46 protein-coding genes and 2 pseudogenes (1 of these 48 running past the window's edge) are annotated in these 57671 nt (G+C 68.9%); 34 read left to right on the forward strand and 14 right to left on the reverse strand.

All coding sequences use genetic code 11. The features are described from left to right. Positions 1-338: 338 nt before the first annotated feature. Positions 339-986 carry a maleylpyruvate isomerase family mycothiol-dependent enzyme gene (locus tag G6034_RS06800; protein ID WP_176634359.1) on the reverse strand — a complete coding sequence of 216 codons (648 nt, stop codon included), beginning with the start codon at positions 984-986 and terminating at the stop codon, positions 339-341. Positions 987-1195: 209 nt separating this feature from the next. On the opposite strand from G6034_RS06800, the gene helR reads away from it, so the two are divergent. The 4 genes and pseudogenes from helR to G6034_RS06820 all read left to right on the forward strand — a co-directional run bounded on the left by helR (position 1196) and on the right by G6034_RS06820 (position 6116). Continuing rightward, complete coding sequence (helR, locus tag G6034_RS06805) at positions 1196-3355, forward strand: RNA polymerase recycling motor ATPase HelR (RefSeq protein WP_176634360.1); 2160 nt, start codon at positions 1196-1198, stop codon at positions 3353-3355. A 58-nt stretch (positions 3356-3413) separates the two neighbouring features. Next, complete coding sequence (locus tag G6034_RS06810) at positions 3414-4367, forward strand: EamA family transporter (RefSeq protein ID WP_176634361.1); 954 nt, start codon at positions 3414-3416, stop codon at positions 4365-4367. Beyond that, positions 4339-5438: pseudogene (locus tag G6034_RS06815) on the forward strand (aminotransferase-like domain-containing protein); the annotation flags it as partial. The gene G6034_RS06810 and the pseudogene G6034_RS06815, both read left to right, overlap by 29 nt. Before the next feature lie 60 nt (positions 5439-5498). Then, on the forward strand, positions 5499-6116 hold the full coding sequence (locus G6034_RS06820) for an HAD family hydrolase (protein ID WP_176634362.1): 618 nt from the start codon (positions 5499-5501) through the stop codon (positions 6114-6116). 40 nt (positions 6117-6156) lie between these two features. Here G6034_RS06820 and G6034_RS20430 read toward each other — a convergent pair whose 3' ends face one another. Beyond that, positions 6157-6468: a DUF6226 family protein gene (locus G6034_RS20430; protein ID WP_176634363.1), complete on the reverse strand. Its 312-nt coding sequence runs from the start codon at positions 6466-6468 to the stop codon at positions 6157-6159. Positions 6469-6755: 287 nt separating this feature from the next. Further along, positions 6756-6935, reverse strand: a pseudogene (locus G6034_RS20435) (hypothetical protein); the annotation flags it as partial. A 511-nt stretch (positions 6936-7446) separates the two neighbouring features. Between G6034_RS20435 and G6034_RS06830 the strand changes: the two are divergent. Together G6034_RS06830 and G6034_RS06835 are read left to right on the forward strand one after the other, a co-directional pair. Then, positions 7447-7851 carry a hypothetical protein gene (locus tag G6034_RS06830; protein WP_176634364.1) on the forward strand — a complete coding sequence of 135 codons (405 nt, stop codon included), beginning with the start codon at positions 7447-7449 and terminating at the stop codon, positions 7849-7851. Positions 7852-7863: 12 nt separating this feature from the next. Continuing rightward, on the forward strand, positions 7864-8547 hold the full coding sequence (locus G6034_RS06835) for a hypothetical protein (protein ID WP_176634365.1): 684 nt from the start codon (positions 7864-7866) through the stop codon (positions 8545-8547). Positions 8548-9180: 633 nt separating this feature from the next. On the opposite strand, the gene G6034_RS20440 is transcribed toward G6034_RS06835, so the two are convergent. The 3 genes from G6034_RS20440 to G6034_RS06850 form a co-directional block, all read right to left on the reverse strand. After that, positions 9181-9378, reverse strand: a complete 198-nt coding sequence (locus tag G6034_RS20440) for a transposase (protein ID WP_176634366.1) — start codon at positions 9376-9378, stop codon at positions 9181-9183. Positions 9379-9899: 521 nt separating this feature from the next. Further along, a complete protein-coding gene (locus G6034_RS06845) occupies positions 9900-10271 on the reverse strand; it encodes an uL13 family ribosomal protein (RefSeq protein ID WP_176634367.1) in 372 nt (123 codons plus the stop codon). Positions 10272-10285: 14 nt separating this feature from the next. Then, positions 10286-10480: a hypothetical protein gene (locus G6034_RS06850; RefSeq protein WP_176634368.1), complete on the reverse strand. Its 195-nt coding sequence runs from the start codon at positions 10478-10480 to the stop codon at positions 10286-10288. 233 nt (positions 10481-10713) lie between these two features. Here G6034_RS06850 and ligA point away from each other — a divergent pair, with 233 nt between their 5' ends. From ligA to G6034_RS06870, 4 genes are all read left to right on the forward strand, one after another. Further along, on the forward strand, positions 10714-13044 hold the full coding sequence (ligA, locus tag G6034_RS06855) for an NAD-dependent DNA ligase LigA (RefSeq protein WP_176634369.1): 2331 nt from the start codon (positions 10714-10716) through the stop codon (positions 13042-13044). Next, positions 13041-13880 (forward strand): inositol monophosphatase family protein, encoded by an 840-nt coding sequence (locus tag G6034_RS06860; RefSeq protein WP_176634370.1) that lies wholly within the window; start codon positions 13041-13043, stop codon positions 13878-13880. The genes ligA and G6034_RS06860 overlap by 4 nt, the downstream gene beginning before the upstream one ends. Positions 13881-13944: 64 nt before the next feature. Then, a complete protein-coding gene (locus tag G6034_RS06865; RefSeq protein ID WP_176634371.1) occupies positions 13945-14361 on the forward strand; it encodes a VOC family protein in 417 nt (138 codons plus the stop codon). A gap of 162 nt (positions 14362-14523) precedes the next feature. Beyond that, the gene (locus G6034_RS06870; RefSeq protein ID WP_176634372.1) at positions 14524-15495 is read left to right on the forward strand and encodes a DMT family transporter; all 972 of its coding nucleotides are present in this window, start codon (positions 14524-14526) and stop codon (positions 15493-15495) included. Here the strand turns inward: G6034_RS06870 and G6034_RS06875 are convergent. Beyond that, on the reverse strand, positions 15465-17093 hold the full coding sequence (locus tag G6034_RS06875; RefSeq protein WP_176634373.1) for a carboxylesterase/lipase family protein: 1629 nt from the start codon (positions 17091-17093) through the stop codon (positions 15465-15467). The two genes, G6034_RS06870 and G6034_RS06875, sit on opposite strands and share 31 nt — an antisense overlap. Positions 17094-17158: 65 nt before the next feature. On the opposite strand from G6034_RS06875, the gene G6034_RS06880 reads away from it, so the two are divergent. Then, on the forward strand, positions 17159-18604 hold the full coding sequence (locus G6034_RS06880; protein WP_176634374.1) for a CoA transferase: 1446 nt from the start codon (positions 17159-17161) through the stop codon (positions 18602-18604). Between the two features lie 377 nt (positions 18605-18981). Here G6034_RS06880 and G6034_RS06885 read toward each other — a convergent pair whose 3' ends face one another. Beyond that, complete coding sequence (locus G6034_RS06885) at positions 18982-19551, reverse strand: dihydrofolate reductase family protein (RefSeq protein ID WP_176634375.1); 570 nt, start codon at positions 19549-19551, stop codon at positions 18982-18984. Positions 19552-20306: 755 nt separating this feature from the next. Between G6034_RS06885 and G6034_RS19770 the strand changes: the two genes are divergently transcribed. The 8 genes from G6034_RS19770 (at position 20307) to G6034_RS06925 (ending at position 29860) form a co-directional block, all read left to right on the forward strand. Continuing rightward, positions 20307-20480 carry an SDR family oxidoreductase gene (locus G6034_RS19770; protein ID WP_246295394.1) on the forward strand — a complete coding sequence of 58 codons (174 nt, stop codon included), beginning with the start codon at positions 20307-20309 and terminating at the stop codon, positions 20478-20480. A 100-nt stretch (positions 20481-20580) separates the two neighbouring features. After that, positions 20581-21111, forward strand: a complete 531-nt coding sequence (locus G6034_RS06895) for a GNAT family N-acetyltransferase (RefSeq protein ID WP_176634376.1) — start codon at positions 20581-20583, stop codon at positions 21109-21111. Between the two features lie 43 nt (positions 21112-21154). Further along, positions 21155-21451 (forward strand): Asp-tRNA(Asn)/Glu-tRNA(Gln) amidotransferase subunit GatC, encoded by a 297-nt coding sequence (gatC, locus tag G6034_RS06900; RefSeq protein ID WP_113727104.1) that lies wholly within the window; start codon positions 21155-21157, stop codon positions 21449-21451. Positions 21452-21454: 3 nt separating this feature from the next. Beyond that, positions 21455-23032 (forward strand): Asp-tRNA(Asn)/Glu-tRNA(Gln) amidotransferase subunit GatA, encoded by a 1578-nt coding sequence (gene gatA, locus G6034_RS06905; RefSeq protein ID WP_176634377.1) that lies wholly within the window; start codon positions 21455-21457, stop codon positions 23030-23032. Further along, complete coding sequence (gene gatB, locus G6034_RS06910; RefSeq protein WP_176634378.1) at positions 23032-24540, forward strand: Asp-tRNA(Asn)/Glu-tRNA(Gln) amidotransferase subunit GatB; 1509 nt, start codon at positions 23032-23034, stop codon at positions 24538-24540. Before gatA ends, gatB begins: the two co-directional genes overlap by 1 nt. Before the next feature lie 190 nt (positions 24541-24730). After that, positions 24731-25552, forward strand: coding sequence for a hypothetical protein (locus G6034_RS06915; protein ID WP_176634379.1), 822 nt, complete (start codon positions 24731-24733; stop codon positions 25550-25552). After that, the gene (locus tag G6034_RS06920) at positions 25549-26523 is read left to right on the forward strand and encodes a phosphotransferase (RefSeq protein WP_176634380.1); all 975 of its coding nucleotides are present in this window, start codon (positions 25549-25551) and stop codon (positions 26521-26523) included. Before G6034_RS06915 ends, G6034_RS06920 begins: the two co-directional genes overlap by 4 nt. A 145-nt stretch (positions 26524-26668) precedes the next feature. Further along, positions 26669-29860 (forward strand): glycoside hydrolase domain-containing protein, encoded by a 3192-nt coding sequence (locus tag G6034_RS06925; protein ID WP_176634381.1) that lies wholly within the window; start codon positions 26669-26671, stop codon positions 29858-29860. Here G6034_RS06925 and G6034_RS06930 read toward each other — a convergent pair. Beyond that, positions 29847-30962, reverse strand: coding sequence for a formylglycine-generating enzyme family protein (locus tag G6034_RS06930; protein WP_176634382.1), 1116 nt, complete (start codon positions 30960-30962; stop codon positions 29847-29849). The two genes, G6034_RS06925 and G6034_RS06930, sit on opposite strands and share 14 nt — an antisense overlap. A gap of 382 nt (positions 30963-31344) precedes the next feature. Between G6034_RS06930 and G6034_RS06935 the strand changes: the two genes are divergently transcribed. The 6 genes from G6034_RS06935 to G6034_RS06960 all read left to right on the forward strand — a co-directional run bounded on the left by G6034_RS06935 (position 31345) and on the right by G6034_RS06960 (position 38965). Further along, positions 31345-32223: an ABC transporter permease gene (locus tag G6034_RS06935; protein ID WP_246295407.1), complete on the forward strand. Its 879-nt coding sequence runs from the start codon at positions 31345-31347 to the stop codon at positions 32221-32223. A 27-nt stretch (positions 32224-32250) separates the two neighbouring features. After that, positions 32251-33174 (forward strand): carbohydrate ABC transporter permease, encoded by a 924-nt coding sequence (locus tag G6034_RS06940; protein ID WP_176634384.1) that lies wholly within the window; start codon positions 32251-32253, stop codon positions 33172-33174. 56 nt (positions 33175-33230) lie between these two features. Continuing rightward, positions 33231-34868, forward strand: coding sequence for a type 2 periplasmic-binding domain-containing protein (locus G6034_RS06945; protein WP_176634385.1), 1638 nt, complete (start codon positions 33231-33233; stop codon positions 34866-34868). A 143-nt stretch (positions 34869-35011) separates the two neighbouring features. After that, the gene (locus G6034_RS06950; protein WP_176634386.1) at positions 35012-36034 is read left to right on the forward strand and encodes a substrate-binding domain-containing protein; all 1023 of its coding nucleotides are present in this window, start codon (positions 35012-35014) and stop codon (positions 36032-36034) included. Positions 36035-36121: 87 nt separating this feature from the next. Beyond that, positions 36122-37285, forward strand: coding sequence for a Gfo/Idh/MocA family protein (locus G6034_RS06955; protein WP_176634464.1), 1164 nt, complete (start codon positions 36122-36124; stop codon positions 37283-37285). A gap of 192 nt (positions 37286-37477) precedes the next feature. After that, positions 37478-38965: an arylsulfatase gene (locus G6034_RS06960; protein ID WP_176634387.1), complete on the forward strand. Its 1488-nt coding sequence runs from the start codon at positions 37478-37480 to the stop codon at positions 38963-38965. A gap of 407 nt (positions 38966-39372) precedes the next feature. On the opposite strand, the gene G6034_RS06965 is transcribed toward G6034_RS06960, so the two are convergent. Both G6034_RS06965 and G6034_RS06970 read right to left on the reverse strand, forming a co-directional pair. After that, entirely contained in the window at positions 39373-40734 is a 1362-nt protein-coding gene (locus G6034_RS06965; protein WP_176634388.1) for a C1 family peptidase, read from the reverse strand. 234 nt (positions 40735-40968) lie between these two features. Next, positions 40969-41955 (reverse strand): LysR substrate-binding domain-containing protein, encoded by a 987-nt coding sequence (locus G6034_RS06970; protein WP_176634389.1) that lies wholly within the window; start codon positions 41953-41955, stop codon positions 40969-40971. A 124-nt stretch (positions 41956-42079) separates the two neighbouring features. Here G6034_RS06970 and tdh point away from each other — a divergent pair, with 124 nt between their 5' ends. From tdh to G6034_RS06985, 3 genes are all read left to right on the forward strand, one after another. Beyond that, positions 42080-43129 (forward strand): L-threonine 3-dehydrogenase, encoded by a 1050-nt coding sequence (gene tdh / locus G6034_RS06975; protein WP_176634390.1) that lies wholly within the window; start codon positions 42080-42082, stop codon positions 43127-43129. Positions 43130-43207: 78 nt separating this feature from the next. After that, entirely contained in the window at positions 43208-44419 is a 1212-nt protein-coding gene (locus G6034_RS06980) for a glycine C-acetyltransferase (RefSeq protein ID WP_176634391.1), read from the forward strand. A 99-nt stretch (positions 44420-44518) separates the two neighbouring features. After that, the gene (locus G6034_RS06985) at positions 44519-45637 is read left to right on the forward strand and encodes an NAD(P)/FAD-dependent oxidoreductase (RefSeq protein WP_176634392.1); all 1119 of its coding nucleotides are present in this window, start codon (positions 44519-44521) and stop codon (positions 45635-45637) included. Here G6034_RS06985 and G6034_RS06990 read toward each other — a convergent pair. Next, positions 45620-46258 (reverse strand): LysE family translocator, encoded by a 639-nt coding sequence (locus G6034_RS06990; RefSeq protein WP_176634393.1) that lies wholly within the window; start codon positions 46256-46258, stop codon positions 45620-45622. The two genes, G6034_RS06985 and G6034_RS06990, sit on opposite strands and share 18 nt — an antisense overlap. 212 nt (positions 46259-46470) lie before the next feature. Here G6034_RS06990 and hutI point away from each other — a divergent pair, with 212 nt between their 5' ends. Beyond that, on the forward strand, positions 46471-47676 hold the full coding sequence (hutI, locus tag G6034_RS06995) for an imidazolonepropionase (protein ID WP_176634394.1): 1206 nt from the start codon (positions 46471-46473) through the stop codon (positions 47674-47676). Positions 47677-47818: 142 nt separating this feature from the next. On the opposite strand, the gene G6034_RS07000 is transcribed toward hutI, so the two are convergent. Then, the gene (locus G6034_RS07000; RefSeq protein ID WP_218063676.1) at positions 47819-52426 is read right to left on the reverse strand and encodes an endo-alpha-N-acetylgalactosaminidase family protein; all 4608 of its coding nucleotides are present in this window, start codon (positions 52424-52426) and stop codon (positions 47819-47821) included. Between the two features lie 362 nt (positions 52427-52788). Between G6034_RS07000 and G6034_RS07005 the strand changes: the two genes are divergently transcribed. Genes G6034_RS07005 through G6034_RS07025 form a run of 5 tightly spaced genes read left to right on the forward strand, consistent with a single transcriptional unit; the run spans position 52789 to position 57439 of the window. Beyond that, a complete protein-coding gene (locus G6034_RS07005) occupies positions 52789-53706 on the forward strand; it encodes an SIS domain-containing protein (protein WP_176634395.1) in 918 nt (305 codons plus the stop codon). A gap of 33 nt (positions 53707-53739) precedes the next feature. After that, positions 53740-54762, forward strand: coding sequence for an ROK family protein (locus tag G6034_RS07010; protein WP_176634396.1), 1023 nt, complete (start codon positions 53740-53742; stop codon positions 54760-54762). Further along, positions 54759-55736, forward strand: coding sequence for a 1-phosphofructokinase family hexose kinase (locus tag G6034_RS07015; RefSeq protein ID WP_343037969.1), 978 nt, complete (start codon positions 54759-54761; stop codon positions 55734-55736). Before G6034_RS07010 ends, G6034_RS07015 begins: the two co-directional genes overlap by 4 nt. 15 nt (positions 55737-55751) lie before the next feature. Further along, positions 55752-56603: a class II fructose-bisphosphate aldolase gene (locus G6034_RS07020; protein ID WP_176634397.1), complete on the forward strand. Its 852-nt coding sequence runs from the start codon at positions 55752-55754 to the stop codon at positions 56601-56603. A gap of 44 nt (positions 56604-56647) precedes the next feature. Next, complete coding sequence (locus G6034_RS07025) at positions 56648-57439, forward strand: DeoR/GlpR family DNA-binding transcription regulator (protein WP_176634398.1); 792 nt, start codon at positions 56648-56650, stop codon at positions 57437-57439. A gap of 28 nt (positions 57440-57467) precedes the next feature. Here G6034_RS07025 and G6034_RS07030 read toward each other — a convergent pair whose 3' ends face one another. Next, positions 57468-57671, reverse strand: partial view of a histidine phosphatase family protein gene (locus tag G6034_RS07030; protein WP_176634399.1) — the 3' end only. It continues 471 nt past the right edge of the window; 204 of the gene's 675 nt are visible here — the last part of the coding sequence; its start codon lies beyond the right edge, outside the window — the gene reads right to left on this strand; the stop codon is at positions 57468-57470.

A 57671-nucleotide genomic window follows, 5' to 3' on the forward strand; every position in this document is an offset into this window, starting at 1 on the left:
TGGAGGGCACCGGGGCCTCAAGGCCACACCGGCGCTCAAGACGGTCGCTCCTTGGCCGCAGGAGTATCGAGAGGCAGCCTGCGAAGCAGACACCGACCATGGGGCCAGGTCCCCATCGACCCAGCCCGCCGCGGTTCGTTAGCTTTGGGTCAGTCAACCGGATGGACAAGCTGCCAGGGTGGATCCTTGGCCAAGGATGGGCCTCATGGCTGGTTTGATTGGCAACAACCGGGAGGGCATGGCGGCCAGATCAACACCTCCGCCCACTGGAATGCGGAGCCGGAGGGTCCGCTGCACACTGCACCGGGGGCGTCTCCCATGCCCGGACCACCTCTCGGTCAGGGCATGCAGCGGGCCCGGATGGTTTCGACTCCCGGTCCGGCCAGCTCGTCGCAGTAGGTGCCGCGCCCGGCCATCGCCATGGTCAAGGCGAGGGTGGTTCCGAAGACGGGCCGGCCGCCGTCGTCCGCCACAAACGCGCTGTCCGTGGCCTCAAGGCGCAGCCCCTTGACGACGCTCCGGCTGGTGATGGTGAAGTTCCGCCGCGCAAAAAAAGCGGCAACCGGCAAGAGAGCGGCCATCGGAACCTCGCGCACAATCCCGAGCGGGCGGCGGATGTCCTCGCTGTGCACCACCACCTCACCCAGCCATGCCTCGACGGGTCCCAGGGGTGAGGTGGAACTGCCGACGACGGCCCGGAACCGCGAGAGTGTCTGGGCAGGAGTGGGGCAGCGGTGCTCCGCCAGGCGGCGGTCGTTGTGCAGATCGAAGTCGAACCGGGCGCCGACTGCGCTGGCAATCCAACGGAGGGGACCGATGCTGGCCGCCGCAGTGAGGTGGGCCGTGACGTCCTCGATGGTCCACCGGTTGCACAGGGACGGCAGCGCCCACTGGGCGTCGTCGATTGTGGCCAGGTCCTCGGCCAGCGCGGCACGCTCCGCGTGGGCGGCCTGCCACAGGGTATTGCGCGGCGAGCTATTGGGCATTGACCCTCCGGTGCCGGCTGCGAGGTAAGGGCGAAGTAAAAGGAGGAATGCAGCTTCCCCTTAACTCCAATCTACAACGTACAGGGGGCCTTGCCGCAAGGCCCGGGATGGGCCGCATAATGGGTAGCCGGCGCCCGGACCGGTCCCGCGTGGCCGCCCGCCCGGTGCGCCGTGCCGCCGCGCGAACCAATCAGAAAGGAGCTGATGGCATGCCGCCTTGCACCAGCGCGTTCAACCTTCCCGGCAACCTTGCGGCCAAGGCGGATCCGGCACTGATTGCCACCGACCAACGGCACTTCGCGGCCATTGCGGAAAGCCTCGACCGGACGCTTACGGAGCTGGGCCGCGAGCTGGACGCCGCGCGCAGGGCGCCCGCCCGCCTTGGCCAGGAGGCCGTGGAACGGGACGTCGAAATCCGGCGCCTGTCCGCCCGGCTCCGCACCCTGGGCCGCTTCGGCCTTGACCTGTGCCTCGGCCGCATTGTCCCTGCCGACGGGGCGGAGCCGCTGTACATTGGACGGCTTGGCCTGACGGACAGCGACGGCCGGCGCCTCCTCATCGACTGGCGGTCGCCGGCGGCTGCGCCGTTCTTCGGGGCAACCCACGCCAACCCCATGGGCCTGGCCGGCCGCCGCCGCTATCGCTGGACCCGCGGCCGGATCAGCGACTACTGGGACGAGGCCTTCACCGCGGAAGGCGCCGGCAAGAGCGCGGCGCTCGAGGACCTTTCCGCATTCATCGCCAGCCTGGGCGGCAGCCGCTCGGCCCGGATGCGGGACGTGCTCGGCACCATTGCCGCCGACCAGGATGCCATCATCCGCGCACCGTCCCGCGGCGCCCTGGTGGTCGACGGCGGCCCGGGTACCGGCAAGACCGTGGTCGCCCTGCACCGCGCCGCCTACCTCGTCTACTCGGATCCACGCATCGGGCACCACCGGGGCGGCGTGCTGTTTGTGGGCCCGCACCAGCCGTTCCTGAACTATGTGGCGGACGTCCTGCCGAGCCTGGGGGAGGAGGGCGTGCAGACGTGCACGCTGCGCGACCTGGTACCCGAGGGGGCCGCTGCAGGTGTCGAGACGGACCCGGAGGTGGCCCGGCTGAAGTCGTCCGCGGCCATGGTCAAGGCGATCGAGCCCGCCGTCAGGTTCCATGAGCAGGCGCCCACCGACGGGATGGCGGTCGAGACTCCGTATGCGGACCTCTGGCTCAGCGCCGGCGACTGGGCCGGGGCCTTCGCCTCGCCGGCCCCCGGCGCGCCGCACAACGAGGCACGCGAGGAGGTGTGGGAGGAACTGTTGACCACCCTGGAAGACAAGTACGACGGCGGAGACGTCCCCGCAGGCTTGCTTCGCCGGGCGCTGGCGCGAAACCAGGACCTGGCTGAAGCGCTCAGCCGGGCGTGGCCGCTCATCAGCTACACGGACCTGGTGGGGGATCTCTGGAGGGTGCCCGCCTACCTGCGCCTGTGCGCGCCGTGGCTCGGAAGCGACGAGGTGAAGAAGCTGCAGCGGTCCGTTCCGGACGCTTGGACGGAGTCCGACCTGCCCCTGCTGGACGCGGCCCGGGATCGCCTCGGTGACCCGGAGGAAGCACGGCGCAGGCGGCGGCAGGACGCCGTCGCACATGAGGGACGGGAGCTCATGGACCGGGTGGTGGAAGACCTGGTGGCCGCCGACGACTCCGAACTGCTGGTGATGTCGATGTTGCGCGGGGAGGACATGCAGGACAAGCTGGCGGGCATGGACGCCTTGCCGGCGGCCGGCCCGGACACGCTGGCCGGGCCGTTTGCCCACGTGGTGGTGGATGAGGCGCAGGAGCTGACCGACGCACAGTGGCTGATGCTGATGCTGCGGTGCCCGTCGCGCAGCTTCACGATTGTGGGCGACCGCGCGCAGGCCCGGCACGGGTTCCGGGAGCAGTGGGAGGAACGGCTGCGGCGGATCGGCCTGGACCGCGTGGCGATGGCAGGGCTGGGCGTCAACTACCGTACGCCGGAGGAAGTCATGGCCGAGGCCGAACCGGTGATTCGTGGGTCGATTCCGGATGCCAATGTTCCCGTGTCGATCAGGAGCAGCGGCGTTCCGGTTGTCCACGGAACCACGTCGGAACTGGCCCCGATCCTCGACGGTTGGCTGGCGGCGGAGGGGGACGGCGTGGCCTGCGTTGTCAGCCTTGTGAAGCCGGACGCCATGCCCGAGACTCCCCGGGTCAGGTGGCTGGCCCCGCAACTGGTGAAGGGCCTCGAATTCGACCTGGTGGTGCTGGTGGATCCGGAGCAATTCGGTGCGGGCGTCGAGGGCGCCGTGGACCGCTACGTGGCGATGACCCGGGCGACGCAACGGCTGGTGGTGCTGACGGCCGACGCTTGACGCCGCATGCCGCCGCTTCCTTGGCGTGCCCATTATCCGGCGCCGTAGGATATGCAGGGTGGTGCGCATTCCGGGTCCATTGCGGTCCCTCTCCCCGAGCCGGCAGGAAGCTGCCCTTGTCGCGGTCACGGCTGTCTGGGGCGGGACGTTCCTGGCCGTCCACGTCGCGATGCAGTACAGCGGCCCGATGTTTTTTGTGGGGCTTCGGTTCACGGTGGCCGGGCTGCTGGCCTGCATCCTGTTCCGCCGCGTGCTGCGCGGCATGACCCGGGCGGACGTCGGCGCCGGGGTGGCCATCGGCGTCATGATCTTCTTCGGCTACGGCCTCCAGACGTTCGGCCTGCAGACCGTCAGCAGCAGCACCTCGGCGTTCCTGACCGCACTGTACGTGCCGTTGGTGCCGCTCCTGCAGTGGGCCGCCTTCCGGAAGCGGCCCACGGCCATGGCCCTTGTTGGCGTTGCGCTCGCGTTTGTTGGGCTGCTTCTGCTGGCGGGGCCCGACGCCGTTCACGTGGGCCTGGGCGCGGGGGAGGTCGCGACGGTGGTCAGCACCCTGCCGATTGCCGGCGAGATCATCCTGATCAGCCTGTTCGCCGGCAAGGTCAACCTCGGCAGGGTCACGGTGGTGCAGCTGCTCGCCTGTGGCGTCCTCGGGTTCCTTGCCCTTCCCGTGGTGCATGAGGACATCCCGGGCTTTTCCTGGGTCTGGGTGGCCACGGCAGGAGGCATGGGGGCCGCCAGCTGTGTCATTCAGGCAACCATGAACTGGGCGCAAAAGTCCGTTTCGCCCACCCGGGCCACGATCATCTACACGGGTGAACCTGTCTGGGCCGGCATCGTCGGACGTCTTGCCGGCGACCGGCTTCCCGGCGTGGCCCTGGCCGGTGCCGCCCTCATCGTGGTCAGCGTCCTGATCAGCGGACTCAAGCCCCGTTCAGGCCACCGGCGGCGGCCCGCTTCGGAAAGCCGGGCCGTGGTGCTGCCGGGCCCGGAGCAAGAGCTCAGCGACTGATCCGACGTGGCTGAACACTGGCCTGGGGCCGCACCAGCCGTTTCCGGCCACTGACTCGTCGACCATGCGCAGCGTCCCGAACCACGCCATCGCCCTCCATTCCGGCTGTCCGGACCGGGAACTGCTGCCGGAGCGGCTGGTGCAGGCGGCCCTGGTGCGTGCGGCGCGCAGCGACGCGGCACTGTCCCGGCCGTCCGGTGCGGGCCTGCCGGAACTGCAGTCCTGGTTTGCCCGCGAACTGGGGCCGCGACGCCGTTGGGCATCAACACGCCGACGCCCAGCGACGTGATCGTGCTGCCGGGAGGCCAGGGTGGGCTGAGCTCCATCGTCAGCGCCCCGGTGGGCCGCGGGCGTCCCCTGCCCATCGAAGCGCCGAGCTACTGGGGGGCCATCCTGGCGGCCAGGAATGCCGGCGTCAAGCTCGTCCCCGTGCCCAGCGGGCCCGGCGGCCCGGCCCCGGAGGCCCTGGACGTGGTGCGTAAACACGGGGACTTCATGGTGGAGGACGACTGGGCCCACGATTTCGGCATCGACAGCGACCCCGTCGCCGCACGCGACGATTCCGGGCACGTCATTTACGTCCGCTCGCTGGCCAAGAGCGTGTCGCCGGCCATCCGCATTGCCGCCGTTGTGGCGCGGGGACCGGCACGGGAGCGCACCTCGCCGACCGGGAGCCGAGGCCATGTACGTCAGCGGGCCCCTGCAGGCGCCCGCCCTGGACGTGGTCACCTGGCCGGTGACAGACGCATCGTCGCAGCCTCCGCCACCACCTCCGGGCCCGCCGTGACCTGATGGTCACAAGCCTGCTGGAGCACGTGCCGGACGCCCACAGCGAGCAAATCCCCAAGGGAGGGCTCAACCTGTGGCTGCGCCTGCCGGGCGGCACCAACCTCGTACGGCTGACGCGCGACTGGGAGGATTCCGGCGTCGTCATGGCGGCCGGCAAGGATTGGTTCCCGGCAGAACCCGCAGGGCCGTTCATCCGCCTCAACTGTTCCGGGCCGAACCCGGGGGGCCTTTCCGGAAGGGGGCCGGCAGCTGGGTTTGGCGCTGCGGCGCAACGGCCGGTAGCTGCCGTGGACGGTGCGGCAGCCGGGCGCCGGCCCCGTGGGGTGCGGCTACGCTGAAACGATGACAGCCATATCGCGTTCGGATGTTTGGTACCTCTTTGACTACGGCATGGTCATTTCCATGGCGCCGGAAGCGGCGGACTGGGCAGCCCTGGAAGGGGCAGCCGGCCGGGAACTTGAGGAAAGGACAAGCCCGTACTGGGCCATGCGCGAGCCATTCGACGCCGGGAAACTGACCCCCAAGGAGTACTGGTCGGGTGTGCTGGGCCGTGCGGTGGACGCTGCGGAAGTCGATGCGCTTGAGGCCATGGATGCCATGCAGTGGTCGCACCTGAACGCGGAGACGCTGGCGGTGCTGGAGACTCTCCATACCGGGCAGTCAAATCTTGCCCTCCTGTCAAATATGCCCGCCCAAATGGCCGGCCGGTACGCTGCGGGTTCACCCTGGGTGGGCTATTTCTCCAAGCTGTACTTCAGCGGGGAACTCGGAATGGTCAAACCCGACCCGCGCATCTTTGACCATGTAGTCGCCGAGCTGGGCGCCGAAACACGGAACGTCGTGTTCATTGACGACAACCACGCCAACATTGCCACGGCTGGGGAACTTGGCCTGAACACCGTTCACTACACACCCGGAATGGATCTCCTGGACGCGCTGTCCTCAGCAGTTTGCCGGTGACCGGCTGGCGGTCCCGGGTTCTCGAATCCGCCCCGGGACGTCAGGGCCAGGGCGAGCAATTGCCGTGTGGCGGCAGCCGAATCCGGCCTTGCCTCACGCGCTCCGGCTGCGGGAGCAGTTCGTTGGCGGCCACCGGTCTGTCCTGGACCGCCACGTCGACAGTGGCCTGCAGCCACTCCACGAGTGCCGTTGCAGCGTTATGCAGGGGCGCGAAACGCTGCAGGTTGCTGGTGCGCGAATAGGCATCGCCCGGAGCGGAACCACTGTCCCACCGCCGGCCGTACTCGATGGGAAGCCCGTGGCCGTCCCTGTAGGCCAGGGTCGGGAAGCTCGGACGCCGGTACTGGCTCATGGCTACACAGCAGCCCGGGCTTTAGGGGCTGTATTCCGGTGACGGCAGCCGCTGCCTTCGCCGCTGACGTCAGGGAACCTGCCCGCACACAGGTGGGACACTGGTGCCATGAACGCCGTGGGTGTCTTGCTCAATCTTGAAAACGATCCCGGGCGCGCCCCAGCAGTCGCACCTCGAGGACGCTTTCGCCGAGTGCGCGGCGGCCGGTGGCCCAACGCCCACCTGCGGGGCAGCGGTGGCCAGCCCGTGGGTGGGCCCCACCCCACAGGCTGCAGGAAGTGGAAAGGGAGCACGTCGACCCCGGTACTCATCAGCGCGTTGATGAAGGTGGTGGGCATGGATCGCGTCAGATCCGGTGGGGCCTGCCGGGGCTGTTCTTTCAGGTTGCGGTCAGGATCGATAACATCGGGTGCCGTCTTCGCGTGGGCTCTCTTTCGAAAGGTACTTTGGTAGGTCGTTTCAAGAATTACGCGGTGGTCGCCTTACGTCCGGCAGCATCACGCCCGAGGTGGATTAGCCACGGCATCCTGGGCGACCAACCGAAGATCCGGCAGTTGCTGCTGCACTGGGCGCTGCTCGTCCGGAGGCGCCAGCAGCAGGTGCCACGCTATGGAGCCCCAGCGCTTGGCCTCGTTTGAGGCGGGACCTAAGCCCCTGTGCCGGAAAGCGGCCCGGACGTAGGTTGAAGGCGTGTACTGAAATTACGGGGACCGCACCAAAAGGGGCATCATGGCCAGGCATGGATTTTCGGCGTTCAGCGTTCTCTGGCCCGCCGCCCTGATCGTGCTCACAGGTTGTTTCGGTCCACTCGTCCCGGCCCCCACGAGCAGTTCCGCGGCCCCGACCACAACAGCGGGCCCCAACGCGACACCGACGACGGCGGCGAGCTCGCCCCCGACAACCGCTGCCCCGCCGTCGTCCGCCCCGGCGAGCCCGACGGCGACGGAGCAACCAACCACTCCTGCATTCCCGGAGCAGGTGGCTCCGCTGACGATCTACTACGTTGCTGTTGGTGACAACGGCGTCTCGGGACCCGCGATCGGCTGCGGCGACAGCCTCGTCGCCACGACCACGGCTCCGGTCCGATTCACGGACCAGGTGGCCCCCAGCATCGGGACCCTGCTCGCGAACAAGAGCCGAGACGTCAGCCAGTCCGGGTTGGTGAACGTCCTGTACCGCTCGAACCTCAGCTACGCCGGTGGTGAGCTGACCGGCAGCACCATCACCATCCGGCTCAGTGGGCAGTTCATGCTGGCCGGTGTGTGCGACATCCCCCGCGCGAAGGCACAGCTGGAGTACACGGCCATGGCCGCGTCCGGGGCCACGAGTGCCCAGGTTTTCATTAACGGGCGCCCCATCGACGAGGTGCTCAGCCTCAAATAGGACAAAGGAGTCATGATGAAACGCTTGCTTACTGGATTGTCGACGGCGGCCCTGTTGGCCGTGGGTGTGGCACCCGCCGGGGCCGCTCCCAACATCTACCACACGATTTCCTCAACCAACGGCTTCACCCAGGTGGTCGAAACTGTCGGCTGCGAGCAGACCCAAATCTTCGTCGACTCGAGCGTGGCCCAATACGCCGACCAGCCCGGTCCCGTGAACAAACAGGGCCTGACCAGCGTGTTCCTGCGCATCACCGATATCTGCGCCACAACGGCCGGTGGGGTCGCCGCTGCGGCCGGCCCGGGCGTGGTGCTGTTCGAGGCAGAGGGCCAGAACATGGCGCCTTTGGTGGTTGATCCGAGGTTGACCGCCGCCTCCATCAGCACCGAACTGCCCGGCACCGACGGCAACGGCAACCCCGTCACCATCGGCCTCGCCGCGGCCTGGACCGGCACCGGCCCGCTGGAGCATTCCACCGTGCACAACCACGCGAACTTCCCCGGTGAGGGCAACGTCAATGCAACAGACAACAACCTGAGGCGCACCGCCACGGCAAAGGTGTCTGTCACGGTCAACGGGCGCACGGCTGCGGGCACTGACAGTGAGGCGTCACTGGAGCAGGTGAAGTCCCGCTGCATCGAAGTGGCCCGCCCTGGCGTGGAGGACTTCTACCCCTGCTTCGGGTTCCCGGGCTAAGGGCTGGCGACGCCCGGGACTGTCAATTTGACACTGTAACTGAGTTGCAAATAGTGGGTTGGCGACGACTTGCGGGGAGCCGGGCGTCGAAGGCGATTTCGAAGGTGTTGGGGTGTATTTCCATCGTTGGGTCCAGCTGGCCCGCCTTTGCCGTTCGGGTCCAAGGCCATGACCGCGAGGTGGACGAATCCGGGTCCGGACTGCTCGTTGGGGAAGTGCCTGCGGGCCCTGACGGCTTTGCGGACCCGGGCGTGGACGGACTAGATGGCGTTCGTGGTGCCCACGATCCGGCGGATACCTTGGCCGAACGGCAGGAACGGCACGAACGGCAGGAACGGCACGAAATCGCACCCAGGCGTTTTCCCAGATCATGAGGATCGGCGGGTACTTCCGGGCGCATTCCTGCCCAAATTCCGGGAACCGCTCCTCGGCTGCGGAGACCATCGCAGCCTGGCAGGCGCGTTGAGCGCCCGGGAGATCTTGTCCCAGCCCTGCCGGGCGTAGGGGCGGAAGTTGTTGCGCATCAAGTGCACGATCCAAGCGTGCACTACCGTCTCCGGCCACACGGCGGCCGCGCGTCCGGCAGCCCTGTCAGTCCGTCACAGACGAGGACGTCGTCGACGCAGCGATCCCTCATCCAAGCCCGCACCTGAAGCCAGTACCTGGCGCCTTCACCACCGCACCGGCCCACAAGAGCGGATACGCCGGATTCAAGGGCCGGTTCTGCCATTCGGCCATCCTGTCCAACACCGTCTCGGTGATCGTGGAGATCGACGTCTTGGAGATCCATCCAGCCGTACACGTCGGCCAGGTGCGCGGCGACGTCCCCATGCGTCATTCCACGGGTGGAGAAGGACAGCACGACATACTCAACGGAGCCCGGCCGGTGCCGGCGCCTGGCCACCACGGCCCGTTCGAACGTTCCCGCCCGGCCCGGGGAACCTCGGCAGGCACCGGGCTTGCGCGTCACCGACCAGCGGCGTGATCAACGCCCGGTCCGGGACCGATGGCTTCCCGGCCTCCATCAGCTGTGACCACGCGATGGGGAAGTTCCGCGGCGGATTGACGACGAAGATGAACGCCCGGGTGGACGAAAACTTGCGGACCCGGCCAGCGCCAGCGTGGCCGACAAGGCATGCCCCGCCAAGGCGGACCGGGCCTATTCGGGTGGCCGTGGCTTCCAATGTGTCATCCAGAAATAGGGAGACGAGTAAGCGCAAAGGCTCTGCCGGAAGCCGTCAACCACGCTACGGGAAAGAGGCATGCAAAGGCCGAAACGAAAGTCGATCGCAGCTCATACACCCCAGGCAATGGCGCTCCCCAGACGGCGGCTCCTACGAAGCCGCCGTCGTCTACCAGGCAGCAGCCGTCCTCGAAGCCGGAGTCATCTGGAGCACCGTCATCTGGAGCACTGCCGTCACAATGGAAGGCACGCACTCACAATGGAAGACACGCCCCCAGTATCCAGTGACGGCGGGGACCGGGGCGTAGGACGGTGGCCAGTCCGCCGGGAACAGCACCAGTGATCCCGCTGCAACCACGACCACGAATCCGCCGCACAGGAGCCCGGGCATGACCCCGGGGGTGGCATGCCCCATCAGGATGAGTGCGACGAATGCTGCAGCGACCAGCCCCAGGAAGGAGAGCAGGCAGCCGAGGTTCCCATGGTCCGTCCCCCCGGGAACGCAAACGCGCCGCCGCAATGCCAGATTGCGGCGGCGCATTGGGCTCCCTCCGGCTAAATGCCGGAGTGGGTGTGGGATTCCTCGGACGTGCTGACCGTGAACAGGTTCGGTCCGCTGCGCGTTACCCGGACACGTTCCCTCGGGGCGTTCGCCCGGCTTGAAATGTGGGTGATGGCAGAATCCAGGGTGGGCTCAATGGTTGAGTGGTCCCAGATCTTGAGGGTCATGGAGTGCGATTCAAAGCTCATGCGCCATTGCTTCCTTTGATTGTCTTCCGGCCGCCTCGTCGTTGAGGCACCGCCTTCCACGGTACGTGACGGGGCGCCCCGATGGCCAAGTGCTGTGATCGACGGCACGGCGGCAATCCGTCCGGGGCGTAACAATCGCCGGCCGCAAAGACCGGCAAACGGCGGCCCTTGCGGCCAAGACACGGCAGGGATCCGGTGGAGCGCCCCGGGACGTTTTGCGGCAAGATGGAACCGTGACTAGCCAGCCTGAGAATCCAGATGCAGCAACGCCCACATCTGCCGTACCCGAAGCCGGCGTGCCGGATGACGTCGAGGACGCCGTCGAGCCCGCCGTCGAGCCCGCCCGGACCCCGTCCACATCGGCACGGGAGCGCTACGCCGACCTTGTTGAGCTGGTCCAAAAGTACCGGGCCGCGTATTACAACGACGACGCCCCCCTCGTCTCGGATGCGGAGTTCGACCGCCTCTACAGCGAACTGGAGCGGATTGAGGCCCTCAACCCCGAACTGGTCACCAACGATTCCCCGACCCAGGTGGTGGGTGGGGATGTCTCGGTGGCGTTTGCCGCCGTCGACCATCTGACACGCATGTACTCGCTGGAGGACGTCTTCTCCCTGGCCGAGCTGGAAGCCTGGCTGCGCCGGGCCGAGGCGTCGGTGGAGAAGCGGCACGGGACGGCGCCCCAGTGGCTCACCGAGCTGAAGATCGACGGCCTGGCCGTGAACCTGCTGTACCGCGACGGCGTGCTGGTGCGGGCCGCGACGCGCGGCGACGGCACCACGGGGGAGGACATCACCCACAACGTGGCCACCATCAAGGACATCCCGCAGAAGCTGCACGGCACCGGCTTCCCGGCCGAGATGGAAGTCCGTGGAGAGGTGTACATCGCCTCCAAGGATTTTGCGGCGCTCAATGAGCAGATGGTGGCGGCCGGCAGGGCGCCGTATGCGAACCCGCGCAACACGGCGGCCGGCTCGCTGCGGCAGAAGGACCCGGCGGAGACCGCCAAGCGGCCGCTGAGCATGTACGTGCACGGCATCGGTGCCCGCGAAGGCCTGGAAACCACAAGCCAGTCGCAGACCTACGCGCAGCTCAAGGAATGGGGCATGCCCACCAGCCCGTACTACAAGGTGCTGGACACGCTGGAGGAGGTGATGGGGTTCATCGCCCACTACGGAGAACACCGGCACGACCTCATCCATGAGATTGACGGCATCGTGGTCAAGGTGGATGACTTCGCCACCCAGCGCGAACTGGGCCACACCTCGCGGGTGCCGCGCTGGTCCGTGGCCTACAAGTACCCGCCGGAAGAGGTCAACACCAAGCTGCTGGACATCCGTGTCAACGTGGGGCGCACCGGCCGCGTCACGCCCTACGCCGTCATGACACCGGTCAAGGTAGCCGGATCCACGGTGGAAATGGCCACCCTGCACAACCAGGACGTGGTCAAGGCCAAGGGCGTGCTCATTGGCGACACCGTGGTCCTGCGCAAGGCCGGGGACGTCATCCCGGAAGTTGTGGGCCCGGTGGTGGCGCTGCGGACCGGGGACGAGCGCGAATTCGTGATGCCCACGCACTGCCCGTCGTGCGGCACCGAACTGGCCCCCGCCAAGGAGGGCGACATTGACATCCGCTGCCCCAACGCGCGGTCCTGCCCGGCCCAGCTGACCGAGCGCGTGGCGCACCTGGCCGGCCGCGGCGGCTTCGACATCGAGGCCCTGGGCTACGAGGCCGCGGCCGCGCTGACCACCGGCCCCGGTCCCGACCCGGCGGAGAACGGCGGGGTCATCATGCCTTCCGGCCCCGGCCCGCTCACCAGCGAGGCGGATGTCTTCACCATCGCGGACCTGGACCTGTCCGGCGTCGTGGTGTGGCGGGAAATCCGGGCCAAGGGCGAGGGTACGGGCCGCTTCCAGCAGGTGCCGTATTTCTACACGAAGGCGACGGCCAAGAAGCCGTCGGTGCCCACCAGGAACACCGAGAAGCTGTTCGAGGAACTGGAGAAGGCGAAGTCGCAGCCGCTGTGGCGCGTGCTGGTGGCACTGTCCATCCGGCACGTCGGCCCCACGGCGTCGCGTGCCCTGGCCACTGCGTTCGGCTCGATGGACGCCATCCGGGCCGCGTCCGAAGTTGCGCTGGCCGACGTGGACGGCGTCGGGCCCATCATTGCCGAGGCGCTCGTGGAGTGGTTTGCGGTGGACTGGCACCGGGAGATCGTGGACGCGTGGGCTGCGGCCGGGGTGCGGATGCAGGACGAGGTGGACGAATCAACCCCGCGCACACTGGAAGGCCTGACGCTTGTGGTGACCGGGACGCTGCCCAACTTCAGCCGGGACGAGGCCAAGGAGGCCATCATCACCCGCGGCGGCAAGGCAGCCGGCTCGGTCTCGAGGCAGACGTCCTATGTGGTCGCGGGAGAGAACGCGGGCACGAAGCTGGACAAGGCCGAATCGCTGGGTGTGAAAGTGCTGGACGAGGACGGATTCGTGCGGCTGCTCGCCGAGGGGCCTGCCGCTGAACCGGACGATCAAGCTGTATTCGCAGAAGAAGGGGAGGACGCATGAGCCACGCCGCATCCATTGATGAACTGCTGGAGGTGGCGCTGCGGGCGGCCGCCGCCGGTGCCGCCGTCCTGGCCGCGCGGGACCCCGAAGGCTTCGGCGCCACGGAAAAATCCTCCGACTCAGACTGGGTCACGGCCTTCGACCTTGCCGCCGAGCGGGCCGTGCGCGCCGTCATCACCGACTCCCGCCCGCACGACGTCATCACGGGCGAGGAACTGGCGCCGGCGCTGCCCGCGGAACCGTCCGGCTGCCGGTGGAGCATCGACCCGCTCGACGGCACCATGAACTTCATCCGCAACATCGCCTACTACGGCACCTCGGTGGCCGTGATGGGGCCCGACGGCGGATGGCTGGCCGGGGTGGTCAGCGCACCTGCCCTGCGGCGCACCTATTTCGCCTCCCGCGGGGGAGGCGCCTGGCTGGACGAGGTCCGGGCCGACGGCGTCCAGGGCGTCCGACGGCTCCGGGGACCGCTGGAGGCCCGCGGCGGCACGCTTTTGTCCACCGCCCTGACGTCCGATCCGGTGGTGCGGCGCCGCCTGGTATCCGAACTGAACGGGCGCATGGACAAGTTCGGCGATTTCCGCCGGCTCGGTTCAGCCGCACTGGAACTGTGTGCCGTGGCCGAGGGCGGCGTGGACGGCTACCTGGAATACGGGCTCTTTGAGCACGACTTTGCCGCCGCCGCGTTGATTGCCGAGGAGGCGGGCGCGTGGGTCCGCAGGCCGGAGCTGACCCCGGCCGTCAACGGCCTGCCGTCGCGGGAGGAAGTGCTCTCCGTGTGGACCGCCGCCTGCGTGCCGGGGCTGGAAGGCAACTTCGCGCCGTCGGACTAGCCCGGATGGACTAGCCCGGATGGACCAGTCCGGATGGACCAGTCCGGACGAAAGGATGATCGAGATGGAAACCGACGGGGTGGTGCTCTCCCGGGTGGTGGCGGATGCCGCGCGCTCGCTGGCGTTTTACCGCGACGGGCTGGGCATGGACAATGCCAGGCTCATGTTTGGCATCGCGTGCCTTGAGCTGCCCGGGCTGACCTTGTTCCTGGCCGGGCCGGAGGACTTTGCCCGCAACACCGGACTTGCGGCCGGTGCGGTTGCCGGACGCAGCGACGGAGTGCTCAGCTGCGCGATCAGGTCCACCGCCGAGGTTGACCGGCTGCTGACAACGGCAAGGACGGCCGGGGGATCGGCCTCCGCACCTCAAGTGATCGACCACGCGAGCGGGCGCCGGCAGTACATTGGCACCGTCACGGACCCGGACGGCTACGTGTGGCAGCTGGTGTGCAACATCGAGGGCCCGGGGGAAGGTGCATGACGGGCGCGAAACCGTGGCAGCCGGTCATGGCGGCGCTGGCTCGGAATACGGTCCGCCCTGGCGGCTGGGGCCAGGCAATCTCACGTTTTACACCCGGGCAACGTCTGTAGGGGTGGTGCCACCGAACCCGGCGGCCAACGGCGGCTGTAACGAAGGATGCGAATGTCCACGACGAGTTCCACCAGCAAATGGCCGCTGGCCCAATTTGTCACCTTGGCCCTGGTTTGGGGTGCCAGCTTCCTGTTCATTGCGATTGGCCTTGAGGGCCTGTCGCCGGCCCAGGTGGTGCTGGGCCGGCTCGGTGCCGGGGCAGTGGCGCTGGCCGCCATCTCGCTGGCCGCCCGGCAAAGGCTGCCCACCGAACCGGCGGTGTGGGCCCATCTGCTCGTGGTCTCGGTGCTGCTGTGCGTTGCACCGTTTCTGCTGTATTCGTGGGCCGAACAGACCATCGGCTCCGGCCTGGCCAGCATCTACAACGCCACCACCCCGCTCATGACCACGCTCGTGGCACTCGCGGCGCTGCCCCGGGAACGGCCCACCCGGGTCCGCCTGTTGGGGCTGCTCGCCGGCTTCCTCGGCGTCGTCATCGTCCTGGGACCCTGGCGTGGGACCGGCGGCGGCACCCTGGCCGCCCAGGCGTCCTGCCTCGCGGCCACCGCCTGCTACGGCCTCGGCTTCGTCTACCTGCGGCGCTTTGTCTCACCGCGCGGCCTGCCGGCCCTGTCCCTGGCCACGGTACAGGTGGGCCTCGGCGCCCTGATCATGCTGATCCTTGCGCCGTGGATTGCCACGGCTCCCGTCCACCTCACCCCGCGCGTGGTGGTCAGCATCCTCATCCTCGGCATGGCCGGGACCGGCCTCGCCTACGTGTGGAACACCAACCTGGTGGCCGCCTGGGGCGCGGCCAACGCATCGACCGTCACCTACCTCACGCCGGTGGTCGGCGTCAGCCTGGGCGTCGCCGTCCTGTCCGAACCCGTCAGCTGGAACCAGCCCGTCGGCGCCGTCATTGTCGTGGCAGGGATCGCCATCAGCCAGGGCCGCCTGTCCGGCGTCGGACGGTGGGGGCGCAGGCACGCACCCGTCGGCCGCAGTGCTGCGGATCAGTCCAGCAGGGGGCGCACCGACGCGTAGCCGTCGGGCACCACCGACGCGGGCGTGTCAAAGACCTTGGTCGGCCGGTCCCCGTCATGGCCGTCCCATCCCGGATCGCCGGAGATCGCGAAGGACACAGCGGCTGCATGGACCTCGTCGGCGAGGGCCTGCGGGGGCGACTTGCCGGCCAGGGCGTCAATCCCGCCGGTGCCCAGGCAGTCGAAGAAGAATGGCACATCCAGGCAGTGCACGGCCCGGCCAAACACCGGTGAACGCCACGAGAACCGGTACAGCCAGGTCCCGGCAGGGTTCGCGGCCGCGGCGGCCCCGGCCGGGGACCCATCAGCGTACTCGACGGACCCGGACCCGGCGGTCCCGGACCCGGCGGCCCGGGCAGCGGCCCGGGCAGCGGCCCCCGCCGCCCGCGATTCGGCCACCGTGAGCGCGGTGCTCCGGAAGACGGCATCGCTGATGTACCTGCCCAGCACCGCCGCGGAGCCCAGCCGCGCCACATCCTTGTTGGCGGCCAGGTAGCTGCTGCGGCGCCCCCGCGCCAGTCCGGCCTGGCCCAGGAGCAGCCGCGACGGGACAAAACGCAGCTTGGACGCCAGGCGGCCCAGGGCCATGGCAAATTCGTCGTCGGCCGTGCCCAGCACCAGCGGCTTGCCGGCGCCGGTGCCGGCGCGCAGGGAGTCGGGCGTGGGCGCGGTGATGAGTTCGCCGTCGACCATGGGGCCCAGCGACTGCCCGCCGTCCAGCACGCGCCGCAGGACCGAAAACATCCCGCCGCCGGCCTCCAGCGCCCTGGGCTGGAGCTCGAGCAGGCGCTCCTCAGGCACCGAGGCGAACCCCTCCACGGTGGGCTCGACGCCGGCCAGTGCCGCCAGCCGCTCCGCGAGCGCGCCCGCCCGGTCGCGGGGGACGTCGCCGAGCGCGCCGGAGAGGCAGTAGGCCTGCGCGAAAAGGTGCTGCGCCTGGGGCATGCCCAAGAGGGTCAGGACTGCGCCGCCCCCGGCCGACTGCCCCGCCAGGGTCACCCGGGCCGGGTCGCCGCCAAACGCGGCAATGTTCGCCTGCACCCACTCCAGGGCCAGCAGCCAGTCGAGGACGGCGCGGTTGTCCGGGGCGCCGTCCACCAGGCCAAAGCCGTCGAAGCCAAGCCGGTAGGAGACGTTGACTGTGACGACACCGTCGCGGTTGAAGGCGGCGCCGTCGTACCAGGGGCTGGCGGGGGAGCCGGCCGTGAAACCGCCGCCGTGGATGTACACCAGGACCGGGAGCGCCGCCGCCACGGACGGCGCCGGGGTGAAGACGTCCAGGTTCAGCGTGGATGCGCCCGGCACGGACGGTTCCGGGATGAGGGTGTGCGCCGGCGGGCCCGGCCGCTGCGGCGTGGGCCCGTGTTCGAGGGCGCCGCGCACGCCGTCCCAGCGCGCATGCGGCACCGGCGCGGCGAAGCGCAGCGGGCCGACGGGCGCTTCGCCGAAGGGGATGCCCAGGAATGCCGCGGAATGGCTGAAGGCTCCGGGTCCGGCGGCGGTTTCAGGGCAGGGCCGCCACAGGCCGCGGACCTGCCCGGCGCAGGTGGCGGCGACGGGAGGCGTGCTGGGATCGATGAGTGAATGCTGGGCGGCCATCCCTCCATGCTACGGAACAAGGCTGTCGCCGGGCACGCGCCGGCCCACGGGCGTACCCTGTTGCAATGAACCTCACGGTCATTGATGCGAACTTCGCGGCCCCGGACCACACCCACGTCACGGGGGAGGGGGCGCTGCCGTCCGCCTTCGACGTCACGGGGCTTGCGGCAGCCTCCGTGGCCGCGGCCGGAAACGCGGTGGCGCGCCTGTGCGGGCGCCTGGGCGCAGGGACCCCGCCCGTCGCGGTGGACCGGGCGCTGGCCTCGGCCTGGTTTGGGCTGTCCTTCACGCCCACAGGCTGGGAGCTGCCCCCCGTGTGGGACTCCATTGCCGGAGACTACCCGTGCGCCGACGGCTGGATCCGCCTCCACACCAACGCCCCGCACCACCGGGCCGCCGCGCTCGCCGTCCTGGGCCTGCCCGCGGACGTCGAGCGCGGACGGGTGGCGCAGGCGCTCGCATCCTGGCCGGGGGAGCGGCTGGAAGCGACAGTTGTTGCCGCCAACGGGTGTGCCGCCGTCATGCGCACCCGGGACGAGTGGCTGGCCCATCCCCAAGGCGCCGCGCTCGCCGCCGAGCCCCTGGTGCATTGGGGCCCGGAACGCCGCGTCCCGCCGTTTGGAAGGCACGACGCCGGCACCCGCCGCCGCGGGTCCGTCACCCGTGCGCAGCCCGCCGTTGTGAGTGCGGCCTTGCCTGCGGCCGCTGTGCCTGCGGCGGCTGTGCCTGCGGCGGCCCGCCCGCTGGCGGGTGTGCGTGTCCTGGACCTGACCCGGGTCATCGCGGGCCCGGTCGCCACCCGGTTCCTGGCCCTGTACGGTGCCGAAGTCCTGCGGATCGACCCGCCGGACTGGAACGAGCCGGGCCTCGAGGCCGAGATGACGCTGGGCAAGCGGTGCGCCCGCCTTGACGTAAAGACGCCCGAAGGCCTGGCCCGGCTCAAGGTGCTGCTGGCGGGAGCCGATATTTTCATCCACGGCTACCGCGCTGACGCACTGGACCGGCTGGGCCTCTCGGATGCGGCCCTCGCCGAACGCCACCCTGCCCTGGTCAGCGTTGCCCTCGACGCCTATGGCTGGACCGGCCCGTGGGCGCAGCGCCGCGGCTTCGACTCCTTGGTGCAGATGAGCTGCGGGATCGCGCATGCCGGCATGGAACACTTTGGGCGCGAGCGGCCATTCCCGCTGCCCGTCCAGGCGCTCGACCACGCCACCGGCTACCTCACTGCCGCCGCTGCCATCGATGCGTGGCGGGAGCGCCTGGACGGCACCGTGCGCAACGCCCGGCTGTCACTGGCCCGCACCGCCATGGACCTGATGCGCACCGGCCCCAGCCGGGTTTCGGGCGGGCTGCCGCCACCCGAAGCTCTTGCGAGCGAACCGGAATACACGGCCTGGGGCCCGGGGCTGCGGCTGGCGCCCGCCGTCGTGGTGGACGGCGTCCCTGCCTGTACCGCAGTGGAGGCCCGCGGCTACGGTTCCGCCGACGCGTCCTGGTCCGGCGGCAGCTGACGGCGTCCGGGCTGCCGGAGGGTGTGGCTGCGCGTCCAGGGCACTACGGCAGGGCCAGGACAGCCCTCGGTTCAGACATGGCGTGTAGGTTCCGGTTGCACTTGTCGCTAATCCGGATCTCAGGTCGGGAGCCATTGACTCGATGGCGGTCGTCAGCAAGACCAGGAGTCAAGGGCGATACTTGTGCGCCCCACAAGGGGAACGCCATACGGGACGCCCCGGGAGCCGTTCGGGTGTCGCGGAAGTCGGTGAAGTCGCTGGGGTCGGGGCTTTGTCCCCTGCGTTTCCCGTGGCGGCCGAGAACGAAGAGTTCATCCCAGGCGCGAGAACCGTTGCTTCGTCGCGAGGCAGCGGCCAACGTGCCAGGCCACTTCGCGTCAGGCCGCGACTCGCGCCGGCCTGTATCGCAGGGCGGTCGCTCCCGACCGGAACTCATGGCGACCCACAAGTTCGAGTTGGATGCGCTCGCGCAGGCCTGCGAGCAACCTAGGCCCATGTCCGGCAAGGACAGGCTGCACGAGGAACTCGTACTCGTCGATCAGTCTCAGATCCGCCAACGCCAGGGGGAGCGTCACGCCACCAACCCACAAGCCCCTGCCTGACTCCTGCTTGAGCCGCTGAACCGCTTGCCCCAAGTCGCCCCGAACCAGCTCGGCATTCCAATCGACCCCGCTCAGCGTGCTCGACACAACGTACTTCTTCGCCCCGTCGATGGCTTCGGCGAACGGGATCTGCCACCCATCCACCCAGCCGGGCCACGAGCCCGAGGCGGGCTTCCGCCACGCAGACTCCATCATCTCGTAGGTCACCCGGCCGAACAGCAGGGCATCGGCCCGCTCCATCTCAGCGGTCCAGTAGCGCATCGACTCCTCGTCCGGGGGGAGCCCAGCCTCGTGATGGCAGCAGCCGTCGAGCGTGACGTTGATCGAGTATCGAAGTGGTCTCATCTCGGTGCCCTCCCTTGATGCGCGCAATTTGTTTTCACCAAACCGACGGCCAGCCGGACCACGGCTTCGCTTGAACCGCTCATGGTCCGAGGATATGCAGCCTCGCCGTTTAGCGGAAGTGTCCGCGCACGAGTCCGGCCTGGACAGGCCCGCCGGGTGTGACGCGCCAGGACTCGTTTTCAACTCCGGGTGAACTGTCACAGATGGGGGGTCCTTGACCGGACAAACATGCCTCTGAACTGCGCATCTGTTGCGCCTGGGCATTCGCCGTCCCAGAAGACCCGTCCGTGGAAATGCCGGGTGAACAGACCTCATTCGGGGCAGGATTTCAGTTCCACGCGAACCCGTTGTTCGGGCTCCGGCAGGCGCCGGCTCGACATCCGCCAAGATCCTCGTGATGCCAAGTGGGACGACTGCGGGAACGCCGGGGAACCAGCTGGGAGCATCGTGGGAGCATCGCCGCAGGGCAGCTCGATCCGCTGGTGAGAGATGGTTCGGGATCCTACTTGGACCTCGCTGCCGCAAAGCCCCGCGGCCCCGCACTTTGCCCTGCGGCGAGTACGGGAAGTAGGAGAGAAATGGATTTGCAGCTCGGCGGATCAAGCGTTCATCAGCGGTTCAACCCAGGGGACCGGCCATGCGGTGGCGAAGGGCCTGGCCGAAGAGGGCATGGACGTGACGCTCAACGGGCGTGGCCAAGTGAAGCTGTCCGCGGCCGTGGAATCCCTGCGGCCGAGGGATCCCTGTGGCCGCAGGTGCCGGGCGCGACGCCGGCCATGCTGGCGCGCGGCTGGGGCCGGATCGTCGTTGTCAGCAGCGCACCGGCCGAGATTGCCAACATGGTGGTGTTTCTGGCCAGTCCGGGAGCGTCCGCGGGCAACGGATCGGCGGTGCTCGTGGACGAAGGCGTGCCGACAAGCCTGTTCTGAACTCCCGGTGCCAGGTCGTGCATTTCCTGCGCGGCACCCGGGTGCGGGAAACTTGGGAAGGCAAGTCCCGCCGTCGTACGCCACCAGGAGAACCCAACGCATGAACGTCACCGTCCGCCCAGCCACACCCCTTGACTACGACGCCGTTGCCCGGATCACGGCCGACGCGTACCTGGGCGCGGGCTACTTTGAGAGCGCCGAGTACCCGTACATGCAAAAGATCCTGAGCGTGGCGGAGCGCGCGGCGGTGGCGCCGGTGATCGTGGCCGAACGTGACGGCGTGGTGGTGGGCTCGGCGACGCTGGCCGTGTTCGGGGACGAGTGGGCGGACATCGCGCTGCCCGACGAGCTCGAATTCCGGCTGCTGGTGGTGGACCCGAAGGTGCAGCGCAGCGGTGCCGGGGCGGCCATGGTGCGTTACATCCTGGACCGGGCCCGCGGCACGGACGGCATCCGCGCCGTCAGCCTCACCACCGGGGACGACTGGCACGGCGCCCACGCCCTCTACCGCAAGCTCGGCTTCTCCCGCGCGCCCGAGCGCGACTGGCCGATCCCGGAAAATGGCAAGATGCTGCGCGTGTACCGCCAGGAGCTGCGGACGAAGGATTTATCCCCGGCCGCGGGCGACTAAGCTGGTGGGGACACAATTTTTCTTTTTCATGCAGGGGAGATCCATGGCTGCGATCAACCGTGAGCAGGTGGCGCATCTGGCGCAACTGGCCCACATCGAGATGAGCGACGACGAACTGGACCGCATGGCCAATGAACTGGCCGTGATTGTCGATTCCGTCAAGAGCGTCAGCGAGGCCGCCGGGGCGGACGTCCCGGCCACGTCCCACCCGATCCCGCTCACCAACGTCATGCGCGAGGACGTGGTGGGCCATGTGCTCACCGCCGAAGAGGCACTTTCCGGTGCCCCGGATTCCGCGGACGGCCGCTTCAAGGTGCCCGCAATCTTGGAGGAGAGCTAAGCCATGACCGCCCATGAACTGATCCGCTCCAGCGCGGCCGAAATGGCCGCCAAGCTGGCCTCCGGGGAGATCACCTCGGTTGAGCTGGTCCAGGCACACCTGGACCGCATTGCCGCCGTGGACGGCGGGGAGCGCGGCGTCAACGCGTTCCTGCACGTCAACACGGAGGAAGCCCTGGCCGTCGCGGCCGACGTCGACGCCCGCCGCGCCGCCGGGGAGCAGCTCCACGAGCTCGCCGGCGTCCCGATCGCCGTCAAGGACCTGATCGTGACGAAGGGCCAGCCCACCACGGCCGGCTCCAAGATCCTCGAGGGCTGGATGAGCCCCTACGACGCCACGGTGGTTAAGAAGCTCCGCGCCGCCCGCATGCCCATCCTCGGCAAGACGAACCTTGACGAGTTCGCCATGGGCTCCTCCACCGAGCACTCCGCCTACGGACCCACCCGCAACCCCTGGGACCTGGACCGGATCCCCGGCGGTTCCGGCGGGGGCTCCGCGGCAGCCGTCGCCGCCTTCGAGGCCCCGCTGGCCCTCGGCACGGACACCGGCGGCTCCATCCGCCAGCCCGGCGCCGTCACCGGCACCGTGGGCGTCAAGCCCACCTACGGCGCCGTGTCCCGCTACGGCGCCATCGCCATGGCGTCCTCGCTGGACCAGATCGGCCCGGTCTCCCGGACCGTGCTCGACTCGGCCCTGCTGCAGGAAGTCATCGGCGGGCACGACCCCTTCGATTCAACGTCGCTGACCGATCCATCCACCGGCCTGGCCGACGCCGCCCGGCTGGGCAACGTTGCCGGCATGAAGATCGGCATCATCAAGGAACTGCACGGCGAGGGCTACCAGGCCGGCGTCGAAAACCGCTTCAACGAATCCCTGGAGCTGCTGCGCGGCGCCGGCGCCGACATTGTGGAGGTTTCCTGCCCCAACTTCGGCTACGCGCTGGGCGCCTACTACCTCATCATGCCGTCCGAGGCCTCCTCCAACCTGGCCAAGTTCGACGGCGTGCGCTTCGGCATGCGCAGGCTGCCCGCCGAAGGCCCGCTCACCATTGAGCGCGTCATGGGCGCCACCCGCGCCGCCGGCTTCGGCGACGAGGTCAAGCGCCGCATCATCCTGGGCACCTACGCCCTGAGCGCCGGCTACTACGACGCCTACTACGGCTCGGCCCAGAAGGTGCGCACCCTGATCCAGCGTGACTTTGCCGCCGCGTTTGAGCAGGTGGACGTGCTGATCTCCCCCACGGCGCCCACCACGGCGTTCAAGCTGGGCGAGAAGCTCAACGACCCCCTGGCCATGTACCTCAACGACGTCGCCACCATCCCGGCCAACATGGCCGGGGTCCCCGGCCTGACCCTGCCCGGCGGCCTGGCGGAGGAGGACGGACTGCCCGTCGGCATCCAGCTGCTGGCCCCGGCCCGCGAGGACGCCCGCCTGTACCGCGTGGGCGCCGTGCTCGAATCCCTGATCGAGGCACAGTGGGGCGGCCCGATCCTGGACCGGGCGCCTTCGCTGGTCGAAACGGTGGTCGAGCCTGTCGAGACCCTTGATTATGTCGAGACCACAGCCAAGGAGGCCAACTAATGAGCACCGACACCATCGTCTCCTTCGAGGAAGCCATGGAAAAGTACGATCCCGTCCTTGGCTTTGAGGTCCACGTGGAGCTGAACACCAAGACCAAGATGTTCTCCTCCGCCCCCAACGTCTTTGGCGACCAGCCCAACAGCAACGTCAACGAGGTATGCCTGGGCCTGCCCGGCGTGCTGCCCGTGGTGAACAGGAAGGCCGTGGAGTCCTCGATCCTGATCGGCCTGGCGCTGAACTGCAAGATCGCCCCGCACTGCACCTTTGCCCGGAAGCAGTACTTCTACCCGGACACCCCCAAGAACTTCCAGACGTCCCAGTACGAGGACCCGATCTGCTACGACGGCTGGATCGACATCGAGCTGGCGGACGGCACGGTGTTCCGCGTGGAGATCGAACGCGCGCACATGGAGGAGGACGCCGGCAAGCTGACGCACATGGGCGGGGCCACCGGCCGCATCCAGGGCGCCGATTTCTCCCTGGTGGACTACAACCGCTCCGGCGTGCCGCTCGTGGAAATTGTCACCAAGCCCATCGAAGGCGCCGGCTCCCGCGCCCCTGAACTGGCCAAGGCCTACGTGGCCGCCATCCGGGAAATCGTGAAGAACCTGGGCGTTTCCGACGCCAGGATGGAACGCGGCAACGTCCGCTGCGACGCCAACGTCTCCCTGCGCCCCTACGGCCGGGAAAAGTTCGGCACCCGCACCGAGACCAAGAACGTGAACTCGCTGCGCGCCGTCGAAAACGCCGTCCGCTTCGAGATCCAGCGCCACGCGGCCGTGCTTGATTCCGGTGTGGCCATCACGCAGGAAACCCGCCACTGGCACGAGGACACCAAGTCCACCACGTCCGGGCGCCCCAAGTCCGACGCCGACGACTACCGCTACTTCCCGGAACCGGACCTGGTGCCCATCGTCACCACGGCCGAGTGGGTCGAGGAGCTGCGCTCCCGCCTGCCCGAGCCGCCGGCCGAGCGCCGCAAGCGCCTCCAGGCCGACTGGGGCTACACGGACCTGGAATTCCGCGACGTGGTCAACGCCGGCCTCATGGACGAGATCGAGGAAACCGTGGCGGCCGGCGCCACGGCCGCGGCCGCCCGCAAGTGGTGGATGGGCGAGATCGCCCGCCGCGCCAAGCTGGCCGACGTCGACCCCGCCGCGCTGGGCGTCACGCCCGCCGTCGTCGTGGAGATCGAGAGGCTCATCGCGTCCGGCGCCATCAACGACAAGCTGGCCCGCAAGGTCCTCGATGGCGTCCTCGACGGCGAAGGCACGCCGGCCGAGGTTGTCGAGAAACGCGGCCTGGCCGTGGTGTCCGACGACGGCGCCCTCCAGGCCGCCATCGACGAGGCCCTCGCCGCCCAGCCCGACGTTGCGGAGAAAATCCGCGGCGGCAAGGTCCAGGCCGTCGGCGCGATCGTCGGCGGCGTCATGAAGGTCACCCGCGGGCAGGCCGACGCCGGCCGCGTCCGCGAGCTGATCCTGGCGACGCTCGGGGTCGAGGGCTAGCTTCCGCGCCCGGTGGTCGAGCAGCGGGCGCTGCGAGCGCGTCGAGACCCCGCGCCCGCCCCCCGAGAATGCGCCCGTTCCACCGGGCGCAAAAACGGGGGGCGGGCGCATATTTTGGATGGGACGGCTCCTGAGGCCTTCGGGGGTGCCGGAGGGATGCGGCGGATGGCGGCTGTGGCAGGATGAAGGCATGAGCTTCGGCTGGGAAATCCGTGCACGGGTGCAGTTTGAGGGCGACGCCCATGTCATGGAGGACGCCTGCGGCTTCAACGGCCCCAACGCCTGGGTGATCGACGGCGCCAGCCAGCTCCTCGAACCGATCGGGATGCCTGCCGCGTCCGACCCCCAGTGGCTCGCGCAGGCGCTGTCCATGTTTCTTGCCGGGCCGTGCCTGGACCCGGCGCGCACCGGCGTCCGTGCACGGCTGGCTTCCGCGCTGGCCTGCGTTGATGCCGCCGCCACGCCACTGGTCGGCGCCGAGCGCGTGCGCTTTCCCTCCGCGGCGATCTCCGTGGCCCAGCTCAACGCCGACGGCGTGGAGGTCGCCAGCCTGGCCGACTGCACGGTACTGGTGCGCACGGACGACGGCGCCACCCACCTGGTGCGCGCCGCCGCCGCCGACGCCGCCGTGGACGCGGCGGCGGACGGGGCGATGGATGGGCCCGTGGATCCCGCGGAACGCCGCCGACTGCTCGTACATGACCGCGAGCAGCGCAACCTGCCCGGAAGGCTTTGGGTGGCGCGGCGCGAACCCGAGGCCGCAGACCATGCCCGCGTGGTCCAGCTGGGCCGGCCGGAGCTGATGGTGATGGCCACGGACGGGGCCTGGCGCGCGGTGGACCTGGGGCTGGTCAGCGGCCCGGAAGAGTTCCTGGCACGCACTGGGACCACGCTGGGCGCCCTCGCGCTGATGCACGAATTGCGCTGCAGGCAGGCCGAAATCGGCGAGGTGTCCGACGACGCCGCGGTCCTGGCGCTGGCCCCGGCACGGACGCCGCGATCGCTGCCGTGACCGCGCGAATTGGCTGGGGCGAACTGCCCGAACCGGTGCGCCATGGCGTGGAGGCGCTGCTTGGCGAACCCGTGGTGGAGGCCCGCTCGCAGTCCGGCGGATTCTCTCCCGGTTCGGCCGACAGGGTGCGCCTCGCGTCCGGGCGCAGGGCCTTCGTGAAGGCCGTCAGCGCCGACGTCAACGCCACGTCCGCCGCCCTGCACCGCCGCGAGGCCGCCATTGCCTCGACGCTCCCGGACGGCCTTCCGGTCCCCGGATTCCTGGGCGCCTACGACGACGGCACCTGGGTGGCGCTGGCCTTCACCGACGTGGACGGCCGGCAGCCGGAGGAGCCGTGGGTGGAGGCCGAGCTGGTGCAGGTCCTGGACACCTTGGACGCGATGCGGCGCATCAGCCTGACCGGATCCGTTGCCTTGCCCGGCTGCGGGGACGCCCTGCGCGGAGCCTTCCTCGGCTGGGAGAAACTGGCCCGGCGGCCCATGGTGGGCCTCGATCCCTGGGCCACGGGAAACCTCGACCGGCTGGCGGGCCTGGCACGGCAGGGAGTTTCCGCCGTCGCGGGCCAATCGCTGGTGCACGGCGACCTGCGCACCGACAACATCCTGCTGACCGGTCCCGACGGCAGGAGCCCGAATGGATCAAGTCCGGGCGCCGGCGGCGCAGTGCTGGTCGACTGGCCGTGGGCCGCCCTTGGTGCGCCGTGGGTGGACGCCCTGTCCGTGCTGATCAACGTCAAGTCCCTCGACCCGGGGAGCGACCCGGAAGTGCAGTTGCGGGAGCACCGCGTGTTTTCAGGTGTGCCCGCGCCGGACGTCGACGGCGTCCTGGCCGGCTTTGCCGGATATTTCCTGGACATGTCCCGCAGGCCGGACTCGCCCGGGATCCCCACGCTGCGCGCCTTCCAGCGGAAGCAGGGCGACGCCCTCATCGGCTGGCTCAAGCTCCGCCTGCCCCCTCGCCGTACGGGATAACCCCCTTCACCTGCCTTGGCGGAGGTGGTGATCTCCAACCTCACCGGATGAATATGAGTGATTCGGATTTGTAATGCCGCTTTGCGATCACCAAATTTCAGGAAAGCATGGAGTGAACGCACCCGACCACCTTGGAGCCGAGCCCATGCCCACCCCTGAAACAGCCGCGCCAGCCATCCGCGCCATCGTCCCGCCCGCACGCCTCCACCCGGAGCTCGACTGCGGCACGGGGGAGTGGGACAAGCTCCTGTACGGCAATCACCGGATTGTGGTGGAGGTCGCCGCGGCGGGCGGCGCGGGCGAAGGCGGTCCGGACCGTTCAGGCGGAAGGTTCATGGCCTGCACCACCACCCTCCCGTGGCGCCGCCAGGACCCCGTCCCCGCCGCCGTGGACGTCATCGTGGTTTCCGCCGCCACGGGTTCGCGCGTCCGGAATGTGGTGGCCGGCGAACACACCCCCGCGGCCGGCACCTTCACCTTTGAGCCCGTGGACGGCGCCGGGCCCTACTACTTTTACTACCTGCCCTACGCCATGGCGGGCCCCGCGCACTACCCGCAGGCCCATTACCTCCCGGCACGTCCGACGGCGGACCCGGCCTGGGTGCGCGACGTCGCCGCGAGCGGGTGGGCGGGCGGGCATGCGCTGCCGGACGGCGGCCACCCGGCAGCGCCCGCCGTGCGGTACGAGGCCGCCAGCGCGTGGGATTCCTTCGCACCGATGAACTTCGCCGCCACGGACCACGAGCTCGCGGACCTGCACGCACGCCATGCCGGCGCCGCGTTCCTGCTGTTCGCTGAGGACCGGCAGCACCCCATCTCGATGCGCACGGCCGTGCCGGCGCACTGGGCCGCCGGCGGTCCCGTGGCGGTTGCGTCGCCGGACGCCGGACCGGCGGGCGGCGGGCAGTCGGGCCGGGGCCCGGCGGCCCGTGCCGGGCAACTTGCGGCGGGGGCGCGGCCCGGCGAGGACTACGTGCTGCAGCTGGGGCTGTACGCGCTGGAGGACCTGGACGGCATCACCGTGTCCGTGGCCCCGTGCGGCACGGAAAACGGCGCCGCCGGCCCGGACGGTGCGGCACGCTGCATCACCACGGCCGGCGTTGACCGGCTGGGCCGGCCGTTCGCCCAAACACTGGACGTGGACAAAGGCTCCGTCCAGGCGCTCTACGTGGTGCTCCCCGTCCCGAAGGATGCCGCCGGAAGCACTGTGCAGGCGCTCGTCACCGTGTCGGGTCCCGCCGGAACCGCCGCCGTGGAACTCCGCCTGGAGGTCGCGCCCGGAGCCGACGCAGCGGGCGGGTCAACGGCTGCCGGCCCGGGCGACCCCCAACTGCTGCACCGCCTCGCCTGGCTGGACTCCACCCTGGGCCAGGACGACGAACTCGTCCGGCCCTTCACGGCGGTCACCCTGGACGAGGCCACGCGGACGCTGGGCATCCTCGGCCGCACCGTGGTGCTGGCTGCCAACGGCCTGCCGGAGCAGCTTTCCTCAACCTTCACGGCGGCGGTCACCGGCACGGACGGGCCCGCGAGGGAGCTGTTGGCCCGGCCGCTCAGCCTGGATCCGCTCCCCACCGCCGGCCCCGTTGCCTGGCACCATTCGCGCTTGAAGTTCACAGCCCACGGGCCGGCCCGGATCGGCTGGAGCTGCACCTGGACCAGTCCCGGCACGCCCCTCACGGTCGCCGTCGAAGGGCAGCTGGAGGCCGACGGCGCGGCGGACTTTGCCGTGCGGCTGCACCTGCCCCGCGCGGCGGGCACCGCGGTGAAACTGGACGATGTGCGCCTTGTCCTGCCCCTCCGCGGGGACGCCGTGCCGTACGCCATGGGCCTGGGCGTGCCCGGCGGGCGGCGCCCCGCGTCGCTCGACTGGACCTGGGACGTGGCCCACCGCAACCAGGACTCGCTCTGGCTCGGCGACGCCGGCATCGGGGTCCAGCTGGCCCTGCGGGACAGCAACTACGAGCGCCCGCTGAACACCAACTTTTACCGCGAGAAGCCGCTGAAGGAGCCCGCCTCGTGGGCCAATCCGGAGAATTCCGGCACCCCGGGCGCGCCGGGAGCCGCGGGAGTCACGCTCCGTGAGGAGCAGGCGGGGGGAGCGGGCGCCGTCGTGCTTGAGGCGTTCAGCGGGGGGCGGACCATGGCGCCGGGGGACCGGCTCAACTACGGCTTCCGGCTGCTGCTGACCCCGTTCAAGCCCATCGAGCCGCGGCGGCAGCTGGCCAACCGCTACTTCCACGGGCAGGGCAGCGTGACGGACGTGGCGGCGGCCGGCGCCACCGTCATCAATGTCCACCACGCCACCGCGCTGGCGCCGTACATCAACGACCCCCTGCTCAGCGCCGGCGGACTGGCGCGGTACACCGCCGAGGCCCATGCCGCGGGGCTGAAGGTCAAGGTCTATGACACAGTGCGGGAACTGACGGCGCACAGCCCGGAGCTGCTGGCGCTGATGTCGCTGGGCGGTGAGATTTTCAGCGCCGGGCCCGGCAGGGGGCACATATGGCTGCAGGAACATGCTGGCGACGACTACGTTTCGGCCTGGTATGCGCCCAATGTTGACGATGTCGCGGTGGTGACGGCGGGGGAGTCGCGCCTGCACAACTGGTACGTCCGAGGGCTGGACGACCTGCTGCGCCAGACCGGGGTGGACGGCATCTACCTGGACGACATCGCCTTCGACCGGCACGCCATGAAGCGCGTCCGCAAGGTGCTCCAGCGGCGCTGCGCAGACCCGGAGGTCGACATCCACTCGGCCAACCAGTTCAACGAAAAGGACGGCTTCGCCTCAAGCGCCAACATGTACTTGGAACAGCTGCCGTACACCGACAGGCTGTGGCTCGGGGAGTACTTTGACTACGAAGCCACCGATCCGGCGTACTGGCTGGTGGAGGTTTCCGGGATCCCGTTCGGGCTGATGGGGGAGATGCTCGAGGGCGGAGGAAACCCGTGGCGGGGCCTCGTTTTCGGCATGACCGGGCGGGCGCCGGGCGTGGACAACCGGCCAATGTGGGAGTTTTGGGCCGCACACGGGCTGGAGGCGGCGGAGATGGTGGGGCACTGGGACCCCGGCGCGCCGGTGCGGACCAGCAACCCGGACGTGCTGGCGACGTCGTGGATCACTCCTGCCGGGCTGGTGACGGCGCTGGCGAGCTGGGCGGACGGGCCCGCCTCCGTGACACTGGAGTTTGGACCGGCGCTTGGGGAGCTTTCCGCCGCGCGGGTGCTCGCCGAGGCGATTCCGGGCTTCCAGGACGCGGCGGACTACCGGCCCGGCGAAGCCATCACGGTGGACCCCGGGCGCGGCATGGTGCTGGTCATCAACCGGCGGTGACGGTACGAAAACCGCAGTTGCCGCTCGCAGACTCGGGAGAGTTCGAGCTCCGGGCGGCAAGCCGGTAGCGGTTGCAGTAGGAGTCGTGGCACAGGTACGAGCCGCCGCGCATGACCCGGCCCCGTCCGATGGTGGGGCCGGGCGGATCCTCCACGGTGCCCCGCGCCAGGCATGACTTGTAGTACTTGGGCAGGAACCAGTCCGCGCACCATTCCCACACGTTGCCGCTTGTCTGGAAAAGCCCGTAGCCGTTCGGTGCGAAGGTGCGAACGGGCGCAGTGGTGAGGTAGCCGTCACCGCAGGTGTTTTTCGTGGGGAAGGTGCCCTGCCAGATGTTGCAGTGGTGGATGGTGGCGCCGTCAGCCGTGGTGCCGTGCAGCTCGGCGCCCCAGGGGTACCGGGCCTGCGCCAGGCCGCCGCGGGCCGCGTATTCCCACTGCGCCTCCGTGGGCAGCGACCGGCCCGCCCAGGCGCAGTACGCCAGGGCGTCCGTGTGCGAAACCTGCACGACGGGATGGTCCGGGACGTCCCGCCAGTCCGACTTGGGGCCCGAGGGATGTGCCCAGTCTGCGCCGCGGACGTTCAGCCACCAGGGCGTGCCTGTGGCCGTTCCCAGGATGTCCCGTTTGTCCGCCTGGACGGCGAGGTGAAAGACGGCCGAGGTCCCGTAAATCTCCGATTCGGTGCGGTGGCCCGTGGCGTCGACGAAGGCCGCGAACGCGGCGTTGCTCACGGCGGTGGCATCAATCCGGAAGGCGGAAACCCTGACCTGGTGGACGGGCGTCTCGCCGTCGTCCGGGTAGCCCTCGCCGAAGGGGTCGCCCATGGCAAAGGTGCCGGCGGGAATGGGGACGTCGTCATGCGCCACCGCAGGGACGGGACCGCCAGCCCCGGTGCCGTCACTGCGGGGGTGGACGGACAGGCCCGCGTGGCCCGCGGCGTTGCCCGCGCCCGCGTTGCCCGCGTGGACCTGCTGGTCTGTTGCCGGGCGGCCTTCCGGGGTGCAGCAGCTGGACACTTGTTCTCCTTCACAGATGGCGGCGGGCGGCTGTCCGCCGGCAGGGCGGCTTCCCTTAAGTGTGCCGCAACAGGAGTGGGTCATGGCACGCCGGCCCGGCGCCAAGGGTCATGACCATGCGTAATTGTGACTTATTTCGAGAACTTGAATCAAGTTCTTGCACAAGTCCGCTTCATGGTTTATCTTTGTTAAACGATTAACAAGTGTGGCGGGCATCACATTCAGCAGCCCCGCCACCACTGCCCGCCACCCACCCAAACCCATACCAGGAGCACGAATGAGCCCGACGACACGTCAGGAAACCCTGGAGACTGCGGCTCCCGCAGGAGTGTCCGGCGCACCCTCCCCTGGCACGGGCACCAGCCGGCGCCACGGCTGGCGCGCACGGCCAGCCGGACGCTCCGCGGGCAGGAAGGCCCCTGTCCATGCCGTCCCGTTCAAGGTCCGCTGGCGGCGCGACTGGCAGATGGTGCTCATGATGGTGCCCGGCGTGCTGGTCATGCTCCTGTTCGCCTACATTCCCATCCTCGGAAACGTGATCGCGTTCCAGGACTACCAGCCGTACCTGAGCATCTTTGAGGCACCGTTTGTTGGGCTGGAGAAGTTTGTGGGGCTCTTTGACGATCCCGACTTCCTGGACGCCTTCAGGAACACGATGGTGCTCGCGGTCACACAGCTCGTATTGTTCTTCCCGGTGCCGATCATTCTGGCCTTGGTGGTCGACTCGCTCTCGCCGAGGCGCATCCGCAACGTGTTCCAGTCAATCGTGTACCTGCCGCACTTCCTGTCCTGGGTCCTGGTCATCACCTTCTTCCAGGAGTTCCTCGGCGGAGCCGGATTCATCAACAACACGCTCAAGCTCCTGGGCATGGGCTCCATCCCGTTCATGACGGACCCGTCCACGTTCCCGCTCATGGCCACCATCCAGCTCGTCTGGAAGGATGCCGGGTGGGCCATGATCATCTTCCTCGCGGCCCTGTCCACGGTTGACGTCTCCCTCTACGAAGCTGCGGCGGCCGACGGCGCAGGACGGTGGCGCCGGCTGTGGCATGTCACCCTCCCGGCGCTGCGCCCCATCATCATCCTGCTGCTTATCCTGCGCATCGGCGACATCCTCAGTGTCGGATTCGAACAATTCATCCTGCAACGGGACAACGTCGGCCCGGGCGCGGCGGAAGTGCTGGACACCTACGTCTATTACTCGGGGGTGATTGGCGGCGACTGGAGTGCCGGCGCCGCGGCCGGCCTCGCGAAAGGCATCATCAGTGCACTGCTCATCTGGGGCGCCAACTCGCTGGCCCACAAGTTCGGCGAAGCCGGACTCTTTCAGAAGAAGGTCGGCTAGGCTCCGCCTGCCACAAGGAGAACTGACATGACTTCCCTGTTGAACCGTAAAGCCCCCGGGCTCAGCTACTCTCCGACCAGGCCCGCCTGGAAGGAAAAGCCCTCGCTGTTGTATTCCAGCCTCAAGGCACTGATCGTGGTGGGCGTCACCGCATGCATCGGGCTGCCGGTCCTGGTGGTCTTCGCGACGTCGTTCGCGGACAACCAGCAGATCATCCATGCCGGCGGCTACGTCCTGTGGCCCACGCACCCGAACCTGGACGCCTACCGCACCTTGTTCTCCGGAAACCTCATGATCCGGGCCCTGGGGGTCAGCGCGTTCATCACCGTGATCGGCACGGCAATCGCCCTGTTCGTCACGATCCTGCTCGCCTATGCCACCAGCCGCCCGGTGCTCTTCGGCCGACCCGTGGTGCTCGCCGTGCTGTTCACCATGCTCTTCAGCGCCGGCATCATCCCCATGTACCTCATGATCAAGCAGCTGGGCCTCATTGACAGCCTGTGGTCGCTGATCCTTCCCGGTGCGCTGGGAGGCTTCAACTTCGTGGTCATGCGCTCCTTCTTCATGGGCATCCCCGGGGAGCTGATCGAAAGTGCCCGCATCGACGGGGCCAGCGACTGGAAGATCCTGTGGACCATGGTGCTGCCCCTGTCCAAGGCCGTGACGGCCGTCGTCGGACTCTTTTATGCGGTGGGCATCTGGAACGCGTTCTTCAACGCCCTCCTGTACCTCAACGACACGGCGAAGTGGCCCGTCCAGGTGGTGCTTCGCTCCTACGTCCTGCAGGGGAAGTCCATGGCGGCGGACCAGCTCGGCGTGGCCGTCCAGGCCCAACCCCAGTCGCTGCAAATGGCTGTCGTGGTCGTGGCCCTGCTCCCGATCCTGCTCGTCTACCCGTTCCTGCAGCGCCACTTCACCAAGGGCGTCATCACCGGCGCCGTCAAGGGCTAGCCCCTCCCGAACCAACCAGCTTCATCCACCGGAATCACCAACGAAAGGCAAGCACGATGTCAACAGCCACCACCGCCGGCTACAGCCGGCGCGGATTCCTGGGCATGCTCGGCGTGAGCGCCGCGACCATCGCCATCGGCACCTCGCTGACGGGTTGTGGACCGTCCGCCCAAGGCGGCAACGCAGCCGCTTCGGCTTCGGTCAAGTTGCCCACCTACAAGGAGTTCACCGGCATCAAGCCGGACCTGCCCGGCAACGCCGAGGGCCTGCAGCCGGCGTTCCTGTCGATGCCGAAGAACTTCATCAAGACGACCTCCAAGGCGCCGCTGATACAGGAACTGACCGCCTACACGGAAACATTCGCCACGCCGCCTCCGGGCATGGACTCGAACGCGTTTTGGAAGCGGCTGAACACGGCCCTGGGCGCCAACCTGAACCTGACCATCGGCACCGACCCGGGCTACCCGGACAAGTTCGCGACGATCCTGGCCAGCGGGGACCTGCCGGACCTGATGTGGCTGCCGCCGAACCAGGGCATCCCCAACATCGGCCCCATGCTCGAGGCCAAGTTCACCGACATGACCACGTACCTCTCCGGCGATGCGGTGCTGCAGTACCCCAACCTTGCAGCGCTCAAGCCGGCCTCCTGGAAGACGGCCGTGGTCAACGGCAAGATCTGGGGCGCGCCGATTCCGTCAACCCCCATGGGACAGGTCATGATCGGCAACCCGGAGATGTGGAGCAAGGTGGGCGGCTTCAAGTTCACCTCCGTCGACGACTTCATGGCCAAGGGCGCCGAAGTGGTCAAGGCCTTTCCCGGAAGCTTTGTCCTGGGCAGCGACTACATCAATGAGCTCCACATGTTCGGCGAATGGTTCGGCGTGCCCACCACGTGGCGGCTGAACAAGGACCGCACCCTGACGCACATGTACGAGACCCCCGAGTACAAGGCCATGCTCGAATTCGCCGCCAAGGTGTTCAAGGCCGGCTTCTTCAACCCGGACACCACGCTGTCCAGCTTCAGCGCACCGTTTGTGGCCAACAAGCTGGCCGCGTACGTATCCGTGGGACCCAAGGGCATCAGCGAGCCCCGAGAAGCCGACCCCACCCGCCACGGCGAGGTGCTCATCCCCTTCGGCCACGACGGCAGGGCCACGCCGGTTTATGACATGGGCTACGGCACAGTCGGCTTCACCCCGCTGAAAAAGACCACGGATGAAAAGCGGATCCGCGAGGTCCTGGACTTCTACAACTGGATGGCCGCCCCCTTTGGCAGCGCCGAATACCTGCAAAAGAACTACGGCACGGAAGGCGCCGACTTCACCTTCGACCAGGGCGGCAATCCCGTCTTCACCAAGGACGGCAACACCAACGCCCCCGGCCTGGTGAGCGCGCTGAACATCATGTCCAGCCCGGAGAACCCCATCTACAGCGCGTCCTTCACCAAGGACACGCAGGCCATCTACGACGCCTCCAAGGAACTGCTGAAGTACGCCAGCAGGAACCCCACCGCCGGGACGTATTCGGACACCAACTCCAAGCTCGGCGGCAAGCTCACCACTGCCGCCCGCGACACGGCCACCGACATCCTCACGGGCCGGGCGGGCGTGGACACGTGGGACGCTGCGGTCACCAAGTGGAAGAACGGCGGCGGGGACAAGATCCGCGAGGAATACCAGAAGGCGCTCGCCTAGCCAAGCCCGGATGGCGCCGTGGCGGCGCCACGTTGCCGCCGCCACGGCCACTGTAGGCTCATGAAACACGCCATTAAGCGGCCTACGGGACAGCGCCGCACGGACCGAATGTCAAGGAACGTCCAAGGGAAGAGGGTAGCTTCGTGAACACGGCAGGCACGGCGCCGCGGCGCGCCACCATCCGCACCGTGGCGCAGGCGGCAGGGGTTTCCACGGCCACGGTTTCCTACGTCTTGTCCGGCAGGTCCGGGAACACGGAGTCCTCCGGTGTTTCTTCCGAGACGGAACTGCGCGTCCGGGAGGCCGCCCTGGGGCTGGGCTACCGTCCCAACCAGGCGGCCCGTGCCATCAGGACAGGCAAGTCGAACCTGATGATGCTGTCCCTGACCATGCTCTCGGACCCCTGGTCCCTTTCCGTCAGCAAGGCGGTGGGCTCGGCAGTTGCGGATGCGGGGATCACGCCCATGATCCTCGCGGACACGGATTGGCGCACGGCCATCAGGCGGCAGGGAGCGGACGTGGTCTTCATTGACGCCGCGGATGGCGAAGGGGACGCCGAACTTTTGGCCGAGCTGGCCCTCAGCAACCGCTTGGTGGTCTTCAGCGAAACCCTGGAACCCAACGGCTTCGACGTGGTCCGCTCCATGGCCGGAAAGTCCATGGAGCAGGCCATGGACCACCTGACGGCATCCCATTCGACCGTCGGGTGCCTCACGTCCGCCCCCAGCCGCAAGGCGCCACGCCAGGGCAGGTACGGCGCCTATGTGCGGGGCCTTGAACGGGCGGGGCTTGAGCTTCGTGAGGACCATGTGGCGACGTTCGACGGCGACGAATTCAGTGCCTATGAGGCTGCCGTGACGCTGCTGGATCAGCCTGACCCGCCTACGGCCATCTTCGCCACGTCCGACTTCGTGGCGATTGCCGCCATCCATGCCGCCCAGCGGCTGCGGCTGGACGTCCCCGGCGACGTGGCCGTCGTCGGCGTCGGCAACACCCTGCAGGGCGAGGCCATGGCGCCGTCGCTGACCAGTGTGGGGCCGGCCGGATTCTTTGACGGCCTGGCCCGGTTCCTGGTTGACAGGGCCCATGACCCTGCCGCGGCGGTGCAGGTCCTGGAGTTCCCTTGGCAGCTGTTCGTGCGCGATTCCGCACCTGCCGTGTCCTGACTTTTTTTGATTCAAGAACTAGAGAGAAGAAGCGTTGTGACAGATTTGGTTGAAGCCGTGCCCGGGCCTGCCCGGAATGCCCGTGACATGCGGGTGGGGATTGTGGGCTTCGGCCTGAGGTCCTCCCTGTGGCGCCAGGTGCATCGGCCCGGGGAGGGCTCGGAAGTGGCCATGGTGTGCGACCTTTCCGAGCGTGGGCGCGCTGATGCCGCCGAACGAATTCCGACGGCGGAGGTCACCGGGGACCTGGACATGCTGTTGGGTGCGGGGCTGGACGCCGTGTTGGTCCTGACCCCGGACAACCGGCATGCCGAGGTGGCGGTTCGGACGCTGAAGGCCGGCCTTCCCACGTTTTGCGAAAAGCCCCTGGACGTGACCCTGGAAGCGGCCGACGCCGTCCTGGCTGCCGCCTACGAGTCCGGAACCCCGCTGTACGTGGGGCACAACATGCGCCACATGCCTGTGGTGGTGCAGATGCGCGATATCATCCAGGCCGGGACCATCGGGGAGGTCAAGGCCGTCTGGTGCCGCCACTTCGTGGGCAACGGCGGCGACTACTACTTCAAGGACTGGCACGCGGAGCGGGCCAACACCACCTCGCTGCTGCTGCAGAAGGGCGCCCATGACATTGACGTGATCCACTGGCTCGCAGGCGGCTACTCGCGGAGGGTCTCCGCCATTGGCGACCTGGCCGTGTACGGCGGCGTGACCAGCCGGCGGGACAACTCGGACCGGAGGATGGGCGACTGGTTCTCGCTGGACAACTGGCCGCCGGAGGAGCAGACGGACCTCAACCCGGTGATCGACGTCGAGGACATCTCCATGATGCAGATGGTGCTGGACAACGGGGCCCTGGCCTCCTACCAGCAATGCCACTTCACGCCGGACTACTGGCGCAACTACACGGTCATTGGCACGAAGGGCCGGATCGAGAACTTTGGCGACGGCCCCGGCGATTTCATCCACGTCTGGACCACGCGCACACAGGACGGCTTCGTGGCGCCGGATGTGAAAGTGGAGATCCGGGACGGGGAGGGGGGGCACGGCGGTGCCGATCCGTTGCTGATTGCCGAGTTCCTGCGCTTCGCCCGGGTGGGCGGCACCACGCAGACGTCCCCGGTCGCGGCCCGTGAAGCGGTGGCCGCCGGGGTGCTCGCCGCCCAGTCGCTGCGCTCGGGCGGCGGGGCACTGGAGGTTCCGGCGCTGCCCGCGGGGATGGTGGAGTACTTCAACGCCGGCCAACAACGCTAGCGGCCGGGCCCGGTGGTTGGGCCCGCCGGAATCCGGTGCGGACCCTATCGCCCTGTCCGTCACCGGGCCGGGCGGCATGGTTCTGAGCGTCCGGCCCAACGCCCCGGGCAACGGGGCCGGGTGCCGATCCATGCGCCACAGGCACTGCACCTGCCAGCCCTGCGAACCCTATGAAGGAGATGGTGTCCAGCGATGGGCAAGCCAAATGTAATCTTGATCTGCGTGGATGAATGGCGGGGGGACTGCCTGTCGGCGGACGGCCACCCTTTCGTGGAAACGCCCCATCTCGACGAGCTCGCGCGCAGCGGCGTCCGGTTTTCCAAGGGATACTCCGCAACGCCCACCTGCGTTCCGGCCCGTGTCGCCCTGTTCACCGGCCAGTCGCAGGAAAAACACGGCCGGGTGGGCTACAACGACGGCGTCCCCTTTGACGCGGCCCATCCGGTAACCATCCAGGGCGAATTCAGGAAGGCCGGGTACCACACCCAGGCCATCGGGAAGATGCATGTTTACCCGGAACGGGGGCGCATTGGTTTTGACGACGTCATCCTGCATGACGGCTTCCTGCACCACTCCCGCAGGCACTTCAAGCAGAACTTCGCCTTTTTCGACGACTATGTGCCGTGGTTGCGCCGCCAGCCCGGCAGCACGCCCGAGGCGGAGTACTTCGACCACGGGGTGAACTGCAACTCCGTGGTGGCCCGGCCCTGGGACAAGGCCGAGCACCTGCACCCAAGCCACTGGATCGGCACCCAGGCCATCGACTGGATGTACCGGCGCGACCCCTCCAAGCCGTTCTTCCTGTACCTGTCGTGGCACCGGCCGCACCCGCCCTACGACCCGCCGCAGTGGGCCATTGACCAGTACCTGGACATTGACCCCTACAAGCCGGTGGCAGGGAACTGGGAGCAGGACTGGGACGAGTTCCGCAACGACGGCGACTACCAGGCGGCCTTCGGAGATCTGCCTGACCGCACCGTGCACCGCGCCCGCGCCGGCTACTACGGGCTGATGGCCCAGATCGATTTGCAGATCAACCGCATCAAGGAATCCCTGGCCGACTTTGGCCTGGCCGAGGACACCATCATTGCCTTCACCTCGGACCACGGGGAAATGATGGGCGACCACCACATGTTCCGCAAGGGGCTGCCCTATGAAGGCTCGGCGCGCGTTCCCTTCATCGTTGCTGACGCGCCGTCCGCCAAGGGATCCGCGCGCGGCGCCGTCATGGACCATGTTGTCGAGCTGCGGGACCTCATGCCCACCCTGCTGGACCTGGCCGGCGTGGACATCCCGGATTCGGTGGACGGCAGGTCCCTGGCGCCGCACGTCAGGGGCGAGCCGGGGGCAGGGCCGGTCCGGGACCACCTGCACGGCGAACACGTGTATTTTGGCCAGAACATCCACTGGCTGACAGATGGCAGGATCAAGTATGTGTGGGGCTCGGCCAAGGGCGTGGAGCAGCTCTTTGACCTGGAAGCTGACCCGGATGAATGCCGCAACCTGTCCCGCGAGGACGCATCCGCGGAACTGCTGCAGCTCTGGCGGTCCAGAATGGTGGATGCCCTGGACGGCCGCGAAGAGGGATTTGTGCAGGACGGGGCCCTGGTGCCGGGCCGGCCCGTGGTGCCCATCCTGGCGCACACCCGGGAGTTGATAGCGGCCGCTGCCGGGCGGTAAGGGAACAGACTTCGACGGGATGGGCGCTCCTCCCGGCGACGACCGTGCGCGCCTGGAGCTACAGCTTTGACGCCGTCAGCCGGGTAGGGCATGGGCGGGTTCCGCTGGGGACGGGCGTGCCCCGGTCCGGGTCCTGCAGCTCCAAGGCCACGCGGTGGAAGTTCCGTGCGGAGCGGACTTCCCAGCTGCTCCATCCTGCCACCGCTCAGATCGATGATGAAGTCCAGGGCCTCAAACAGGGTCAGGGCGGCAACCCGCCACCAGGAGGCAGGCCAGGGCGTTGGCCGTAATCCGGGGAGCCCAGTTGTTCCGCGGATCTTCCGGGGGCCCGAACCAGTAGCGGGTCCTGCCGATGAACGGCGTCAGGACGCGGCAGCTCCCGGCCCCGGGAAGCTCTTTTTGGGCGGTCAAGGCCGCCCCTGCGCCAAGGCGCCCATGGGGTCCCAGGCGGGCAGGACCGTTGGCTCGGCAGCCAGTGCGGAGCGCAGCCCGGAGGGAAGGCGCTTCTTGTCCACCACCACCTCGAAGACGTACTCGTCGAACCAGTTGTCGGCCATGGTGAAGAAGCCCTGGTCGCCGTTCTCGTCGCCCCAGCTGTTCTCCACCCGCCAGCGGCGCGGGACGCCGTCGAGCACGTCGACGCCGGTCAGCAGCATGGCGTGCGTCATGGCGGACTCGCCAAAGCGCACCCGGGTTTCCTTGTCCATGGCCAGCTCGGCGCCATACAGGCCCGCATAGTCGTAGAGGCGGGCGTCCCAGATGCCGTCCTTGCGGACCATCTGCGGGCCCACGTCGCAGCCGAACCAGACTGGCTCACCGTTGACGATGGCCTCCTTGGCCATGCGCTTGGCCAGTGAGATGTCCACGTTGAGGTAGAGGACGGGCGGGGCGCCGACCACGTTGCCCAGGTGCGCCACCGTCAGGGTGGTTCCCTTCGGGTGCTCGGCCCTGGGGTCATCGACCAGGCACACGTAGTCCTGGAGTCTGAGGGTGGTGTACTTGGCGAGGAACTCCAGCGGAGTCAGGACGCCTTCGCGGTGGAAGTCCTTTTTGTCGTCGGTGTACTCCCACTCGAAGGATTCCGGCGGCGTGCCCAGGTGCAGGGTGAGGATCCGGTGGACCTCCGTGATGATCCGTTCCCTGGTCTGCTCCTGCCCTTCCGTGTCGGCGTTGCGGTGCAGCTGGCGCAGTTCCTGCGCACCCCGGCGCAACAGGGAGCACAGGACGGCGTTCATGCGGCCGGTGTTGGAGGAAGACTCCGTCTCGGGCATGGCTGCCTTGGGCACCGCCCCGTACTTGGTGAAGATGTTCACGGCCATGTCCCATTGCCCGCCGTCGCCCATGAGGGTCTGCAGAAGGTGGGCCACCAGCCGGTCGTCTTCGGGGAGTTCGGCCGTTTCCAGGATGGACTGGAGGAAATAGTTGGCCCGCTCCAGCTTGTCGAAGTACATGGCGTAGTTCTGGGAAAACTCGAACTCCTTGACATCCAACTTTTCCTTGACACCGGCACGCAGCAGGTTCAGCGCGGCGAAGAGCCAGCACCGCCCGGACTTCTTCTGGTTCGTCACTTTCCAGTCGTCGATGCGGTTTGAGACGGTGGTTGTCAGCGAAGTGGCGAGCTGGTGGTCAATGGCAAGGTCGTCAACGCTGACGCGGGCGATCGCGTTTTGCGTGCGCCTAAGGACCGGATCTGCGCCAAAGGCCTGGTGGAGGTCCGATACCTGCGAGGTGGTCAGTGGGAAAGCGGTCACGTCCGTGACGGTGCTCATGGAAAGGACTCCTTTGTGACGTACATGGTGTTGGGGGGGCATCCAACCGCTCCGGCAGCGCGGGCATGCAGTCCCCGAACCACGCAACGGCCATGACCCAACGCTCATTTTGACCCTAGCGCAGATCTTTCGTCGCTGCGAGAGCATGATTGTTGTTCGTCGGAAAATATCAGAAAAGGCTGGTTGGTCCCGGGCGGGGCGGCCACAAGTGTCCGGTGAGGGACGTCCGGGCCGTTATTCGCCCACCAGCTCCGCCATGACATGCTGCAGCGCCTCGGCCACGACCACGACCGAGGCGCGCTTCAGGTTTTCCGGGCGGACCAGCAGGTCGATCCGGCGCCGGGTGCTGATCCCGTTCAGCGGGCGCAGCGTCACGCCGGGGTTCAACGCCGGGCTGGCGGTATAGCGGGGGAGCAGGCCTATCACCTCGCCCGTGGAGACCAGTGCGGCGGCGGTCGAGTAGTCGTTGATCCGGTGCACCACGTTCACGGGCCGGCTGGCCACCGCGCCGATGGCTGTCAGCACGTCGGCGGGGGAATATCCGCTGCGGCTGGCCACCCAGGGGTAGTCCACCACGTCGTCCGGCGACAGCTCCGCCTTGGCCGCCAGCGGATGGTCCACGGACAGCGCGATGTCCAGCGGTTCGTGGGCCAGCGGGATGACCCGCACCCGGGACTCCGGCCAGGCCGGGCTGTGGTCCATCCGGTGGGCCAGCACCAGGTCGTACCGGGCGGTGAGCGCGGGGAAGTCGTGCTGCGCCACGTCCTCGTCGCTCAACCTGACCCGCGGCATACCCGCCGGGACGGCGGAAACCATCCCGCCGGCGTCGCCCATCACCCCGGAACCCATCCCCACGGAAGCCGTGCCGGCCCGCAGCTCCGCCAGCCTGCGCACCAGCGGCGCAAAGAGTGCCTGGCCGGCGCTGTGGAAGCCGCTGATGGAGACGGTGCCGCGGCTCTCGTGCTGGTACGCGCCGATGGCCGCCTTCGCCGTGGCCATGGCGTTGATGACCTCGGCTCCGGCGTCGGCCAGGACCTGGCCGGCCTCGGTGAGCACCAGGTTCCGGCCGTCCTTGCGTGTGAGCGGCGTGTCCACCTGGCGCTGGAGCAGGGAGATTTGCTGGCTGACGGCCGACGGCGTGACGGACATGGTTTCCGCGACCGCCTTGACGCTGCCCAGCTCGCCGAGTTCGCGCAGCATCTGGAGTTGGTGTAGTTCCACGCCGCCAGACTACCATTTAGCAAATGCTAAATCGATGATGGAGCAAAATTCGATTGTGCTAAATGGTATGGCGGGTTGTAATGGAGCCGGGGGAACCCACCGACATGCCAGCAGAAAGCCGCCCATGAAAGCACTGTACAAGTCCGGCGCGCACCCGGGATTCGAACTCGTCGACCGCCCCGAGCCGGAAACCGGCACCCGGGACGTAAAGATCAAGGTCGCCGCCACCGGCCTGTGCGGCACCGACCTGCACATCCAGGCCTGGGACGCCTGGGCCGCGGAAACCATCGCCGCCCCGCTCATTGCCGGGCACGAATTCTATGGCGAAGTCGTGGAAACCGGCGCCGACGTCCACGACGTGAAAATCGGCGACAAGGTCTCCGGCGAGGGCCACGTGGTGTGTGGGATGTGCCGCAACTGCCGCGCCGGCCGCCGCCACATGTGCATCAACACGGTGTCCGTGGGCGTGCAGCGCGACGGCGCGTTTGCCGAGTTTGTGGCGATCCCCGAATCCAACGTCTGGGTGCACCACGACCCCTCCATCACCCCGGAACTCGGCGCCATCTTCGACCCCCTCGGCAACGCCGTCCACACCGCGCTCAGCTACGGGCTGGTCGGCGAGGACGTGCTCATCACCGGTGCCGGGCCCATCGGCCTGATGGCCGTCGCCGTGGCCCGCCACGCCGGCGCCCGCAAGATCGCCATTACCGACATCTCCGAACCGCGCCTGGCCATGGCCGCCTCCATGGGCGCCGACCTCGCCGTCAACGTCGCCACCACCCGCCTCCGTGACGCGCAGCGCGAGCTGGGCCTGCGCGAGGGCTTCGACGTCGGCCTGGAAATGTCAGGCCACCGCACCGCCCTGCCGGAAATGATCGACAACATGAACCACGGCGGCCGCATCGCCATGCTCGGTCTGCCCAGCGAGTCCATCGACATCAACTGGGGCAAGGTGGTCACGCACATGCTCACGCTCAAGGGCATCTACGGCCGGGAAATGTTTGAGACCTGGTACGCCATGAGCGCCATGCTCTCCTCCAACCCCGTGCTGCGCGCCGCCGTCGCCTCCGTGGTCACCGACCGCCTGCCCGCCACCGAATGGGAACAGGCGTTTGAGATCGCCAAGTCCGGCCGGGGTGGCAAAGTGGTCCTTGACTGGTCCGTCTTTTCCTAACCACCCGCCCGGGCGCGCACGACGGCGGAACGCCCGTTCCGCCGTCGTCCACCGTCCGCCCAACCCCAGGAGTCCCCGATGTATACCTCCATGAAGGACCAGCTCGCCGCCGAGCTGGCCGAAATCCGCACCGCCGGGCTGTTCAAGACCGAGCGCCGGATCACCTCTCCCCAGTCCAGCCATGTCCAGGCAGGCCCGCTCGACGGCCCCACCGCCCCCGTGCTGAACTTCTGCGCCAACAACTACCTGGGCCTGGCCGACCACCCCGAGATCATCGCCGCGGCCAAGGACGCCATGGACTCCCACGGCTTCGGCATGGCCAGCGTCCGCTTCATCTGCGGCACCCAGGACCTGCACCTGGAACTGGAAGCGGCCGTCTCCACGTTCCTGGGCACGGAGGACACCATCCTCTTCTCCTCCTGCTTCGACGCGAACGGCGGCGTCTTCGAGTCCTTGTTCGGCACGGAAGACGCCATCATCTCCGACGCCCTGAACCACGCCTCCATCATCGACGGGATCCGCCTGTCCAAGGCCGCCCGCTTCCGCTACGCCAACCAGGACATGGCGGACCTTGAGGCGCAGCTGCAGGCTGCCGCGCGGCTGAACGACGGCGCCGGGGCCCGCCGCACCGTCGTGGTCACCGACGGCGTGTTCTCCATGGACGGCTTCCTGGCCCCCCTGCAGGCCATCTGCGACCTGGCCGACAAGTACGGCGCCCTGGTCATGGTCGATGACTCCCACGCGGTCGGCTTCATGGGCGCCACGGGTGCCGGCACGCCCGAGCACGCAGGGGTTTCCGGCCGGGTGGACATCTACACGGGCACCTTCGGCAAGGCCCTGGGCGGGGCGTCCGGCGGCTACGTCTCCGGCCGCCGCGAGATCGTGGCGATGCTGCGCCAAAAGGCCCGCCCCTACCTGTTCTCCAACTCGCTGGCCCCCGCCATTGTCGCCGCGACGCTCAAGGCGCTGGAGCTCGTGGCCGGCTCCGCCGAGCTGCGGACCCGCCTGTTCGACAACGCCGCGCTGTTCCGCCGCCGCATGACGGAGGAGGGCTTCGAACTGCTCCCCGGCGAGCACGCCATTGTCCCGGTCATGTTCGGCGACGCCGTGGAGGCCGCCCGCGTGGCCGATTCCATGCTGGACCACGGGGTCTACGTCACGGCCTTCAGCTTCCCGGTGGTGCCGCGGGGGGCCGCCCGCATCCGGGTCCAGCTTTCCGCCGCCCACAGCGCGGACGACGTCGAGGCCTGCGTGGGCGCGTTCGTCGCCGCCCGCGCCGCGCACGCCTAGGCCCGCTCCCCTCCGCCGCCTGGATCCGGACGGGGCAATGCCGGGTCCCGCCCGGACGTGAATTTTTGCGCCGGGCCGGTGCTGTGCCACGATTGCCGCATGGACTGTGATGTACTTATTGTCGGCGGGGGAGTGGCAGGGCTGTCCCTGGCGTGGCGGCTGGCGCCGTCGCTGGGCGTGGTGCTGGTGGAAGCCGAGGACTCGCTGGCGTACCACACCTCGTCGCGCTCGGCGCGGCAAATGCAGCCCGCCTACGGGCCCGCCCCCATCCAGGAACTGACCCGGCGCAGCATCGCCATGGTGGAGCGCCTCTCGGCAAGGCTCCCAGCGCCCATCCTCATGCCGCGGCCCATGCTCACTCTCGGCACGGCCGGGGAGGTGGCGCGCCTGGTGGCCGGCAACTCGAATCTGGTGGCCCTGACCCATGCCGAGACCATGGAACGCAGCCCGGAACTGCGGCCCTCCACCTTTGAAGCCTCCGCCCTGGACTGCACGGCCATGGAGGTGGACGTCCCGGCGCTGCTGGAGCACTACCGCAGCCAGGCCGTCGCGGCGGGCGCCGTGGTGCTGACGGGATCACCTGCTTCCGGCGTGGAATCCTCCCAGGGGCGCTGCCGCGTGTCCGCCGGCTCGCACACCATCACGGCCGGCACCGTGGTGGACGCCGCCGGGGCATGGGCGGACGCCGTGGCGGCCCAGTTCGGCGCCCGCCCCCGCGGCCTGCAGCCCCACCGGCGCAGCGTCGCAATCGTGTCCACGCAAAACCCGCCCGACCCCGGCGGCCCCATGGTGGAGCCCGCCGACGAATCGTTCTACTACCGGCCCGACGGCGGCCTGCTGCTCATTTCCCCGTGTGAGTCCGTGCCCGCGGACCCCGGCGACGCGCAGGTGGAGGAGGCGGACATCACCGAACTCATCCAGCGCATTGGCGAGGTCACCACGGTGGGGATCACCGGCGTCGTGCGTGCCTGGACGGGGCTGCGCACGCAGCCGGCGGACGGGCTGCCCGTGGTGGGGTTCGACGCGGACGTTCCCGGCTTCTTCTGGTTGGCCGGCCAGGGAGGCTACGGCATCCAGACCTCGGCCGCACTCGCCACCCTGGCCGCCGGGCTGATCACCGGCGGCACGGCGGACGGCGACGGCTGGCTGGTGGAGGCGCTCAGCCCCCAGCGGGCGGGGCTGGGCTGGGCGAAACGCAGTTCAGCTTGCCGCGCCTGACGCGAGCACGCCCACGCCCAGGACGGTGATGATGCCGCTGCTGGCGCGCTCCATGGCGCTGTTGACTTTGGGCCGGCGCAGCCACGTCATGGCCTTGTAGGCAACCACCGCGACCGCCGTCAGGTAGCTGAAGGCGATAACCGCCTCAACCGCGCCCAGGATCATGGCCGTGCCGAATGTGTTGCCGCCGTGCGGAATGAACTGCGGCACCACGGCAAGGTAAAACAAGCCCACCTTGGGGTTGAGCAGCGTGGACAGCGCGCCGGCGCCAAAGCCGGCCCAGCGGCTGTACGGCAGAGGGGCGTCCGCGCCCTCCTTCATGCCGGCCCGCGCGGCCTTGCGGGTCTTCAGGAACGACGACACGCCCAGGTAGACCAGGTAGATTCCGCCGGCAATCTTGACCCACCGGAACACTTCCGCCGACTGCTCCAGGATGGCGGCCAGGCCCAGGCCCACCAGCCCCGCCCACACAACGGCGGCCGACGCCGAGCCGGCCGCCGCGGCCACCCCGGCACTGGCGCGGTTCAGTGCGATGCGGAGCACCAGGAAGGTGTCCGGGCCCGGGGTGACGGAGAGGAGCAGGCACAGCCCCGCAAAGGCCAGCAGGGAAAGCAAGGTCATGGACACCATTATCCACAGCCGGGGGTGATCTGTCCTGCGCAACGGCCGCTTCGGAGCAGGCGCACAACACTGTCCTGCGCTGCGGCCGGCACCACCGCGGCGCCAGGGAGGCCACGGTCGTGGAGCCGATCGTCGAGACCCCCGTCTGCCATCCCAGACGCAACCGCCGCGGGCAGGCGCAAGGCGGCAGGCCGGCGTCGTACGCTGGGGACATGAGCGAACTGATCACCAACATCGGCGAATTGATGACCCAGGACCAGGACCAGGGGACGCGGCGCAATGCCGCCGTGGTGCTCGAAGGGGAGCGGGTCGCGTGGATTGGCGACGCCGTCCACGCGCCGGCCGCCGACACCGCCACCGACGCGCACGGCCGGGCCGTGCTGCCGGGATGGGTGGATTCGCACTCGCACCTGATCTTCGCGGGGGACCGGACGGCCGAGTTTGAGGCCCGCATGGCCGGGGAGGGCTACACCGCCGGCGGCATCGCCGTGTCCGTGGCCGCCACCCGCGCCGCGGGGGACTACGATCTCACCCGCCTGGCGCTGGGACGGGTGGCCGAGGCCGTCGCGCAGGGCACCACCTACCTGGAGACGAAAACCGGCTACGGGCTGGACGTGGAGCACGAGGCCCGCAGCGCCCGCATCGCCTCCACCATTGCCGACGAGGCGACCTTCCTGGGCGCCCATCTCGTCCCCGCCGGAGCGGACGCGGACGAGTACACCGAGCTGGTCTGCGGGGAGATGCTGCGCGCCGTGCGGCCCTTCGTGAAGTGGGCGGACGTCTTTTGCGAGACCGGCGCGTTCACCCCGGAGCAGTCGCGCCGCGTGCTCACCGCCTGCCGCGACGCCGGCCTTGGCCTCCGCGTGCACGGCAACCAGCTGGGCCCGGGCGCCGGCGCGGCGCTCGCCGTGGAGTTCGGCGCCGCCAGCGTCGACCACGTCAATTACCTGACGGACGACGACGTCGACCGCCTCGCGCAGTCGTGGTCCGGCTGGGCCGGTGGCACGGGGGACAGGGGCACCGTGGCCACGGTGCTGCCCGCCTGCGACCTGTCCACGCGTCAGCCGCTGGCCCCCGCCCGCCGGCTCCTCGACGCGGGCGTGCAGGTGGCCATCGCCTCAAACTGCAACCCGGGGACGTCGTATACATCGTCGGTGGCGTTTTGCGTGACGACGGCCGTGCTGCAAATGGGCCTTTCCGTGCACGAGGCCGTGCGCGCCGCCACCTGGGGCGGGGCACTGGCGTTGCACCGCGAAACCGGCGCCGACGAAGACGGCCGACGCGCGGTGGGGTCCATCGCCGTCGGACACCGGGCCGACCTCCACATGCTCAAGGCGCCCTCCGCGACGCACCTGGCCTACCGGCCGGGCATCCCGCTGACCCACGCCGTGTGGAAGGCCGGGGTGCGCGAGGCATGACCGCGTTGAGGTGGTGATCTCCACCCTCGGCGGGGGCAGCGGTGGTGATCTCCAACGAAAAGGCCCCGGCGGCTGAGACTGTCGGAATCCGGATGACCGGGTGTCGACGGGCTCGGCCACCGGGGCCCCACCGCGGGGGGTGCTACGGCGTGCAGGCCGTGTCAGCCGGGCGCAAGGCGGGGTCGAAGCCCGTGGCCGTGGTCCCGCCCGTGCCGTAGACGCGCATCTCGGCGGCCGCCGCGAATGGCTGGCCGTTGATGGCGCTGTCCGCCTGGAACTTCACGAACTTGGCCGCAACGGCCGGGAACGTGATGTCCTGCATCGCGGTGGTGTCCACCAGGTTGCCCGTGGCCACCTGCGTCCAGGTGGTGCCGTCCCCGGAGGTGAGGACCGTGTAGCCCTTCACCTTCCCGTTCTGGCCGCCCGACTGCCGGCCCTGGTAGCCGAAGCCGCTGACGGTGTACTCCCCGCCGAGGTCCAGCCGCACCCAGTGCGGGTAGTTCGTGATGGTCGGGTCGTACTGGCTGTGCCAGATGGTGCCCAGATCCCCGTCCAGCACGTTGGCCGCAGGCCCCTCGGCCGGACCGGAATCCAGGTTCTCGGAGTCGGCACCCGCCTTCATGCCCGACGTCGGCACCATGGCCCTGCTGCTGACCGACAGGTTCGAATCCGAATCCACGGTCTTGGTGACGCAGTTGTTGAAGTACGTCGCGGCCGGGTGGATCAGTGCGGTGCTGCCGGCTGCCCCGGCCGGCGCCGTGATGAGCCACGTGGTCTTGGCCGTGGCGCCGGGCTTGACGGTGCCCGCCAGGTTGCCATCCTTCGCGGCCACCTGCGCGGTCCAGCCGGCGGGCAGGGTCCCCAGCGACATGGCCACGTTGGTGGCGTCCGTGGACTCGTTGTTGGTGAACGTGGTCACGAAGCTGTTGCTGGTGCCCGGGTTCAGGTCCGCGTTGGCCGGGCCGGCCACGGCGGCGCAGGATGCCCCGCCGCTGACGGCGCCAAGGTCGGTGACGGTGAAGTCATCGATGACGAAGTCGGCGCCGTTGGCGGCCCCGGTCTTGCGCAGTCCCACCCAGTTGTCGCCGCAGCCGGCCGTGAAGGTCCGCGAGTACCTCGCCGTGTCCAGCGCCGGGGCCATGGCCTCGGCCTTCAGGTCCGTCGAGATCACAGTGCCACCGGCTGTTCCTCCCGACAGAGTGTCCGCCCCCGTCACCCACTGCCACTGTCCGGCCACGTTCGTCTGGTACTTGAAGGACACCTGGTACGAGTGGCCGGCCGTGAACGGCACCGTGGCGGGCACGGTCCGGTACACCAGGCCGGTGTTCTCCTCATGCGCCTTCAGCGAATGGTTCCCGTTCAGCACGTCGTCCACCGCCTGGCCGTTCAGTGTCCCGGAGTTGTACGGGCTGTACGTGTTCTTCCAGGACTTCTGCGAGTACGGGGCGTGGAGGTCGCTGATGCTGGTGCGCGGATCCGTGGATCCGCCGGCGTCGCCCTTGACGAAAGGGCCCCAGCCGGGCTGGTTCCCCTCGAAGTCGGCGCTGGCCACCAGCTTGCCGGGAGTGCCCGCGGGCACGGCCACCGGCGTCGTGGTGTCCTCCATGATCCGCACGTCGTCCAGTGTCACCGCTGCGGCACCGGCCACCACGCTGATGGAAACGTCCACCTTGTGGTTGACGGGGGCGGTGAACTGCACCGAGGCCCGCTGGGAGTAGGTGCCCTGCTTGGCATCGGCCGCCACCCTGTTCTGTTGCGGCGTGATGTCAAAGGTGTTGGCGGCGTCCAGGTCCTTGCCGGTGACGGCCAAGGTGACGGCGCGGCGGCTGCCGGCGGCGATCTCCACGTTGGCGCTGAGCGTGTACTTCCTGCCCGCTTCGAGCTTCTTCACGCTTTGGCCGATGGACGACGCCGAGGTCCCCAGCACCGTCACATTGTCACCCGTCGCGGTGCGTGTGATGGCGGCCCCCCCTGTGGGGTTCCAGGCGTCGAGGTTGCCGGCGTTGAAGCCGGGGTCCACGAGCAGGGAGCCGTCGCCGTAGTTGGCGTCCTTGTTCACCGGCTGGTCGCCGTTCGGCGCCAGCACATAGGCCACCGCCTTGTCACCGGTCAGGGTGACGGTGCCGTTGTTGTTGATGACATCGGAGACCTTGGTGCGCCCCTGGTCCGTGAGCTTGTACAGCGAGAAGTTGCGCTTGTTGGCAAACTGGCTGGTCAGCGTGAACGTGGTGGTGCCGCCGGCGGCCGAGTAGAAGTACATCTTGTTGGCCGCCTCCGGGGAGGTGGTTTTGCTGTTGTCCGCGGCGTCCTGCCACGGCAGCAGGTAGGTGCCGCCGGACAGCACCACGGCGTTGCCCATGGTGACCTGGCGCTGGCCGTTGACCATCTTGACAGCCACTCCGCCCGTCAACGTTGCCGACTTGCCAAAGTCCCAGTTGGTCACGTCAAAGTGCTGGAGGAACTTGGTGGGCAGGTTGTTGACCCAGATGTTGTTGTAGAAGGTGTTGAAGTTGTCCTGGCCCGTCCAGCCCTCGAACTCCTTGACCTGGTCGCCGCCCAGCAGGGGGTCGGTGTTCCAGACGTCGCGCTGGGCGTTGGAGATGAAGCGGACGATGTTGGAGTTGATGCCCTTGTTCGTGGCTCCGCCGTAGTTCTTGTCATTGGCCCAGTGCGACCAGATGGAGTTGCCCTCGAACTTGTACGCCCATTCGCTGGCCACCTCGAAGCCCATCTTGTGCAGCTGGGTGGCGAGCTGGTCGGCCAGCCATCCGCTGGAGTAGTAGGCGTCGATGTAGACCGTCTTGATGCCGGGGGCTTCCTTGCGCAGTTGCGCAAAGCGGTCCAGGATGGCGCCGGTGCCCAGGTCCTTGCGCTGGTCGATGTGGTACGACTGGTTCAGCCAGTCCCAGCCGTTGACTTGGCCGGAGATCATGCCGTCGCTGAAGCTTTTGGCCTGCGGGTAGGCCTCGGTGACGTTGACGTGCACGGCGACGTCGGCGTTGAACTTTGCACCCGCCGTGGTCAGCGTCTTCAGGTCCGCCAGGCCGCCGGCGCGGGTGTTGTAGTCTCCGCCGTAGTCGGGGTGGCCGGAGTCGTGGCCTTCATTGGCGTAGCCCTTCTCCAGGACCCATTGGCCGAGGTCGTCCGTCGACTGGGAAATCCGCTTGACGTTGTCCAGGGTCTTCAGGAACGGGTTGGTGGCCTGGGAGGCAAAGTTGAACGGGATGTGCTGGACCACGCGCTCCGGGACCCTGTCGGCGCCCAGCGGCGCCGTCATGGCTGAACGGAACGCGATGGCGCCGTCCTCCCAGGTGACCTTGCCGTCGCTGTTGGCGTCGGCCGAAAGGACCACGGTGGTCTTGGGCAGCGTGTAGAACTGCACCCGGGGGTCCGTTGCCCCCGCCGCTGCATAGCTGTAGTTGCCCACGGACAGTTCGGCCCGCTTGGCGCCGTTGCCGGCGTCGACGATCCGCGACTGCAGCCGGGTGTTCCAGTTGTTGTTGTTGTCCTGGGCGGAGTCGTCGGTCGCGTTGGTCATGAGACCGGCGGAGAGCTGGGAGTTGCTGACGAAACCGTACGGGGTGCCGACGTCGGCCGCGTCGGCCTTGGTGCTTGCGGTGACGGCGGTGAACTGGTCGGCCGTGGTGGTGGAGTCGGTGGAGATCCTGGTCCGCGCCAGCTGCGCGGCCGGGTCGCCCGAGTCCACGGAGACCAGCGACTGGTTCGGGATGGCGAGCTGGTCAAGGGAGCCGGCGGCGCTGCCAGAAATCTTCGTTACTGCGAACTCCACCGTGTTTTTGGCGGTGGCCGTCAGCGAGGATTCGATGGTGAGGCTCGGGAAGTCCGCGAACGTGGATGAGTAGGTGGCTGTTGCGCCCCTGGCAGACATGGTGGTGGTGGCCGCGTGGTTCTTGCCGTTCAGCGTGAAGTCCGAGAGTTTGTCCGCCTGGCCGGCCAACGACTTGCCGTCCAGCGAATAGGAGATGACTTGCGGGAATTCCTTGCCTACCTTTACTTCCAGGCCGGCGCCGTTGCTGATCGTGACCGGGGTTGCCGGATCCGCCGGGGGCGCTGGCGGGACGGGCGCCGGGGTGGTGTCGCCGGTGGCGCGCACGCGCAGTTCCGAGGCGGAGACGTTGTTGCTGCCGTTGATGGTGCTGTCGGCCTCAAACTTCACGTAACGGGCCTTGACGGGGCTGTCGAAGAGGATGGTCTGCACCTGGGTGTTCGACGTCGGCTGGGCCAGGCTGCCCGATGCCACGGGTGCGCCCCAGTCGCCGGCCGGATCCGTGGCCACGGCACGGTTGTCGGTGGCGAAGACCTTGTAGTTCTTCACGGGGCCGTTGGCCTGGTTCTTGACGGAGTAGTCCAGCCCGGTCAAGGTGAAGGATCCGCCCACGTCCCAGGAGATCCAGTGGGGGAGGGGGTCGGCCACGCCGACGCCGTCGACCACCTTGTAGGCGACAGTCCACTGCGAGGCGTAGTCGTTGTCGAAGGCGCCGGCCGCCGTGCCGTCCAGGGCCGGCGGGGCCGGGTAGGCGGGCGACTGGGAGTCGGCTCCAATGAGCGTGTACTGCGACGGGGTGACGGGTGTGCCGGTGGGGTCCGGGGCGGCCTGGGCGGCGGACCCCATGCCGACGCTGAGGGTGGCCACGAGCGCCAGCACGGCCGCGGCGGCCGTGGCGCGGTGCAGTCTCGGGCGCACCTGGGGCGCAGGTGCCGCCAGGGTGCAAGGTTGGGGGGAGTTCACGAAAGAATGTCCTTTTGCGGGAAGGGAAACGCTTCAAGTGTGCCGGGGGATGCCCCCGGCGGGCGGGCCGGCGGCGGGCGGAACCAGGTGTGGCGGCCCTGCCGGCCCCGAACGATTGTTATGGATAACAGGAAAAGTATTCCACGTGGGTGACCTGGATTACAAGGGCAGGTTCCACTGCGTCCGTCGGGTGCCCGTCGGACGCCCTTTAGGTGGCCGGGCCACGTGATTGGCATTAAGTTGATCATTTGCCTATGTTTTACGTCATTAACAATCATTGCGTGGTAGTCTTGGCCTATAGAATGAAACAGCCCGCGCGGCCCCGCTGCTGCCGGACCCCCACCTCAAGGAGTACGCACACAATGAGCGAGAACGCCGTTACGGACCTGGGCCCCTTCATGGCAGCCGAGCTGACCAGCCAGCCCGAGGTGTGGGCCCGGGCCATCGCCCAGGCCCGCGAGGAAAGCCTGCTGCCAGCCGACGGCCAGCGTGTGGCCGTCATTGGCTGCGGCACCTCCTGGTTCATGGCCCAGAGCTATGCCGCCGCCCGCGAATCCGCCGGCAAGGGCGTCACGGACGCCTTCGCCGCCTCCGAGGCCTTCCTGGGCGGGGACCGCGGCTACGACGCCGTCATCGCCATCACCCGCTCCGGCACCACCACCGAGGTGCTGGAGGTTCTGGCCGAACTCAAGGGCACCGTGCGCACCGTTGCCCTGGTGGGGGACACCTCCTCGCCGATCATGGCGCTGGCGGATGCCGTCGTCGCACTTCCCTATGCGGATGAGAAGTCCGTGGTGCAGACCCGCTTCGCCACCACGGCCCTGGCCTACCTGCTCACCAGCGTGGGCGTGGACCTGTCCGCCGCGGTCGAGGACGCCAAGGCCGCGGTCACGGCGCCCGTGGAGCAGGAGCTCATCGACGCCGAACAGTTCACCTTCCTGGGCACCGGCTGGACCGTGGGCCTGGCGCACGAGGCCGGCCTGAAAATGCGCGAGGCCGTCCAGGGCTGGACCGAGTCGTACCCCGCCAAGGAATACCGCCACGGCCCCATCTCGATCGCCGCGCCCAACCGTGTGACCTGGATGTTCGGCCGGCAGCCCGAGGGCCTGGACGCCGACATGGAAAAGACCGGCGCGCTGTACATCAACAATGACGTGCACCCGCTCGCCGAACTGGCCCGCGTCCACCGCGTCACCCTGGAGCGTGCCCGCGCCCGCGGCATGAACCCGGACCTGCCACGCAACCTGACCCGCTCCGTCATCCTGGACGAGACCGCCTAGGGCCGGCCGGCCACCGCGAAAGCAAGCAACGTGATGAGCATCCCCTCCGCACGCCCCGCAGCGGCCACAGGCGCCGGCGGGGCCAGCCACCCGGCGGGCCCGGCCACAGGCGCCGGCGGGGCCAGCCACCCGGCGGGCCCGGCCGTCCTGGCCTTTGACGTCGGCGGGACGGACATGAAAGTGGGGCTGGTGCGCGGCGGGCTGAGCGCCGCCTCCCACGCCGTGACGGACCTCCAGCGCCATCCCACGCCGCTGGACGGCGAACGCTCCGGGGAAACGGTCTGCGCCCGCATCGCGGAACTGGCGCGCGACTACCAGGCGCGGCACGCGGACACGCACATCGCGGCCGTGGGCGTCACGGTGCCCGGGATCGTGGACGAGGCCAACGGGATCGGCGTCTATTCGGCCAACCTGGGCTGGCGCGACTTCCCCTTCACCCAGACCCTCACCGGGGCGCTGGGCCTGCCGGTGGCCTTCGGCCATGACGTCTCCATGGCCGGGGAGGCCGAATTCAGGATCGGCGCGGCCGTGGGCAAGTCCGACGTGCTGGTGCTGGTGATCGGCACAGGCATTGCCGGCGCCGTGCTGTGCGACGGGCACCGCGTGGCAGGTGGCGGCTATGCCGGCGAAATCGGCCATGCCATGGTCCCCTCGCCCGACGGCGGCCTCGCCATCCTGGAGTCGCTGGGCTCCGCCGGGGCCATTGCCCGGCGCTACGCCGAGTCCGGCGGCCGGCCCGTGGACGGCGCCCGCGACGTCCTGGCCCTGGCCGGGGCCGGCGACGCCACCGCCCGGCAGGTCTGGGACGACGCCGTCAACGCCCTCGCGTTCAGCGTGGCCCAGTGCGTGTCCATCCTGGGCACCGAAACGGTGGTGCTGGGCGGCGGGCTGTCCATGGCCGGCCCGGCCCTGTTCGAACCACTGGCGGCCCGCATCGACGCGCTGCTTTCCTTCCACCGCCGTCCCCGCCTGGTCCGCGCGCTCCTGGGCGAAAACGCCGGGCTCATCGGTTCCGCCCTCAAGGCCCGGAGCCTGGCCGCGGGAGGGTCCCGGTGAGCGGGGGCAAGCTGGTCCTGACCGTCACGCCCAATCCCGCCGTTGACGTCACCTACACGGTGGCCGGCATCGAGCAGGGGTCCTCGCACCGCGTCCCCACGCCGCTGTGCCGGGCCGGCGGCAAGGGCCTGAACGTCTCCCGCGTGGCCCGGCAGCAAGGCGTCGCCACGCTGGCCGTCGCCACCGCGGGCGGGGCCTCCGGCGCGCAGCTGCGCAGGGACCTCGAGGCCTCGGGCATCCCGCACCGCCTGGTCCCCGTGGCCGCGGAGACCCGCCGCACCCTGGCGCTGGTGGACACCGTGTCCGGGCTGACCAGCATCTTCAACGAAGCCGGCCCCGCGCTCAGCGGCGCGGAATGGGCGGCGCTGGCGGCCGCCGTCGTCGACGGCCTGGAAGGCGTCCGGCCGGACGGTTCCCCCACGCACGACGCCGGTGCGCGCCCCGGCGTGCTGGTGGGCTCCGGCTCCCTCCCGGAGGGGGCCCCGGCCGACTTCTACCCCGGGCTGGTGGCACTGGCCCACAACGCCGGCGTCCCGGCGGTCATTGACACCTCCGGCGCCGGGATCCTGTCCGCCGCCAGGGCCGGGGCGGACCTGCTCAAGCCCAACCACCACGAGCTCATGGACGCCATGGGCGGGACGGACCTGATTGCCGCGGCCGGCAAGCTCATGGGCCTGGGCGCGCGGCGCGTCCTCGTCAGCGTGGGCGAGGAGGGCATGCTCGCCTTCGAGGCCGGCCGCCCCGGACACCTCCAGGCGAGGCTGCCCGCCCCGCTGGCCGGCAACCCGACGGGCGCCGGGGACGCAGCGGTGGCCGCGGCCGCCGTCGCACTTGCCGGCGGGACCACGGACCTGCGGGAGATCCTGCGCCTGGCCGCGTCCTGGGGCGCCGCCGCGGTGCTCATGCCGGGGGCGGGGGAAATTTCCCCGCGCCACGCCGAGCTCGCCGCACAACTCATCATCACCGACCACTAAATAAGGATTCATCCCATGGCATTGGCCACCACCCGCAGCATCATGGAGCAGGCAGCAACGGCCGGCACCGGCCAGGGCGCCTTCAACGTCATCCACCTCGAGACGCTCGAAGGCCTCATCGCAGGGGCCGAGGCGGCCGGGCTCCCCGTCATCCTGCAGATTTCCGAGAACTGCGCGAAGTTCCACGGCGGGCTGGAGCCCGTGGCGGCCGCCTCCCTGGCCGCGGCCCGCAAGGCGGCCGTGCCGGTCGCGGTGCACCTCGACCACGCCGAGGACGAGGCACTGGCCCGCGAAGCCGTCGACCTGGGCTTCGGCTCCATCATGTACGACGGCGCCCACCTCGACTATGCGGAGAACGTCGAAGCGACCGCCCGCGTGGCCGTCTACGCCCACGCGCGCGGCGTCTATGTTGAGGCGGAACTTGGCAAGGTGGGCGGCAAGGACGGCGCGCACGCACCCGGAGTGCTGACCGACCCCGCCGAGGCCGCCGCGTTTGTGGCCGCCACCGGCGTCGACGCCCTGGCCGTCGCCGTGGGCTCCTCCCACGCGATGACCGAGCGCTCCGCCGCCTTGAACCTGGACCGGATCACGGCCCTCAAGGCCGCCCTGGACGTGCCGCTGGTGCTGCATGGATCCTCCGGCGTCTCCGACGCGAGCATTGTGGCGGCGATCGCGGCGGGCATGACCAAGATCAACGTCTCCACGCACCTCAACGGCTTCTTCACCCGTGCCGTGCGCGATTACCTCGGGGCCAATCCGGCCGTGGTGGATTCCCGCAGGTACCTCGGCGCCGGGCGCGCCGCATTGGTTCCGGAGGTTGCCCGGCTGCTAGCGTTGTTTGCAGGCGCAGGGGCTGCGTCCAGGTAGGTGCCCTGCCCCTCAACGCATCTTTCTTCTCAGCGGGAGTTTCCATGAACCGGACCGAACGGCTGGCCGCCATTCTCGACATCCTGGCGGCCGACGGCCAAGTGGAGGTCGAGGAGATTGTTGGGAAGCTGGGCGTCTCGCCGGCCACCGCCCGGCGCGACCTGGACTCCCTGGCCAATGAACGGCTGCTGACCCGCACCCGCGGCGGTGCCACGTCCGGCTCGGTCTCCTACGAGCTGCCGGGCCGGTACAACCGCGACGACCACGCCCGGCAAAAGCACCAGATCGCCCTGGCCGCCAGCGCCCTGATTCCCAAGGGGGCCGTCATCGGCCTGTGTGGAGGCACCACCAGCACCGCGCTGGCGCAGGTCCTGTCCACGCGCGAGGACCTGATGGAGCCGTCCAACCGGCCCACCCTTACGGTGGTCACCAACGCCATCAACATCGCCGCGCAGCTGGCCATCCGACCCAACCTGAAGATCATGGTCACCGGCGGCATCGTCAATGCCCGGTCCTACGAGCTGGTGGGCCCGTACGCGGACTCCATCCTGCAGAAGGTGGCGCTGGACATTGCGTTCATCGGTGTCAACGGCATTGAACCGGGCACCGGGCCCACCATCAACGACGAGGGCGAGGCGTCGGTCAACTCGCGCATGGCCCGCCGGGCCTCGGAGGCGTACATGCTCGCCGACTCCTCCAAGATCGGCAAGCGCGCCTTCGCCACCATGGAGGACCACCGCTTCCACAAGCTCATCACCGATTCCGGCGTCACGGCCGAACAGCTGGCGGCGTTCACGGACGCCGGCACGGAAGTCATCGTCGCCCCGGACGTGTAGCCCCCGTTGGGGGTCATGACGCCCAACGCTAAAACCTGAGTGGCGAGTCCATGACGGTGGTGCCGGGATGGGCCTGGATCCACTGCTCGAACGGCACGTCCAAGGCATAGCGTCCGTTGCCTGCGACCAATGTGCGCACCTCGGCGTTTCCCGGATTGTTAAGCGACTCAAAATACTCCACGGACCAATGGAACCAGCGCATGCAAAACAGCCGCATGGTCAGCCCGTGTGT

Origin of the sequence: Arthrobacter wenxiniae, from assembly GCF_013376105.1 — a bacterium.
GTDB classification, from domain to species: domain Bacteria; phylum Actinomycetota; class Actinomycetes; order Actinomycetales; family Micrococcaceae; genus Specibacter; species Specibacter wenxiniae.

Excerpts from the sequence above, each read along its gene's own strand:
- tdh (WP_176634390.1), top strand. The coding sequence starts at position 42,080 with ATGAAAGCACTGTACAAGTCCGGCGCGCACCCGGGATTCGAACTCGTC.
- G6034_RS06800 (WP_176634359.1), bottom strand. The coding sequence starts at position 986 with ATGCCCAATAGCTCGCCGCGCAATACCCTGTGGCAGGCCGCCCACGCG.
- G6034_RS06850 (WP_176634368.1), bottom strand. The coding sequence starts at position 10,480 with ATGAGCTTTGAATCGCACTCCATGACCCTCAAGATCTGGGACCACTCA.
- G6034_RS06880 (WP_176634374.1), top strand. The coding sequence starts at position 17,159 with ATGAACCTCACGGTCATTGATGCGAACTTCGCGGCCCCGGACCACACC.
- G6034_RS06870 (WP_176634372.1), top strand. The coding sequence starts at position 14,524 with ATGTCCACGACGAGTTCCACCAGCAAATGGCCGCTGGCCCAATTTGTC.
- G6034_RS06865 (WP_176634371.1), top strand. The coding sequence starts at position 13,945 with ATGGAAACCGACGGGGTGGTGCTCTCCCGGGTGGTGGCGGATGCCGCG.
- G6034_RS06860 (WP_176634370.1), top strand. The coding sequence starts at position 13,041 with ATGAGCCACGCCGCATCCATTGATGAACTGCTGGAGGTGGCGCTGCGG.
- G6034_RS06820 (WP_176634362.1), top strand. The coding sequence starts at position 5,499 with ATGACAGCCATATCGCGTTCGGATGTTTGGTACCTCTTTGACTACGGC.
- G6034_RS06935 (WP_246295407.1), top strand. The coding sequence starts at position 31,345 with ATGGTGCTCATGATGGTGCCCGGCGTGCTGGTCATGCTCCTGTTCGCC.
- G6034_RS07005 (WP_176634395.1), top strand. The coding sequence starts at position 52,789 with ATGAGCGAGAACGCCGTTACGGACCTGGGCCCCTTCATGGCAGCCGAG.
- G6034_RS06875 (WP_176634373.1), bottom strand. The coding sequence starts at position 17,093 with ATGGCCGCCCAGCATTCACTCATCGATCCCAGCACGCCTCCCGTCGCC.
- gatA (WP_176634377.1), top strand. The coding sequence starts at position 21,455 with ATGACCGCCCATGAACTGATCCGCTCCAGCGCGGCCGAAATGGCCGCC.
- G6034_RS20430 (WP_176634363.1), bottom strand. The coding sequence starts at position 6,468 with ATGAGCCAGTACCGGCGTCCGAGCTTCCCGACCCTGGCCTACAGGGAC.
- G6034_RS06965 (WP_176634388.1), bottom strand. The coding sequence starts at position 40,734 with ATGAGCACCGTCACGGACGTGACCGCTTTCCCACTGACCACCTCGCAG.
- G6034_RS06835 (WP_176634365.1), top strand. The coding sequence starts at position 7,864 with ATGATGAAACGCTTGCTTACTGGATTGTCGACGGCGGCCCTGTTGGCC.
- G6034_RS06980 (WP_176634391.1), top strand. The coding sequence starts at position 43,208 with ATGTATACCTCCATGAAGGACCAGCTCGCCGCCGAGCTGGCCGAAATC.
- G6034_RS06925 (WP_176634381.1), top strand. The coding sequence starts at position 26,669 with ATGCCCACCCCTGAAACAGCCGCGCCAGCCATCCGCGCCATCGTCCCG.
- hutI (WP_176634394.1), top strand. The coding sequence starts at position 46,471 with ATGAGCGAACTGATCACCAACATCGGCGAATTGATGACCCAGGACCAG.
- G6034_RS07010 (WP_176634396.1), top strand. The coding sequence starts at position 53,740 with ATGAGCATCCCCTCCGCACGCCCCGCAGCGGCCACAGGCGCCGGCGGG.
- G6034_RS06955 (WP_176634464.1), top strand. The coding sequence starts at position 36,122 with ATGCGGGTGGGGATTGTGGGCTTCGGCCTGAGGTCCTCCCTGTGGCGC.
- G6034_RS06960 (WP_176634387.1), top strand. The coding sequence starts at position 37,478 with ATGGGCAAGCCAAATGTAATCTTGATCTGCGTGGATGAATGGCGGGGG.
- G6034_RS07020 (WP_176634397.1), top strand. The coding sequence starts at position 55,752 with ATGGCATTGGCCACCACCCGCAGCATCATGGAGCAGGCAGCAACGGCC.
- G6034_RS06985 (WP_176634392.1), top strand. The coding sequence starts at position 44,519 with ATGGACTGTGATGTACTTATTGTCGGCGGGGGAGTGGCAGGGCTGTCC.
- G6034_RS06930 (WP_176634382.1), bottom strand. The coding sequence starts at position 30,962 with ATGACCCACTCCTGTTGCGGCACACTTAAGGGAAGCCGCCCTGCCGGC.
- G6034_RS06945 (WP_176634385.1), top strand. The coding sequence starts at position 33,231 with ATGTCAACAGCCACCACCGCCGGCTACAGCCGGCGCGGATTCCTGGGC.
- G6034_RS06940 (WP_176634384.1), top strand. The coding sequence starts at position 32,251 with ATGACTTCCCTGTTGAACCGTAAAGCCCCCGGGCTCAGCTACTCTCCG.
- G6034_RS07025 (WP_176634398.1), top strand. The coding sequence starts at position 56,648 with ATGAACCGGACCGAACGGCTGGCCGCCATTCTCGACATCCTGGCGGCC.
- G6034_RS06990 (WP_176634393.1), bottom strand. The coding sequence starts at position 46,258 with ATGACCTTGCTTTCCCTGCTGGCCTTTGCGGGGCTGTGCCTGCTCCTC.
- G6034_RS20440 (WP_176634366.1), bottom strand. The coding sequence starts at position 9,378 with ATGGGGACGTCGCCGCGCACCTGGCCGACGTGTACGGCTGGATGGATC.
- gatC (WP_113727104.1), top strand. The coding sequence starts at position 21,155 with ATGGCTGCGATCAACCGTGAGCAGGTGGCGCATCTGGCGCAACTGGCC.
- G6034_RS06895 (WP_176634376.1), top strand. The coding sequence starts at position 20,581 with ATGAACGTCACCGTCCGCCCAGCCACACCCCTTGACTACGACGCCGTT.
- G6034_RS06845 (WP_176634367.1), bottom strand. The coding sequence starts at position 10,271 with ATGCGCCGCCGCAATCTGGCATTGCGGCGGCGCGTTTGCGTTCCCGGG.
- G6034_RS06915 (WP_176634379.1), top strand. The coding sequence starts at position 24,731 with ATGAGCTTCGGCTGGGAAATCCGTGCACGGGTGCAGTTTGAGGGCGAC.
- helR (WP_176634360.1), top strand. The coding sequence starts at position 1,196 with ATGCCGCCTTGCACCAGCGCGTTCAACCTTCCCGGCAACCTTGCGGCC.
- G6034_RS06885 (WP_176634375.1), bottom strand. The coding sequence starts at position 19,551 with ATGAGACCACTTCGATACTCGATCAACGTCACGCTCGACGGCTGCTGC.
- gatB (WP_176634378.1), top strand. The coding sequence starts at position 23,032 with ATGAGCACCGACACCATCGTCTCCTTCGAGGAAGCCATGGAAAAGTAC.